The following is a 57,671-nucleotide window of genomic DNA, read 5'->3' as shown; positions in this document are numbered from 1 at the left end:
AGATCAGCATGCCGACCGTGCCTGCGCTGTCCCCGTCGCGGCGCATGGAAGCCGGTGTCGCCACAGCGATGTCGTCGACGCCGGCCTGCGCCGCGAGGGCGAGTGTGGTCGCGGCGTGCAGGAGATGGAACTCGCTGGCCTGTGCGCGGCGGGCGGCCGTCGGGATGGACCGGGCGACGTCCTCGTCGATCGGGAACTCGATCACCGAGGTGCGCAGGTCGCGTGCGGACGGACGATGATCGGCGAGGTCGAGTTCACCGCTGTATCCGTCGAGGGCCTGCCGCCAATAGTCGGCCAGTTCGGTGCGCGCGCGCTGTTCCTCCGCCACCATTCGGCGCGCGAGCACATCGAAACCGACCGGTTCCCGGTCGAGGGGCTCGCCGGCCAGGAGCGCGGTGAGTTCCCGTTCGACGATGGCTGCGGATTCGCCGTCCATCGCGATGTGGTGGGCGACGAGCACCACCGCGACCGGGACGGTGTCGACGCCGTTCCCCGAGAGCAGCCAGATCCGCACGGGCGGCTCGCCGGCGAGATCGAAGGGTGTGGCGAACTCGTCGGCGATGGCCGTGCCGGTGAGCGCGGCCGAATCGAGATGTCGTACCGGCGGCCGCCATCCGTCGACGACCCGCTGCCGCGGACCGTCGGGCGTGGCCAGGTAGCGGGTGCGCAGCGCGGTGTGCCGGTCGACGAGTGCGTCCAGTGCGGCGGTCACCTCGGCCGTCGTGAGTCCCGGCGGGACACCGACGACGACGGGGACGGAGTAGATCGGGACCTGGCCCAGCATCTGGGCGCCCACCCACATCCGGCGTTGTGTCGGTGCAAGTGGGATCTCCGTGGCCCGGTCGTCCGGGAGGTCGACGCCGCGACCACGCGCGTCGGCGGGGACAGGCGCGACGTCGATGGCCAACGCGGCGACCGCGCCGGCGAGGTCGGCGGGTGTCGGGTGCTCGAACAGCACCCGCGTCGGCACCCGGATGCCGAGGTGACGGCCCAGGGCCGAGGTCACCCTGGTGGCCGACAGCGACGTGCCGCCGAGAGCGAAGAAGTCGGCGGATTCGGTGATCGCGTCCACCGGGACCTCGAGTACCTCGGCCATGATCGCGCGGGCCTGCGAGACGAGCTCGGGATCGGCGAGTTCCCGTTCGTACGCGGCGGATTCACCGGAATCGGGGGTGGCGATCTCGGCTGCGCCCACGGTCGAGGCGACGACCGGGAACGGTTTCCCGACGTCGCCCAGGCCGCGCAACAGGGTGGTGTAGTCGTCGAGCAGCAGCTGGGCCACCTCGTCCGGGACCTGCGCGGAGTGCACCAGGGTGACGTGTAGTTCGTCGTCGCTCTCGGCGAGGACCACCTCGATGTCGTACTTCGCGTCGACGGTGGACGTGGCCTCCGCGACCAAGGAGGCCACCGCACCGGCCAGCGGGACCTCCCCCGACGTCTGCGGGACGACCTCCTGGCTGACGAGCAGCACCGAGATCAGCGGGTCGCCACCGTGCCGGGTCGCGGGACGGACCGCCTGCACCACGTCCTCGTAGGGGATGTCGCCGTGTGCCAGCGCCGCCAATGCGACGTCGCGGACCTGTTCCACTGCCTCGCGGACCGTGGTGTCCGGCCGGAGGCGGGTGCGGAGCGCGACGGTGTTGACGAACATTCCCACGACCGACTCCCACTCGGGGGCGGAGCGTCCGTGCACCGGCACGCCGACCAGGACATCCCACTGCCCGGTCAGCTGACCGAGGGTCGCCGAGAGGGCTGCGTGCGCGACCTGGAAGACCGTGGCCGACAGCGCCTTCGCGACCTGATGGACCACGGGGGACGGCACGGAGGCACCGATACGACCGGTGACACCCGCGGCATCGGGCTCGCGATGACCGGGCAACCGGAGCGGTTCCGGGGCATCGGCGAGAGTCGCCGTCCAGTAACTGATCTGGCGCGCGAAAAGACTGTCTCGATCGCCGGCGTCACCGAGGCGGGCGATCTGCCACTGGGTGAAATCGGCGTAGGTGAACGCCTCGTCGGCTGCGACCGCCAGTCGCTCGCCGTCGTAGGCCCGCATCAGGTCGGCGAGCAGCACCCGGATGGACCAGCCGTCGATCGCGATGTGGTGGAGGACCGCCGCGAGGTGGAGGTCGGGATCGACGGTGGCGCCGTCAGACGTCTCCACCTCGAAGACGGCTACACGGAATCCGGGCTCGTTCTCGAGATCGAACGGTGCGCGCAGGTACTCCGCCACCTGTCGACGGAGCGCGGTCTCGACGTTCTCGTCACCGACCTCCACGAAACGGTGTGTCAGCACCGGGCTTCGGTGTTCGATCAACCGCTGGATCGGTCCGGCCGGCGAATCCGGGTACACCGTGCGGAGCACGGCGTGGGCGCCCACGACCTCGTCGATGGCCTTGCGCAGTCGGGCGAGGTCGACGCGACCGCGTATCCGCATCACCACGGGCACGTGGTACGCCGTCGACGTCGGGTCGAAGTGATGATGAATCCACATGCGCCGCTGCGGATATGCCAGTGGCAGCGGGTCGGGAACGGGTAGTCTCGCCGGAGCCGGCAGCAGTGCCGCCCCGCGTCCGGAGGTCGGTGGGATCAGATCGTCGACGCGGCGGGCCAGTTCGGCGATCGTCCGCGCCTCGAACAGCAGCCGAGCCGCGACGTCGGCACCGGTGGACGCGGAGAGCCTCGAGGTGACCTGTGTCGCCGACAGGGACGTGCCGCCGTCGGCGAAGAAATCCGAATCGGCATCGAAGCTCGCCACGGGGCGGTCGAGGACCTCGGCCCACACCGACGCGATGAGCGATTCCGTCTCCCCCGCCGGCGCGCGACCGGCCGTCGCCGGACCACGGTCACCGGTCGCGCCGAAATCCGGTACGGGCAGGGATGTCACGTCGATCTTGCCGTTGCGTCCGATCGGCAGTTCGTCGACCTCGACGAATGCACCGGGGATCATGGTGCGCGGCAGCACATGTGCCAACTGCGGGGCCAGGTCGTCGGTGCGCAGCACGGCACCGGGCTCGCCGACCACCCAGGAGACGAGGATCTTCTCGCCCGCGGCGGTGGCACGGGCCGCGGTGACCGAGGTGGCGATGCCGGGCAGCCGGGACAGCGCCGCATCGATCTCGGCGGGTTCGAGCCGCACGCCGCGGATCTTGACCTGGTCGTCGGTGCGGCCGTGGATCACGTAGGTGCCGTCGCCGCGCCGGTGGACCAGATCCCCGGTGCGGTACATGCGCTCGCCGTGGGGACCGGCGACGAAGGCGGTCGCGGTCGTGCGCGGGTCGCCGAGATACCCACGGGCCAGACAGTTCCCGGAGAGGTAGAGCTCCCCCACGGTGTGGTCGGGAACAGGACGCAGCCTCGGATCGAGGACGTGCATGGTCACACCGTCGAGCGGGCGGCCGATGTGCACGGCACCGGTGACCGGGCCGGTGTAGCGCGCACTGCTGACCGCGACAGTCGCCTCGGTGGGACCGTATTCGTTGCTGAGCGTCGCGGTGCGGGTCCACTCCCGGACGAGTCCCGCGCCGAGCGGTTCGCCTCCCACCGCGACGTGCCGGACGCCTGGCAGGTCGCCGGGTCGCAGGGTGGCCAGCACCGAGGGGGTGGTGAGGAGAACGGTCACGCCGGCGTCGTGGACGAGGTCGGCGAGCTCGTCGGCCGCGATGACGTCCGCCGGGCACATGATCACCGTCGCACCGGCGATACGCGGCGGCAGAACACCCATCAGGTGGGCGTCGAAACCGGTTGCGTACGTGTGCAGCACACGGTCTACCGAGGTCAGACCCAGCCGTCGAACGGTGTCGCGAGCCCACCCGGCGAGACCGCGATGGGTGACCGCGACACCCTTCGGCACACCGGTCGTCCCGGAGGTGAAGGTGATGTAGGCGACGTCGTCCGGCGTCACCGCCCGCACTCGCTCCGCGTCGTCGAAGGGCGTTGTCACCGCGGGCAACTCGGCGAACAGGGCGTCGAGGGCGAGCACCTCGGCCCCGATCCCTCCGGTGTCGGTCCCACTCAAGCCGAGGACCAGGGCCGGCCGGCACCGCGCGAGGATCAGGTTCCGGCGCTCGACCGGATCGGCCGGGTCGATGTTCACGAAAGCCGCACCCGCGCGGGCGATCGCGGCGGTCGCCACGACGCCGAAGACGGACCGCGGGAGCAGTTCGACGACCACGTCCCCGGCGCCGATCCCCCGCTCGGCCAGCACCCGTGCCAGGTGCGTCGACAACCTCCCGAAGTCGCTCTCGGTGAGGTCGGCTCCGAATCCCGGGATGCGATGACGCGGATCGGTGATCACGACGTCGGTCGGCGATGCGGCGTCGTACGACGTGAGCAACGAGTCGAAGGTCTCCGGCTCGTACGTCGGCCGCGTCGCGTCCGCCCCGACTGTGGTCATGAGCGACCGAACCGGCTCGTCCGGCGCGAGCACGCCGCGGCGCAGGGTGTCCACGACCAGGTCGCACAGCGCTTCCAGCCGGCCCGCGGTCGCGACCGCATCGGTGCAGGACATCGTCACGTGCAGGACCCCGCCGTGCCGGTACATCGAGACATCGATGCCGAAGAGAGGTATCCCCAGAACCCCGGACGCCACGCTGTCGGTCGCGTCCGTGGGGAACTCGGCCTCCAGCCATTCGACGATCGCGTCCGGGACCGCGCCGAAGGACACCTCGAACAAGGGGGTTCCGGCGCCCGCCCGGCCAGGGTCGGCGATCTCGGAGATCTCGGTGAGCGGCAGATCGGCATGGGAGAAGGCGCCGAGGTCCACCGCCGTCACCTGCGACAGGAGTTCGGCAAAGGGAAGTTCCGGGTCGATCGGCGTGTGCAGCGGCACCGCCCGCGCGAAGAGGCCGGGCACTGCGACGACGCTCGGATCGAGCCGCCCCGACAGCGCGGTGCCGATGGTCACCACCCCGGCCCCCGACTGCGTGGCCAGGACTGCGGCCAGCGCGGTGTGGGTGGCGATGAACGGGGTCGTCGACCGGGCGACGGTCAGCTCGTCGAGGGACGCGGTGACCGTCGCGTCGAGGCGGCCGTGCGCACGGTGCACGATCGTCTCCCCCGGCGAGGCACCGGCTTCCGTCTGCAGATGCATCTCGGGCAGACGAAGCTGTTCGACGGGGCGGGTGAACGTCTCGCGCCAGAAGGCGGCGAGGCGCGCCCGCTGCGACTCGAGCATCTCGGCCCGCCACATCGAATAGCGCCGATAGTCGGGTCCGATCGCCGATAGGGCCCCACCGGTGAGGGCGGTGTCGAGTTCGCCGGCGAGGATCGCGAAGGATTCACCGTCGGCGGCGATGTGATGGACGACGCCGAGAAGCCAGGTGGCCCTGTCGATCTCGACGACCCGCACCCTCCAGGGAAGCGCGACGGACAGGTCGATCGGGGTGGCCATCGAGGCGAGCACCCCGGCGGGATCCGAGGCGGCCGGATACGTGGTGGCGGTGCGCGCGTCGTCCGGACCGAGTTGCCGTTGCAGGTGGTCGAGAACGTCGGCGGCGTCCCAGCGGTGCTGCACGGGGACCTCGTCGCGCATCGGGAATCCGGTGCACAGCGCGTCGTGCCGGGTCACGATCTCCGCGAGGACGCGACGCAGATCCCCCGGAGTGGCGTCGACCGGCAGCGCGAACGGCAGGAGGTAGCCGGTGAACCCGGGGTCTGTCCGCCACCGCAACCACACGTCCATCTGCTCCGGTGTGAGCGGAAGGTCCGCGGGGATCTCGCGGTTGTCGGACGACAGGGGCACCTGCGACGGGATGTGCTTAACTCGCGAACTCGCGAGTCGCGCACCGAGTTCCGCGACGGTCGGGTACTCGAAGATGTCGGCCACCTCGACGCGGTGGCCCATCCCGGCGAGCGTGGCGGCCAGACGTGCGGCCGAGAGCGACGTGCCACCGGCGGCGAAGAAGTTCGTCTCGGCGCCGAGGTGGCCGGCGTCCTCACCGATCACCGCACGGATCGCCGACACCACCGTCTCCTCGATCGGGCCGAGCGCCCGGCCGAGCGGCGGTGCCGTGTCGGTGATGCTCGCGAAGAGCTTGTCGCGGTCGATCTTTCCGGTGCTTGTCATGGGCCAGCCGTCGACGATCGTCACACGCGACGGCAGGGAATGCCCGGGCAGTCGCGCGGCGCAGCCGGCCAGGATCTCCGCCTCGTCGAGCCCGTCGAGGGCCTCGAAGTCGGCGAGGCCGTCCTCGGTCACGAAGGCGAGTAACTGTTCGTCGCCCGGCCGACGTCCCGGACGCACCAGGACACGGGCGTCTCCGACGCCCGGGATGTCGCGCAAGGTCGAGACGATCTCGCCCAGTTCCACACGGTGACCGCGGATCTGGACCTGATCGTCGTTGCGGCCCAGATAGGCGAGCCGGCCCGGGGCGACCTCGCGGACCCGGTCGCCGGTGCGGTACATCCGCCGGCCGCTCCCCGACGGGTCCGCGACGAACCGGGTCGCGGTGAGGCCGGGAGCATTGAGGTAGCCCAGAGCGACCTGGTCGCCGGCCAGATACAGTTCGCCGGCCGCCCCCGTCGGCACCGGCCGCAGGCGTCGGTCCAGGACCATCCACCCGACGCCGTCGAAGGGAGTGCCGATGATGCTGCGCTCGTCGTCGAGGTCGACGTCGGCGGCGGTCAGCACGACGGTCGTCTCGGTGATGCCGTACATGTTGACCAGGCGGGTATCCGGATGTGCGACGGCCCACGCGCGCAACGTGTTCGGTGCGAGGGTCTCACCGCTGAAGACGACGGCCCGCAGGGACGGAAGTGCCGGTGGCATAGAAGTACCTACGAGATCGACGATCCCGCTGAACGCGGTCGGGGTCTGCGAGAGGATCGTGATGCCGTGCCGCTCGATCGTCTCGGCGAGTGCCCGCGGGTCCCGGACCGTCGTCCGGTCGACCACGACGACGCTGCCGCCGGAGGCGAACGCACCGAGGATCTCCCAGACCGAGAAGTCGAAAGCGTAGGAGTGCACCCCAGGCCCAGACATCTCGCGGGGAGGCCTCGACGATGTCGAGTCCGGCACCCATCAGCGCGGCCACGTTCGGTCGGGTCACCACCACGGCCTTCGGCAACCCGGTGGAACCGGAGGTGTGGATGATGTAGGCGGCACCCGGCATCGGTTGTGCGCGTAGACGACCGGGCCCGTCGGACACCTCGAGCCGATTGTCGACGATCGCGGCCGGGGCGGTCCCGGCCAGGATCAGATCGATACGCGCCTGCGGGAGGTCCGGGTCGATCGGGACGTAGACCGCGTCGGCCAGGAGGGTCGCGACGATCGCGACCACGGTGTCGGCGTGACGGTCCATGAGCAGGGCCACGCGGTCGCCGGGGCGCACGTCGGAAGCCTGAAGACGCGTGGCGAGTGCGCGGGCCCGGTCGACGAGGGTCCGGTAGTCGAGCGTGACGTCGCCGTCGATGACAGCGGCTGCCTTGGGGTGTGCGTCGGCGTGGTGCAGGAGCGCCGGTATGGGATCGATGCAGTCGGTCCGGCGAGCGCCCGGGTCGGTGGCGGTTCCCGGTGACAGGCAGTCGGCGGCGGTCTCGTCCGGAGCCGCGGACCCCAGGACTGCGACGGCCTCGGCGAACCTGTCGAGGATTCGACGGGCCGCCGCCACGTCCACGCGCCGCTCGGCGACCGTCAGGGTGACCGACAACCCGTTCCCGTCGTCGATCACGGTGAATTCCAACGCAGTTCGGGCGTCGGGGGTCCGCAGAGTCTCACCGCCCGCGAAGACCGACGACGCGATGAGATCGGGTGCCGACGCGTGGTAGGCGAAGATGACGTCCGACAACCCGGTCGGACCGGAGTCCGCCAGCGAGACAGCGGTACCGAGGTCATTCCCGGTGACCGTGAGCGCGTCGGCGACAGTAGTCTCGCGGACGCCGGTCACGCGCACCGGCACCGTCTCGACGAACATGCCGACCGGGCGGAGCTCCTCACTGGTGAACCGGCCCGACACCGGCATCGACATCAGCACGTCGTCGGAATCGGTGAACTCGGCGAGGGTTGCCGAGAGCGCCACGCACAGAAGCGTGTTGACGGTGGTGCCGAACTCGCGCGCTCGTACCGCCGCGGCGTCGGCGATCGCACGGTCGATCCGTCGGCTCGTGTGGACCGCCGGCCCGGCGGTGAGCCCGGGTCCCGCCGGGCCGGCGAACGCGGGTTCGGGTAACGCGAGACGTTCCGGGGCACCCCTCAGGTACCGGGCCCAGAAGACCTCTGCTGCAGCCTTTGTGGTCGTCGATCCGGCGGTTCGCGCAGCGAGGACCGTACTGAAGGCAGCGGCCTCGGTCGCCCAGACGGGTTCCGCGCCCGCCGCGCGCGCGCGCACCGCGTGGGCGAAATCCTCGAGCACGATGTGCAGCGACCACTCGTCGACGGCGATGTGGTGGGCGACGAGGACCAGTTCGACGGCTTCTCGGGTCTCGTCGAGCACAGCACGCCACGGCACCTCGGTCCGCAGGTCGAACGGCGCGACCACCGCGAGGTCGACGCCCGCGCTGTCCAGGGTCGCGCTGGTGATCGGTGCGGCGGCAGCCGATTCCGCCGGGTCACGGACCTGCGCGACGGGTTGCCCGTCGGCCTCCGGGTACACGGTCCGCAAGGCCTCGTGGCGGGTGGCCACGTCGATGAGCGCCGATCGCACGGCGGCGGCGGAGATCTGTTCGGCGAGGGTGAGACGCACCGGCAGGTGATAGACCGTCGCGCGGGGGTCGGCGCGGTTGAGCAGCCAGATCTCCTGCTGGGCGCGGGTCGGCCGATACGTGACGACGCCGCCGGTGGCGGTCACCCGCCTCGGGACGGCCGCCTCGACGACCGCCGCGAGTTCGGCGAGCGTCGTGACCGCCGCCAGCTCACGCATGTTGACGACCACGCGCAGCGTGCTGCCCAGATGGGTGGCGAGTTGCATGAATCCCAGTGAGGTGGCGCCCAACCGGACGAGCTCGTCGTCCATCGACGGACGCGGGATCCCGAGTATCTCGGTCACCGCTTCGGCAACCGCCGACTCCGCCGGCGTCGACGGTGACCGGTAGGCCGTCTGCACCTCGGGCGTGGCCGCGATCAACCGTGCCGCCGCGCGACGGTCGAGGTTCCCGGTCGCGTCGACGGGCGATCGGTCGAGGATCACCACACGGCGGGGCCGGGTCGAGGCCGGCACCTCCTCGTCGACTCGCCGGCGGACCGCGGCCCGAACCCGCTGCCGGTCGACCTCCTCCGTATCGCACACGATGCCGACATCGAGGCTTTCCTCGGTCACCACCGAGACGGCGTATGCGACGCCGGCGATCAGTGCTGCCGCCCGGTCGAGCGCCGCGAGATCGATGCGCACACCGTCGAGGACCGCAACGTCCTCGGCGTGGTGGTCGATCACCAGCATGCCCGTGCCCGGGTCGACGTGGCCGCGATCTGGCGTGCGCAGCATCTGCACGCCCCGCTCCCACGGGCACGCGACGAAGACGGATGCGGTGCAGGACGGATCGTCGCCGATGGACGTGCCCACCTGTGGCCCGGTCACGTAGACGTCACCGGTGATCCCGGCCGGCACCGGTCGCAGGTGACGATCCAGGATGGCGATCCCGGTTCCGGGACGCGGAGTGCCACCGGGAGATCGGTGATCGACGGCGTCGGGGGCGATCCGGCGATTCATCGTCACCGGACCGAACGCCCCGCGCGGACAGTACGGCGCCGACACCTCGCGGCCGAAGGCGAGACGGACCAGGGCGGCAGGTGCTATACCCTCGCCGGCCACCAGGAGCGAGGTCATCGGCTCCCGCGCGCCGAGACCCAGGACGTCTCCCGGTGTCGCGATCACGTGGGTGACGTGTGCGGTGCCGGGAGCGGGTACAACGAGCCGGAGTCCGTGCGCGGCCGCAGCGATCATCTCCAGGTGAGCCGCGGCCGAGGCGGCGGGGGCGCCGAAGGACAGACGGCCGTAGCCGAGATCGATTGCGCCGTCGTCGAACAGCCCGGTCGCGATCAGCGCGGCAAGGGCCCGCTGGGGCACCGCGAGCATCGTCGGCGCGGACGCCGATCCGCTGACGGCGAGGTGACAGGCGGGGTCCCCCGGGGCGGGCGGCGTCATCGGCGCCGCCGAGGCCTCGAACCGGGCCAGGTCGTCGAGGGTCACCCGACGCGTACCGGGGCCAAGAGTGCCTTCGGGCTCCGCACTGCCCTCGGGCTCCGCGACGATGACCAGGTCCGGTCGGCCGATCCCGGCGAGTGGAGAAAGCCCGGTGCGTGCGGCGAGCGGATCGAGCAGCAGAACCGCGGCACCGCTCACGCCGACCGCCCACCAGGCGGTCAGCAGTTCGACGCCCGGCGGCAGGGCGATGGCCACCGTCGTCCCCGGCACGGCGCCGGCAGCTCGAAGTCGTGCAGCCAGATCGGTTGCGCGCCGATGGATCTGACCGAAGGTGAGCGGTCGGGTAGGAGGCTCGCCGATCACCGGCGAATGGACGTGTCGCGCGGCTGCGGCGGCGAGCGCCTCGGGAAGCGTCAACGGCCGGGATTCGAGGGCCGGACCGCGGGTCACCGTGACCTGATGCGCCAGCGGCAGATCGTCGACGCGGGTGTCCGGCCGCTCCAGCAGAGCACCGGCGAAGGTGCGCAGCATCGCGCGGAACTGCCGATGATGCTCGGCGACCTCGGCGTCGTCGTACCGGTTCGGGTTGGCCTCGACGCCGATCATGAGCACCGAATCCCGCTGCTCGCCGGCGACCGGGAAGATGTCCACCGACAGATCCTCGGCCGGTCCGACGGTGAGCACGTGGAAGGTGCCGCGCGCGTTGCCGCAGGGGAATTCGCGCTGGAACAGCATCAGATTGAGGAGCGGACCCGAACGTTCCTGGGCGGCGGTCCGCCGGACTCGTCCGCTGGTCTCGTCGGCGGCGACGTCGGCCCAGATGTCCTCGCCACGGTAGCGCTGATGTCGCAGTGCTCCGAGTAGTGCCGCCTGCGTCGTGGCCAACGCCTCGGCGACCGTCGCCTCGCCCTCGACGCCGGTACGCAGGGGAACGACGTTGGCGACCGGGAGAGGCGTCGCGCGCAGCGCAGCAGTGGTGCGGGCGGCGACCGGGAACTGAAAGATCACCTCGTCGCCGTCCGCGGCGGCCCGGGACAGGTAGGCCGAGAAGGCGGCGACGATGACGTTCGGCAGGATCGTCGAATGCACCTCGGCCGCGCGCCGGAGAGCGTCCATGGTCTCCGGGTCCACAGGTGCGACGATCCGCCGGGAGTGTGCCGCGGGCTCTCCGCGCCGATGCGCGAGCGACGCGGGAATCCCCACCCCCGCCATGGCCTCTCGCCAGTAGGCACGGTCGGTCTCGAACCGTCTCGATGCGCGGTATTCATCGTCGGCGCGTGCAGGCAGGTCCAGGTCGACCGGTCTGCCCGGCGGCGGGGTGCCGCCGGTGACCGCGGCATGGTAGGCGGCGATGGCCTCGACCATGCGATCCTTGCCACCCACACCGTCGGAGAGCATGTGGTGCCCGCGGTTGTAGACGAAGAACTTCTCGTCTCCGAGCCGGAACAGGCAGCCTCGAGCCGTGCGGTCGAAGCGAGGATCCAGCGGCCGGGCACAGTCCTCGCGCATGATGGCCTCGGCGGCCGCACGCGGATCGTCGCGGTCCCGGAGGTCGATCACATCGGCCCAGTAGTGCAGCGAGGGGTCGTAGACGCCCACGAGACCCTCGTCGGAGTCCTCGAACCGCAGCTGCGTGAACTGGGCCCGACGCACCACTTCGCTGGTGACCCGGAGAAAGAGTTCGACGTCGATCGGGCCGTCGATCTCGACATACTGTGCAATGTTGATCGGTACGTCGGGAGCCGCCTGCTGGGTGAACCACAGCGCTCGCTGCGCGGCACTGAGCCGGAATCGGCGGGCGATTCCGGCCCTCGGGGTCTCGGGCGGCGGGGTCGGGGCGTTCATCGTCGACCCGCCCGACACTCAGCCGGTCCGTGGGACCAGGGACTCATGGGGCACGCCGACCGTCTGATCCCCCCGGGCCGCGGAACGGTGCCGTCACCGAACCCTCGAACCCACAACTCCCCGAAAACAAATCAGCAAATCCAAGATTCTCGAAATAGCGTTCGGACCGCAGCACAGCGACGGACCGAACCGGCGTGATTCCTGGGTGAATCGACACCTCGGCAGAAATGGTCGTCGGTGGAATCGACACGTCGGAATTCAACACGGTGGAATTCAACGCCCTGCCTCACCACTCACCATGCGCCGTCCTCGTCACGTCCGACTGATATCACCTGTACGCCGGAACCGGCCGTAACCACCGACACGCCGGTTCTCGCCGGCACCGTCTTCTTCAGCAACCGCCTGACCCGGAAATATCGTCGCCGAACGCTGCCTCCGGTGGCATCGTCCGAGCGTACGGGCACCGGAATGACGACGGTCACACCAGTGTGCCCGGGCGAATACCGTTCAGCGCGGCACGGATACCCATGAGCCTATGGGACGGGTTGATGCCTCACAACTCGGGGGACGCTTATCGGACCGACGGCCGAATGAATACCGGAGAATTCATCGGGCGGCGGTCAGGTGAACAGGCGAAATCGAATTCGACATTTCGCTTGGTTCACTTTCTCTCAAGCATCACTAACTGTTGCGAAAATCGGGCAGGACTCTGTCCACCACTCGAAGGACATCAAGCGAAGACCCGGTTCGAGCCACTCTTTACCGCGGCCGGGGAGTCCGTCGTCACCGCCGCTCGAATATGCACTCGTGATCCCGTCGTCGTCGGCAGTGATCACGATGGGTGCGAAGATGACGGAATCGAGCCGGCAAGCAAGGGTCATGCCGCCAAGCGATCAGCCGTTGAAGATGTCGCGCAGAGCCTCGACTTCGGCGACCCTCTCCTTGTGTGTCGGCGCGGTGGGCGAGGCCAGGATGCAGGTGACGCCCGCCTCCCGGAACGCAGCGACGCGCTCGGCGACCTGCGACTTGGAACCGATCAGCGACATGGCGTTCACCAGGTCCTCGGGAATCGCCGCGGCGGCCTCGACCTTCTTGCCGTCGAGGTAGAGGTCCTGGATGAGCTTCGCCTCGTCGGCGTAGCCGTACCGGATGGCGAGCTGGTTGTAGAAGTTCTTGCCGCGGGCACCCATGCCGCCGATGTAGAGCGCGGCGTGGTGGCGGACGAGTTCCTTGGCGTTGTTGATCTGCTCGGCGTCGTCGGAGACCCGCGCGGTGGCCTGCACGACGATGCCCAGCTCGCCCAGCGACGGATCGCGCTTCGCCCTGCCGGCGGCCAGGGACTCACCGAAGGCGGCCTCGATCTGCTCCGGGTGGAACAGGATCGGCTGCAGCTCGTCGAACATCTCCGCGGCGAGCTCGATGTTCTTGGGGCCGATGGCGGCCAGCAGCAGCGGGATGTTGTCGCGGACCGGGTGGTTGATGATCTTGAGCGACTTGCCGAGTCCCGAACCGCCGTGCTCCTCGTCGAGCGGGAGAGTGTAGTGCTTGCCCTGGTAGTTCAGCTTCTCGCGGCGCCAGACCATTCGGCAGATCTCGGCGTGCTCACGGGCGCGGCCCAGCGGGTAGTCGTACTTGACGCCGTGGAAGCCCTCGATGACCTGCGGTCCCGACGCCCCGATGCCGAGCACCGCACGGCCGCCGCTGATGTAGTCCAGACCGGCCGCGGTCATCGCTAGGTTGGTCGGGGTGCGCGAGTACATGGGCAGGATGGCGGTCTGCAATTCCATCTTCTCGGTCTTCGCCGCGATGAAGCCGAGCTGCGAGACCGCGTCGAAGCTGTAGGCCTCCGGCACCGCGATCCGCTCCACACCCGCAGCCTCGAAGTCGGCGAGATTGTTGATGGTCTCGCGGAAGTCGCCCGCGTAGTTGATCGGCATGCCCAGCTTCATCGGTGTCATGGCGTCGGATTCTTCCACAGCGGCTGCCGGTTCCACCATGCTTGGCCGAGCGTTCGATCGCCCCGGGAAGCGACGGACGACACACCTTGGCCGAGCTGCGATGACGTGGGCGACACGCCGGTCGAGCCACGGATTCGCGCGAATCCGTGCCGAGACGTTTAGGAAATTCGAAGCCCAGCCCTCATCATGAAAACCATGAGCGGCGAAATGCTGATCCTGGTGCTGTTGGTGATCACGGCCCTCGGCTTCGATTTCACCAACGGCTTCCACGACACCGGCAACGCCATGGCAACCTCGATCGCCACCGGCGCTCTGAAACCGAAAGTCGCCGTCGGACTCTCCGCCATCCTCAACCTCGTCGGCGCATTCCTCTCGGTCGAGGTCGCCGCCACCATCACCAAAGAAGTTCTCAACATCCAGCAGACGTCCGGCCCCGACGCCGGCGAGATCGTCGCCGGCATCACCCCGACGACCGCGCTGCTGATCATCTTCGCCGGACTCATCGGCGGCATCCTCTGGAACCTGTTCACCTGGCTCTTCGGCCTGCCGTCGAGTTCCTCGCACGCCCTGTTCGGCGGGCTCATCGGTTCCGGCATCGCCGCCATCGGACTCTCCGGCGTGAACTGGCACGGGGTGTTCGGCAAGATCATCGTGCCCGCGCTGCTCGCCCCGGTGATCGCCTGCGTCGTCGCCGCGTGCGGAACCTGGCTCGTCTTCACGATCACCCGTCACCTCGCCGAGAGCCGCAAGGAACAGGGTTTCCGATACGGCCAGATCGCCAGCGCCTCATTGGTCTCGCTCGCCCACGGCACCGGCGACGCGCAGAAGACCATGGGCGTCATCGCGATGGCCCTGATCGTCACCGGCCATCTCGACGCGTCGACCGTGAGCCACGGACTCCCCCTGTGGGTCGTCGCGAGCTGTGCCGCGGCGATTGCGATCGGCACCTACCTGGGCGGCTGGCGCATCATCCGCACTCTCGGAAAAGGCCTGGTGGAGATCAGTTCCCCGCAGGGCATGGCCGCCGAGGCCTCGTCCGCGGCGATCATCCTGACCTCCAGCGCAGCCGGGATGGCGTTGTCCACCACGCAGGTCGCCACCGGGTCGATCCTCGGTTCCGGCGTCGGCAAGCGCGGCGCACAGGTCCGCTGGGGTGTCGCCGGCCGGATGGCAGTGGCGTGGCTCACCACTCTTCCCGCCGCCGGACTTGTCGGCGCGGCGTCGTTCTACATCGCCAACCTGCTCGGCAACGTCGCGGGAGCGGTGGCGATCTTCGGCCTCCTCGTCGCGGCGTCGGGCTACATGTACCGGCGGGCGCAGCAGAACAAGGTCGACGCCGGCAACGTCAACGACGACTGGGACGACACCACCGGCTCGGTGCTGCCGACCGATCCCGGGGCCACCCCGGACACCACCGCACGGTCCGCCTGACCGTCCCTGAACTTCCCCACCCGACACACGAGAGGACCCAGCTGAGATGGACATCGTCGAGGCGATCGCCAAGGTGCTGGTCGTCGGTCTGATCTTCGGCGCCGGCCTCCCCGCGCTGTTCGCGGTCGGCCTCCGTGTGCACGAGCAGGGTTCCGACGAGGTCATCGACGGTTCGGTCGTCGAGGGCAACCCGGCGATGCGTGTGCTGAGCTATGCGATCTTCGTCGTCGTCGCGCTGGTCATCCTCACCGCACTGCTGTGGATCACCCGGCAGACCCTCTACTTCCACACCGGCATCAAACTCTTCCCGTTTGGTTACAAGTGACCGCCACCTGGGTAAACAGCGGTTCCAGATAGGTATGAGCCGGAGACGCGATCAACCATGAGCAGTGAAACCCCGCTCTTCGAATCCGTGATCAACTGGATTCGCAAGGGCTATCCCCAAGGTGTCTCGCGCACCGACTTCCCGCCCCCGATGGCGCTTCTCACGCGGGTCCTGACCGACGAGCAGGTCACCGCCGTCGCGATGCAACTGGTCAAGGAGTACGGTCCCCGAGAACCGGTGACCGAGCAGCAGATCCGCGACGCCATCAAGCGGGTCACCAGCGAGCCCCCGACGGCCGAAGAAGTCGACCAGGTCGCCGGACGTCTCGCCGCGGTCGGTTGGCCCCTGGTGTCCAGCCGGGCCTGACACCGCGCTCCGCCGACACCGAGGACCGGCGGTGTCGCACCGAAACCTACAATCACGCTGGGTGGCTACGCATCCGCGTGACCGCACCGCGCCGGACGCACCTGCGTCCCGTCGAAGAAAGGGGGTGAGGAGTGGACCGCCCACAGTTGCTTTACCGCATCATCGAATGGCTGCGCACCGGATATCCCGACGGCGTGCCGCAGGGCGACTACATCCCACTCGTCGCCCTCCTGCGCCGCCAGCTCAGCGAGGACGAGGTGCAGGAGGTGTCGTCGCGGCTGATCCGTCAGTCGCCGCCGCCTCCCGAGCCGATCTCGAAGATCGACGCGGCCGTGGCCATCACCAAGGTCACCCGCGAGCTGCCGCACGAGGACGACATCGCCCGCGTACGTCGTCACCTGGAATCGTCGGGCTGGCCGTTCGACGGCCCCGACCCGAACGACGCGAACCGGGACGAGTCCTGAGAACTCTCCGGGCGCTTCACCTTCCCGCTCGGCCGGAGGTCGTGGACCGACGCGTCGAGCTGCTTTCGGTGCTCGACGGTTCGGTCGCGATCGTCCCGACCCCCGACGACGCCCGGGAGACAGCGCTTCTGATCGAAGCGCTGGCAGTGGGTGAGCCGATCGCCGACGATGTCTCACTCGTGGTCTCCACGTCGGGGTCGACCGGGGTCCCCAAAGGGGCGCAGCACACCCCGGCGACCCTGGCCGCATCGGCGCAGGCCACCGCAGACCGCCTCGGCGGACCCGGGAACTGGCTCCTGGCCCTCACCCCCCATCACATCGCCGGCCTTCAGGTCCTGTTGCGCGCCTTCGCGTCCGGACACACCCCCACCGTCCTCGACATGGCCGCCGGCTTCGACGCCGACGAGTTCGCCGATGCGCTCGACCGGTTGGGCGGGCCCCGGCGCTACACGTCACTCGTGCCGACGCAGCTCATCAAGGTCCTCGCCTCACCACGGGCGACCGCCGCGCTGCGCTCCGCCGACGGGCTGCTCGTCGGCGGAGCGGCGACCCCCGCTCCCCTCCTGCGCCGAGCCGTCGACGAGGGCCTCCCCATCGTCCGCACCTACGGGATGAGTGAGACCGCGGGCGGTTGCGTCTACGACGGCCTCCCACTCGACGGGGTCTCCATCCGCATCGACGAGCCGGCGCCCGACGGTGTGGGACGCGTCGTCCTCGGCGGTCCGATGATTGCGCGCGGATACCGGAACCTGCCGGATCATCCGGCCTTCGCCGACACGGGCAGGTTCCGCACCGACGACCTCGGACGACTCGACGACGGCGTCCTGTCGATCGTCGGGCGTGCCGACGAGGCCATCTCCACCGGTGGTCTCACGGTCGTACCTCAGGTGGTCGAGGCGGTGATCGTCGAGGACCCGACGGTCGCCGAGTGCGTTGTCGTCGGACTTCCCGACGATCGTCTCGGCGAGAAGGTCGTCGCGGTGGTCGTCGCCCGACGCGGAGAACAGCCCGACGCCAACCGGATTCGCGGTTCGGTCGCCGAGCGTCTCGGCCGGTACGCGGCGCCACGGGAGGTTCTCGAGGTCGACGAGCTGCCGTTGCGGGGTCCGGGTAAGCCCGACCGGCGTGAACTGCGTCGACGCTTCTCTTCGTAGATGTCGCGGATCGTGGCGGCCCGCACTACCTTTCGCGACATCTACGATCAGGCCGCGGCGCGGATCGCCTGCCGGATCGCCGATTCGACGTAGCCGGCCCGTTCCGTCAGGTCGCCCCAGGTGAAGTTCAGCACGGTCCACCCAGCCGCGATCAGCGCATTTCGACGGGTTCGGTCGCGCTGAAACGTGCGGGCGTCCCGGTGGAAGGCGAATCCGTCGAGTTCCACGGCCACCATCTGCGGGATGAACGCGACGTCGATCTCGTAGCCGCAACTGGGATGCGCGTCGTTCCGCGGCCGACCGTGCACCCGACTCCAGCAACTCGACCATCGGGCCCATCTCGGCCGCTCCGACACAGCGATACCGACGTCGGTAGGCCTCCTCCAGACGTTCGACGCTGATGCGACGCTGTTGCAGCGCCGCGTCGATCACCACGGCACCGAGTTGCACTTCCCCTTCCAGCGCCGACAGCGCAATTCCGGTGACCCGCAGGTCTCCGCGCACGAGGACATCCGCGTCGTCGAGGAACCGGTTGATGATGCGCACCCCTTTGACCGGTGGACCGTGCCGTCCGCGGGGCGCGGTGACGGTGATCGTCGCGGGCGGGTCGTCGACGATGCCGTGCCACCAGGCTGCCGCCAGTCCCGAGAGGATCGCCGAGCGCGTATCCGCAGGTCGGTACGGTTGCGGGTTACTGCGGCGGGCCGCAGATGTCGCGGATCGTGTCGTGCGACGCCACGATGCGCGACATCTGGTGGGGTGGTCGGCGGCGATCCGGCGTCGTGGCAGGATCGATCCGTGGCAACCGCATCGCAGTGGATTCAGGGCGCACGCCCCCGGACTCTCCCCAACGCCGTGGCGCCTGTGGTGGCCGGCGTCGGCGCGGCGTTGCACGGCACCTCGGGATGGGGCGGGATCTCGTGGTGGAAGGCCGTGCTCGCGCTCGCCGTGGCGATGGCGTTCATCATCGGCGTGAACTTCGCGAACGACTACTCCGACGGTGTGCGCGGCACCGACGACGACCGTGTCGGTCCGCTGCGCCTCGTCGGTTCGGGGCTCGCGTCGCCGGGTTCGGTGAAGGCTGCGGCGTTCATCTGCTTCGGCATCGGCGCGGTGTGCGGTCTCGTCCTGGCGATCGCGACGGCCTGGTGGCTGGTCGTGGTGGGTGCGGTCTGCATCGCGGGTGCCTGGTTCTACACCGGCGGCAAGCGGCCCTACGGTTATGCGGGGTGGGGCGAGGTCGCGGTGTTCGTGTTCTTCGGACTGGTCGCGGTGCTCGGTACCCAGTTCGTGGTGTCGGACCGCGTCGACCTGGTCGGCCTTGCCTGTGCGGTGGGCGTGGGCGCGGTCTCATGCAGCGTGCTGGTCGTCAACAATCTGCGCGACATCCCCACCGACACCGAGAGCGGCAAGATCACCCTCGCCGTTCGACTCGGCGACGCCCGCACCCGAATCCTCTTCGCCGTCCTGCTCATCACCCCGCTCGTGATGAGCGTGGCGCTGGCCTTCGCGACCCCGTGGGCGCTTGTCGGGCTGTTGACGTTCCCGCTCCTGTGGCAGGCGTACACGCCGGTCCGCACCCGGGCGCAGGGTCCGGCGCTGATCCCGTCGATCGGGACGACCGGCAAGGCGATGCTCGCGTGGGCGGTCGTCACCGCGGTCGCCCTGGCGCTGACCTCTTAGATCCGACGACGACCCCGCCCCCGACATCGATTGGCGGATTCTAGGGGTCCTCGCAACACCGGTTGGTTAGACGGGTACAAGTAAATCACGCAGACGCTCGGCTGGGGTTCTCCAGTCGAGCGTTTTGCGTGGTCGACTGTTGAGTCGTTGGGCGACGAGTTCGAGGTCTGCGGCAGTGTGCACCGACAGGTCGGTGCCCTTCGGAAAGTATTGGCGCAGTAGCCCATTGGTGTTCTCATTCGAGCCTCGCTGCCAGGGTGAATGCGGGTCGCAGAAGTAGACGGGCACATTGGTAGCGATGCTGAACTGCTTGTGGGCGGCCATCTCGCAGCCCTGGTCCCAGGTCAACGATCCCCGCAGGTGCTCGGGCAGAGAACCGATCAGCGGGATCAGTACGTCACGGACTGCTTCGGCCGTGTGCTCGCCGGGTAGATGACCGAGGAGCACATAGCGAGTCGAGCGTTCGACCAACGTCACGATGGCTGATTCCGACCGGCTGCCGACGATGAGGTCACCCTCCCAGTGACCGGGCACAGCCCGATCCTCGACCTCGGCCGGTCGATCGGAAATCATCACCATCTCGTCGACGAACCGGGTGGTGCGTCGATCTGGGGACCGGTGAGGTTTGCGGTGGGTGCGGCCGGTGCGTAACGCGTCGGCGAGTTCGCGGCGCAACCCGCCCCGGGCTTGGACGTAGATCGCCTGATAGATCGTTTCGGTACTCACTCGCATCGCCTCGTCATCGGGGAATTCGATGATCAAAGTGTGACTGATCTGTTCGGGAGACCATTGCTCGGCGAGTTTGTTCGAAACGTAATCCCGCAACGGTCCACCGACCGCCAGCTTGGAGTCTTTTGGTCGTAAACGCGAACTTGCCCAGTCTCTTTGGGCTCGATGAGGGCGATACACCCCAGAAACGGAGTAGGCGTCGATTTCTCGTTTGATCGTCGATGCCGGCCGACCCAGCTGGCGCCCGATCTCCCGCAGCGAGTCGCCGGCGCGACGCATGTCGGCGATCTGTTCCCGCTCGGACAAGGTGAGAAACCGAGGATGCAGTGGGGCTTCGATCCGGGCCAGTGACGGTCGCGTGTCAACAGTGGTCACACCGGTCTTGTAGTCGATCCGACGGCCATCGGGGTGGAGGCGCGCGTTGCCGATCTTGCGGATCCCGCTATCCCAGTCCCGGGCGGTGCGGATGTGCACTCCGACTTGCTTGGCAGCCTCACGGCGGCCGACACCGGCAGCGCGCAGCGCGTCATAGCGAGCGCGTCCCGGATGCCCGGAAGTGCCCCGTTTGCCGCGACCACGTAAGCCGGCTCGACGAACCCACCCATATGCCGTGGCACGGTTGACTCCCACACTGCGCGCCGCTGCTGTCACGTTGCCGTATTCACGGTCCAACGCCTCGAAAAACAGCTCCTTCAACTCCGCAGAAACCATGATCCCCGCAACTCCCTGATAGCCAGGGTGTTGCGGGGATCACTAGAACCCAAGATTCAGGGGTGGGGTCGTCGTCTGCGGGTTCACACCTCGGCGTCGACCTCGGGCAGGCTCGCCCAGACGGCGTCCTTGAGTTCCTCTGTGGTGGTGGCCGATTCGATCAGCGTCCGCGAAGCCTCGTCGGCGGCGTCGATGATGCCGAGCAGCAGGTACTCGCCGCGGAGCTGGCGGTCGCCGCGTTCGCGGGCGATCTCGACCGCCCGGGCGAACACCGCACGGGTGGCCGACGCGAACCGAGGGCGGTTACCCCGCCCGCGCGGACCACGACGGCCACGACCCGGTTCCCAGGGTCCCTCGCCGCCGGGGCCGAAGGGTCCACCGGGACCGAACGGTCCGGGTCCGAAGCCGCCGGCACCCTCGGGGCCGAAGCGCGGGTCGAAACCTTCTGGCCCGCAATCGGGGCGGGGTCCGCGGGCACGGTGCGGTCCATGACCGTGTCCATGCCGGCGTCCATGTCCTCGACCTCGTCCACGACCCCCGTCGGGACCTCCTCGATGGCCCGGCCCACGTCCGGGGCGTTCGCCCCAGCCGTCGGACAGGTCTTCACCGAAGCGTCCGCGGACGGCTTCGCGCACCTTGTCGAGGTCGATCCCGATGCTGCGCAGCGCTTCCCTGTCCTCTTCGTATCGTCGGCGTGCCGACTCGTCGTCGGTGTCGGTCGCATCGGCCTGGTCGGCGTGCTCGTCGTGGTACTTGCGCACCACTTCCCGCGCCGACGCCAGCGTCAGCCCCTGGTCGGCCAGGATCGAGAACAGCGGGCTCCGGGCGTTGCAGAGCATGCCCAGGATCAGATGATCGTTGCCCAGTTGCCGGTGTCCGAGGTCGGCGGCCTCCTGCGTGGAGAAGGCCAGCAGCATCTTGTCATCACGAGTGATTCGTTCAAACATCTTTGTCTCCTTCGGGTCCGCCCTCGCGGACCTCACGTTGTGAGTGCTTCTGATGCACGGCCTGCCGGCTGATCTGCAAAACTTCCGCGATCGACTGCCAGCTCCAGCCATTCGCGCGAGCGTTGGCGACCTGCACTTCTTCGAGTCGGTCGGCCAACGTGCGCAGCGCCCGAACCGCTGCCAAGCCCTTCCCCGGGTCACTGCTCGCGGCATCTCCGGCGAGGTCAGCACCCTGGGCGTCGTCCGGCGTTTCGGTCTTCTGGTCGTCGTGCATGGTGTCAGGTTATGTTGACGTCGCCGTCCTGTCAAGAATTATTGACGGGCCGCGCCACAGCTCGCGAACCCTCGGCTCCAACCGCGAGAACTCGCAAGGCGTCCGGAACGTCGCGCTGCTATGGTCTCCGCCCATGACATCTCCCTCCGCTGCCGCACGATCCGCCGACGCGCTCTTCGCAATCGTCGTGCAGCAGAACCCGGCTGAAGAGGGTGTACCGAGGTTGTCGTGATCACCGCACTGTTCGGCGGGATCGTTGCCGGTCTCGCGGTGGCGGTTCCCGTCGGCGCCGTCGGCACGCTGATCGTGATGACCGGCGCGCACCGTGGATGGCGAGTCGCAGCCGCCGGCGGCCTGGGAGCCGCCACTGTCGACACGCTCTACGCGAGCCTGGCGGTGATCGGCGGAAGTGCGGTCACCGCCGCAGTCGGAAGCGTGGCGACACCCCTGCGATGGCTGGCCGGCCTCGTACTGCTGACCCTCGGCGCCATGATGCTCCGGTCTGGCTGGGCAAGCGAAGCCGGACACCGACCGCCGGTCCATCACGCCTCTTCGGCACCCCGGGGGCGCCTTCATCAGCGTGTTCGGCGTGACGGCGATCATCGGCGGCGGACTCACGATGTTGCTCGCGACCCGAATCCTGTTCGCGTCGTGAAAGTTTCTGTATGACGTTGTGCTCGGATGCCGGGCGCAACGTCATACAGAATCGAGGAGTCACTCGTTCAGGATCGACTCGCTGATGTTCATCCGCGCCGCGCGTACGGCCGGCAGGAACGCCCCGATCAGGCACAGGGCGACCGCGATCCCGACGAACAGGGCAGCCGACGGTCGTGGTGAGTAGATCACCGTCAACGACGTCGTCACACTGAGGATTCGGTCGCTCAGCAGATGCATCATCGCACCGAGGACCACCCCGACCAGGGCGCCGACGACGGCGACCGCGGCCGCCTCGGCAAGCACCATGCGCGAGATGAACTTCCGCGAGGCGCCCATTGCCCGGAGCACACCCAACTCTCGCCGCCGCTCGATCACTGAGAGCAGCAGGGTGTTCAGCAGCGCGATCGCCGCGGCGCCGGCGACGATCCACTGGATCGCCACCGTGAACGAACCGGCCTGCTGCACCGTCGCCTGCGTGGCGGCCAACGCTTCCGCACCGGTGTAGACGCTGATCGGCTTGTTGCCGGTCGTTGGGACATCGGCGACGAGGGCTTCCAGCGACGTCTGGACCAGCTCCGGATCGGCGTCTGGTGCGGTGATCACCTGCAGGTAGGTGTCGCCCTCGCGTCCGAACCACTCCCCCAGCTGCTGCTGCGACAGCGCGGCGACCCCGGAGTCCACGGAGACGTAGTCGACGGTGTCCCGGACGACGACGTCGTGCGGGCCGGTGGGTGTCGCCAGCGTCACCGTGTCTCCGACACCCACATCGAGCACGCGCGCAAGCACATTCGACAACAGGATGCCGTTCCCGGCGAGCACCTGCTCGACCGACTCCGGCGTCGCCTTCCGCATGAACGGTGCGCGCGAACCCGGTTCCAGGCCCTGCACATTCGCTCTACTCTCGCCGATGTTGACCGCAGCCCACTGCCCACCGACGACCTCGGTCACCCCGGGCACCTTTGCGGCCGCGCCACGGATCGACGACGGCAGGATCGGACCCAGCGGCAGGCTCGCCGCCGAGGACGACGACACGTAGAAGTCCGGGTCGCCGAGTCCGTCCAACGATTTCGACATCGACGAGACGAGATTGTCCAGTGCACCCGACGTTCCCATACCCACGGCGATCGCGACGGCCACCGTCATGAGCGTCGCCCACGCCCGACGCGGCGCCCGTTCGGTGTTGACCGACGCCAGCTGGCCCGGTCCGCGGAACCAGCGGGCGACCCGAACAACGAGCCACGTCAACGGATTCGACAACGCAAAACACACCAGCAGCGCACCCACGAGATAGACGACACCGGCGAGGATCGCCGGCCGGCCGGGCACCGTCGCGACGATCACCCACGACGCGATCAACCCGGCGACACCCAGGATTCCGGCGAACACGACGACCGGCCCGCGGCGCTTCGACGCGTCGGACACCTCGACGGGAGCCATCGCCTCGACCGGAGACACCGAGAACACCGACCGCGCGGCCAGCGATGTGGCGGCGACACAGGCGATCACACAGGCGAGGACCGCGACCACCGGCGCGTACCCCGGCAGGTGATAGTTGATGACCGTGCCCACCGTGTCGGGCGGCGGGTCGGGCAGACTCGCGATCACCGCTCGGCCGGCGAGGATTCCGAGCGGGATTCCGATCACCCCACCGACCAGACCCATCAGTGCGGCCTCGCCCAGCATGTCGCCGACGAGGTGGGATCGTTTGGCGCCCAACGCCCGGATCATCGCGAGCGAACCGCGCCGCGACGCCACCGCCATGTTCATGGTGTTGAAGACCAGGAACGCGGCGATGACCAGGGACACCAGCGAGACGAGCAGCGTCGCATCGCGCGTCACCGAACTCGCGACCTCGGCCTGTTTGGCGCGGAAGTCCGGATCGACGACGACCGCCCGGCCGTCGACGATCTCCTCGACCTGCTTGCGCACCGACCCGACGTCGACGCCCGGTTCGGTGACGATGAGGATCGAATCGAGCCGTCCTTCCAACCCGACGAGTCGTTGCGCGAGGTCGAGGTAGGCGAACAGAAACCGACCGTTGTTGAGGCCGGCCGCCTGCTCGTTGTCGACGACCTCCAGCACCTCGACGTCGACGCCGTTGACCGTCAGCTTCTGCCCGACCCGGAGACCGAGCCCCGGGCCGGCGAAGACGCCGTTGCGCAGACGATCGAAGTCGATCGATCCGGAATTCTCCTGTTGCACTGCGGAACGCAAGCTGCCCGACAACGAGGTGACACGCTGGTCCGAGCCGATGAGCGGGATCGCCGACCCGTCGACGACAACCGACCCGCGGATCATCGGCACGACGGCCTTCGCACCGCCGACGTCGCCGCGGATCTGGCCGGCCAGCGACTGGTCGACGCCGGAGTCGGCGATCGCCGCGACCTCGAGATCGGCCGAACCGGAGATCGCATTGTTGAACGCGCGCACCGACTCCGACGTCGAACCGAAGGTCCCCAGGACCGCGATGAGCAGCGCCGACGAGACGACCACCACCGCCAGCGAGGTGAACAAGCGCAACCGGTGGGTACGGATCTCCCGGATGTTGAGCAGCCGGATGCGAGTGAAGCCGGCGAACAGCGCGTCGGCCCTGCTCACTCGGCGATCTTCCCGTCGCGCACCGTGATCGTGGTGTCGGCGAACGCGGCCGCCTTGGGGTCGTGGGTCACCATCACCACCAGCCGATCCGGCGCGGCGTGTGCGACGTCGGCGAGCAACTCCAGCACCGATTCCCCGGTCTTGGAGTCGAGGTTGCCGGTGGGCTCGTCGGCGAGCAGGATCGTCGGGTCCATGATGAGCGAACGGGCGATCGCGACGCGCTGCATCTGTCCGCCGGACAGTTCCGACGGCCGGTGGTCGACGCGGTCGCCGAGCCCGACCTGTTCGAGGAGTTCGACGGCGCGCGGCTTGGCCTTGCGCAGGGACTGGTTGTCGAGCAGCCGAGGCAGCGCGACGTTCTCCCACGCCGACATGGTCGGGACCAGATTGAAGAACTGGAAGACGAAGCCGACACGATGACGTCGGAAGGCCGACGCCGCGGTGTCGTCGAGCGCACCGAGATCGATTCCGTCGATGGAGATCCGGCCGGAGGTCGGGGTGTCGAGGGCGCCGAGGATGTGCAACAGCGTCGACTTGCCCGCACCGGACGGACCGACGATCGACGCGAACTGTCCCCCGGCGATGTTCAGATTCAGTCCGTCGAGGGCGCGGACGCGCTCCTCACCCATCTGGTACTCACGCACCAGGTCGACGGCCTCGACGAGTGGACGCACGGTTTCGGTCGGCACCCCCCGGATGGTAGCCCACCGGGTCGGTGCCACCCGGGGCTCAAGCCGTCCAGCGCCCCGTCGCGAGGAACTCGTCGAGGATCGCGTTCGCCGGGGCCAGATCGAAAGACTGTGCAGCGATCCACTTCTCGTCGAAGTAGGTGTTGGCGTAGCGGTCACCCGGATCGCACAGGAGCGTCACGATGCTGCCTGCCCGACGTTCGGCGACCATCTCCGCGACGAGGGAGAACGCACCCCACATGTTGGTGCCGGTCGACCCGCCGACGCGGCGCCCCAACATCTCCGACACCCGGTGCGTGGTGGCGATCGAGGCCTCGTCGGGAACGCCGATCATCCGGTCGATCACCTGGGAGATGAACGACGGTTCGACGCGCGGCCGGCCGATCCCCTCGATACGCGAACCGACCTCACCGGTCAGCGTTCCGTCGGCGGTCTCGTACGCCGGCAGGAAGACCGAGTTCTCCGGGTCGACGACGGCCAGCCAGGTGTCGTGCCGCCGGTACCGCACGTAGCGGCCCAATGTCGCCGACGTGCCGCCGGTCCCGGCGCCCACCACGATCCACGTCGGGATGGGATGCTCCTCGTCGGCCATCTGCGCGAAGATCGACTCGGCGATGTTGTTGTTGCCGCGCCAGTCGGTGGCCCGTTCGGCCATCGTGAACTGGTCGATGAAGTGTCCGCCCAACTCGGCCTCGAGGCGCAATGCCTCGGTGTAGACCTCACCCGGATGTTCGACGAAATGGCAACGGCCGCCATGCCGTTCGATCAGTGCGGTCTTCGCCGGCGACGTACTCGACGTCATCACGGCGATGAACGGCACGCCGATCAGCTCGGCGAAGTAGGCCTCGCTCACCGCCGTCGACCCCGAGGACGCCTCGATGACGGGCGTGCCCTCGGTGACCCAGCCATTGCAGATCGCGTAGAGGAACAGTGACCGCGCCAGGCGATGCTTGAGCGACCCGGTCGGGTGCGTCGACTCGTCCTTGAGGTATAGGTCGACGCCGGCGTCGCCGTCGGGTCCGGACCATCGCGACCACGCGGGCAACGGCACCCGCAGCAGATGCGTGTCGGCACTGCGCCGGGCGTCGGCCTCGATGAGCCGCACCGCGTTCTGCGCCCACGCACGGTCGTCCCGGTGATCGACGACCCGCGTCGGCCTCATGCGGGCCGTCCCGTCCGGAACGACCTCACCTGTCCCCGCGCAGGCGCGACTGGAGGTCGTCGTGGCGGGCCCGACGATCGGCCTCGATGGCGGCGATCTCGCCGTTGACCTTCAGCCGCAGCGACTTGAACAGGTACATGCCCAGCGGGAGCGCGATCAGCACGCCGAAGACGGCGGCGACGAGGAACGGCACGTCGACGCCCACGAGCTTGCCGCCGAACAGGATGGCGGCGGCGATGACGACGACGAGCAGCATGCGCGCGACGGTGTAGCCGAACAGGGCGAGCGCCAGGGTCGCGGGGCGGCCGCTGGGCGGAGGTGTACCGGGGGCAGGGTCTTGCGCTTCACTCACCCTCTCAGGGTACTTGCCGCCGTCGAATGACCCGCAGGTCGTGGGTCTTTGCCCGCCCTTTACCTGCCGCTGACGGTTCGAGTACCTGGGCGATTTGCGTGTATTTATGAAGAACGCGTCCATCAAGTGCCGGGCCGATTCGCCAAACCGCGGCGCACCGACAGGGCACCATCGTTTCAGGGGGAAACGTGACCAGCATCGAAACAACCGCGTCCAGCTACATCACCCCGGGACTCGCCAGCCAGCACACCCTGACCCCCGGCCAGGTGGCGGCAATGTTCAACGTGAATCCCAAAACCGTCGCACGCTGGGCCAGCTCGGGCATCCTCGGCTCCATCCGCACCCCGGGCGGCCACCGACGCTTCCGCGAAGAAGACGTGGTCGCGCTTCTGAACCGTCGTACCCACTAGGCGGGTCGGCCCATCGAGCGACCTCAACCGGCCGCCAGACGAACTGACGTACGCTGGTTGACGGGAGGTTGCCATGACTTATCTGTTTGCCGTTCTCGGTCTGCTCGCCATCGGTTTTCTGATGTGGCGCGCATTCGGACCGCAATCGGACGGCGGCGACGCCCCCTCGCCCGGCGGCCGTCGACGCCGCCCACGCGGGCCCGTGGGCCCCGATGACGACCCCGATTTTCTTCGGGACCTGGACAACCGCACCCGTGGACCCAAGGGCGGGGAGGCCGACGAGCTCTGATGATCCGCCGCCCTCGGTCCGGGTCATATACGAAAACCTGAGACGCACTTCAGAAAGTCGTGCCGGAACATACCCGAGGGTAGGGTAATGTCCTTCTCGTCATCGACTCCACGCTGGAAGATCCGAGAGAAGGCGCCGTTGAATCCGGGACGATCTCCGCAAGGGTCGTCGACCGACGACGACCTGAGCTTCGCCGACAAGATCGGTTACCTCTTCGAGCACAGCCGTGACGAGAACGGGATCCGCTACACCGGCAAGAAGATCGCCGAGAAGGCGAACCGCTTGGGGTACTCGCTGTCGGATGCGTACATCTCGCAGCTCCGCACCGGTAAGGCGCGTACTCCCTCGTTTCGCACCGTCGAGGCCATCTCCCGCGCCTTCGACGTCAGCGTCACCTACTTCCTCTCCAATCCCGACGAGGATCTCGAGCGCGTCAAACAGCAGCAGAACTATGTCGAGATGCTCGAGGTAACCGGCAGCCACCTGTCCGGCATCGACCTCGGCGCACTCTGCCCGAACACCATCGACGCCCTCATCGACCTGCTGAAGCTGGTCAAGGCACAGGCGCAGGCGAAACAGCCCCAGGGACCCTCACCCACTCGGGAAGACGGACCGGAGGCCGGCTTCTGAGTCAGCCCGTTGTCAGAGACCCGCGTACGAGTGCAGGCCCGAGACGACCAGGTTGATGATGAACAGGTTGAACAGCATCGCCACGAAGCCGGCGACATTGATCCAGGCCGCGGCGGTGTTCCGCCACCCGGCGGTTGCGCGGGCGTGCAGGTAGGCCGCGTAGATCACCCACGCGATGAACGACACCGTCTCCTTGGGGTCCCAGCCCCAGAAGCGGCCCCAGGCGGCCTCGGCCCAGATGGCACCACAGATCACGCCGAGACCGAAGAGCGGGAAGCCGACGACGACGGTCTTGTAGGCGAGGCGATCCAGGTTCTCGGCGGCCGGGATGTGGTCGAGGATGCGCCGCAGTGCACCGCCCGGTCCCGGACGAGCGGTGGAGGTCGTGTCGTCGTCGGGATTCGACGCCCAGCGCATCTTCATCAGGTACAGGATGCTGGCGACGCCGGAGACCATGAGGATGCCCGAGGACACCGAGATGATCGAGACGTGGACGGCCAGCCAGTACGACTTGAGCGCCGGCACGACGGGAGCGGCCTGGGTGTAGAGCCAGCGGCCGGCGATGAACATCAGCAGGACGACGGGTAGCAGCACGAACGAGAGCAGCGGACGGTGCTCGGGCTTGCGCAGGATGACCAGCGCGGCGATCACGCCGGCGGCACAGGTCATCGAGACGAACTCGTACATGTTGCCCCACGGCACCCGGTCGGTCGCCATGGCGCGCAGCACGATCGACGCGAGGTGCGCGACGAGTCCGACGATCACGACGGGCAGGCCCATGTTGCCGAGCTTGTCCCCGAACGTCCGCTTCTTCGGGCCTGCGACGCGTCCCGGCACGCGGACGTCGTCGGAGCCCGACGTGGCACCGGCGCCGGCGGCGACGAGTTCCCGCTCCTCGAGCTTGCGGCCGCGAACCGCCGCGAGTGCACCGAAGAACAGGAACGCGGCGACCACGTACACGGCCATCGCGGTGCCGAACAGCAGGTCGGAGTAACGCGCCAGCGTCTCGTCCACCTGGACGGTGCCGTTGTTCATCAGAGTTCCTTTCGCCGGCGTCTAGAGTCGCCGGGTCGTGCGCCGCGAAGTGGATGCGTTCGCATCGTCGGCGACGAGTGCCGCCGCCTGATCTTCGAACCCTTCACCCCAGCCGGCCTGGTCGGTACGGGCCAGACCGGCAATCTCTACTACAGTACGTCGTTTTCCATCGAGCGGTTCGGAGCCGGCCGGATTTCGACTGCCGTCCTGCCCGGTGCTGACCGGCGCCGGGACGAGCCGCGCCCAGATTCGACGGCGGCGGATCAGCAGCGAGATCAAAAGTCCGCCGAGCATCACGATCGAGCTGACCAGCACCCCAGATCTGTGCCGGGTCGTGGGAGACCTGCACCGACACCCACCGCTTGTATCCGTCGAAGGTGACCGTGGTGCCGTCGGCGGTGGTGTGGCTCTGGCCGATGCTCAGGTTCACCTGCGCCTGCCGCTGAAGCCGGCCCTGCTCGACGAGGTCCTGATCGAGCGAGTACACGTTCTGCGGTTTGCCGGTGTCGAGACCGGTGTCGCCCTTGTAGACGCGGATGGCGACGGCCGGGTCGTCGGGCTCCGGGGACAGCGACGTAAGCAGGGTCCCGTGATAGAGCGCGGTCGGCGCGAACAGGCCCTCGAGAGCGATCTGGTTCTTCCGTCGTTCGTCGGCGTCGGGGTAGAGCCCGGCCGGGGTGTCGTACCGCACCGCACCCGACGACAGCATGGTCTGGAGTTCGTCGGGGACGAACGGGGTGGTCTGGGGTGCGCTTCTCACCGTTCGGGAAGGTGACGGTGAACGTCGGGGCGAAACCGTTGCCCAGCACGTAGACGCGGTCGCCGGCAACGCGCAGCGGTTCGTTCACCCGGACCGAGGTGCTCTTCCACGTGTCCGGGGAGCCGACCTTGGTTCCCTCGGCGTAGCGGATCGTCGCGTCGTACATGTCGGGCTGACCGCTGGGCAGGAAGGTCGCCGAGAAGTCGTCGACGCGGAAGCAGAACGGCGACAGGTCGGTGCCGTCGACGAGGTTGCCGGCCCGGAAGGAGTCGTAGACGGCGGTCGACGTGTTGCACATGCCCTGCTCGCCGTCGGCGACGAGGATTCGAGTGCCCTCGTAGCCGAACATCTTGCCCGCCGCGATCGACACCAGCAGCGCGAGCAGCGCGAAGTGGAAGACCAGGTTGCCGAACTCGCGCAGGTAGCCCTTCTCCGCGGACACCTCGACGCAGCCGTCGGGGTAGGCCTTGGACGGTTCGCGGACGACGACCTCGCGCCGCCAGCCGCGGAGCCGGCCGTTGATGCGGTCGGCGATCTCGTCCGGGGTGCCGACGACGGTGTGCGTGACGTGCCGCGGGAGGCGCGACAGATTGCGCGGCGCGGCAACGGGTTTGGCGCGCAGGCTGTGGAAGTGCTCGATCATGCGCGGGGTGAGGCAGCCGACGAGGGAGACGAACAGCAGCACGTAGATGGCGGTGAACCAGGCGCTGGAGAAGACGTCGAACAGTTGCAGCCGGTCCATCCAGGTGCCGAGCGTGCCGCGTTCGGCGATGTACTCGAGCGTCTTGGTCTCGTTGAGGTCGCGCTGCGGGAGGAGCGCTCCGGGGATCGCGGCGAGCGCCAGCAGGAAGAGCAGCAGCAGCGCGGTGCGCATCGAGGTCAGGGACCGCCACAGGTTGCGCAGCGGCCAGAGCACCCGGCGTCGGGCCCAGTGCGGCTTGGGCGCGCCGGGTTCGGGGGTGTCCACCTGGGGACGGTCGGAGACGTCGGTCATGGCTGCAACACGCTCAGATCGGTAGTTGGGTGTCGGTGACGAAGCGGACCTGGACCCAGACGATGAACTGGTCCCACCAGCCGGTCAGCAGTGCGACGCCCACGCCGATGAGGAGGAGGCCGCCGATGATCTGGATGGTCCGGGCGTTGCGGCGCAGCCAGCCGAGGCTGCGCAGGGCCCACGCCGAGGAGAACGCCAGCACGACGAACGGCAGGCCGAGGCCCAAGCAGTACGCGACGATGAGGGTCACGCCCTTGGCCGCGGTCGCACCCTCGGTGCCGCTCACGGTCGCGATGACCGAGGCCAGAGTCGGCCCGAGGCACGGCGTCCAGCCGAGCGCGAAGACCGCGCCGAGGAGCGGGGCGCCGACGATGTTGGAGACGCGTACCGGCTCGAAGCGGACCTCGCGCTGCAGGGCCGGGATCAGGCCGATGAACACCAGGCCCATCGCGATGGTGACCACGCCGCCGATGCGTTGCAGCAGTTCACGATTGAGCACGAAGGTGCTGGTGACGCCGAGGACCGTCGCGGTGGCCGCGACGAAGACGACGGTGAAACCGAGGACGAAGAGACCGGCGGCGAGGGCGACCCGCGAGCGGCCGCTCTTGGCGCCCTCCCCCACCTTCACCGCGGGCGCCTCGGCGCCGACCAGTCCTGCGAGATACGAGAGATAACCGGGGACGAGCGGCACCACGCACGGCGACGCGAACGAGACCAGACCGGCCAGCAAACATGCCGCGAGGGCGAGCAGGAGTGGTCCGGAGGTCACCGTCTCGGCGAAGGTGTCGCCGATCGACGAGGCGAGGACCGTCGTCGTCAGGTCCGACGTGGTGGGTGCGGACATCAGGCGGCGCCCGTCGGTTCCGCGGCGACCCGCTTGACGACCTCGTCGAGTTCCTTGTCGGAGACGGCCTTCAGGAAGACCGCGGCCGGGCGGTGCTGCCGGTCGAGGACGATCGTCGTCGGGACCACCGACGTCGGGGTGGTCAGCGCCGCCAGGGACAGGCCCGGGAAGTCGTAGATGGACGGGAACCCGACGTTGCGGTCGATCACGAAGTCCTTCGCCGAGTTCCGGTCGTCACGCAGGTTGATGCCCAGGAACTCGACGCCGTCGTCGCGGTTGGCCTCGTAGACGCGCTCGAGGTCGTCGGCCTCACCGCGGCAGGGTCCGCACCACGAACCCCAGACGTTGATGACCACGACCTTGTCGGCGAACCGTGGGTCGGACAGCGACAGCGGCTGACCGCTGACGAGGTCCTCGCCCTCGAGGCCGGCGATCGGCTTGCGATCGGCCGGTTGGTAGGTGATGACCGTCTGCCCGCCGGGCGAGACGAACTGGAAGGTGTTCCCCTGCGCAACCGCGTCGTCACCGGTGCTGCAGCCACTGATCAGCAGGATCAGGGCCGACAGCACTGCCGGCATGAGGAACTTGCGCACTACTTCTCTACCTCTGGTTTCACGCACCGGTGGCCAGCGGGTCGGAGGCGCCGGCCGGCTCGGAGTAGATGATGTCGACGAGGGCGTCGTCGTCGTAGATGAGGCTGGTCAGCGAGGCCAGCGAGCACTGCCGCCGACGCGGGTCGTGCCACAGGCGCTGACCTTCGAGGAAACGACGCAGCGTGTAGACGGGCAGCTGGTGGCTGACGCAGACGGCCTCGTGGCCGCGGGCGGCGTCGCGCGCCCTGTTGGCCGCGGCCAGCATGCGGTGCGCCAGCTGGATGTACGGCTCGCCCCACGACGGGGTGAACGGGTCACGCAGCTTGGGCCAGTGCCGCGGCTTGCTCAGCGCGCCGTCGCCGACGGAGACCTTGAGGCCCTCGAAGACGTTGTCGGCCTCGATGAGGTCGTCGTTGGTCTGGATGGACAGGCCATGAGCCGCCGCGATCGGGGTCGCGGTCTCCTGCGCACGCTGCAGCGGCGAGGCGAAGACGGCCTTGATGTCGTGGTCGGCGAGGGCGTCAGCGACCGTCTGCGCCTGCGAGCGGCCGGTGCCGGAGAGCCGGAAACCGGGGAGGCGACCGTAGAGGATGCCCTCCGGGTTGTCGACCTCCCCGTGGCGCATCATGTGGACGATCGTGTGCATCAGGCGTTGTCCCCCGGGGTGGCTGCGGTAGCGGCTGCCTGCGCTGCCGCGGGCAGCGCGTCGGCGATCTGCGAGAAAGCATCCTCGTCGAGTGCGGCGGACACAAACCACGCCTCGAAGGCGCTCGGCGGTGCGTACACTCCGCGTTCGAGCAGGGCGTGGAAGAACGGCGCGAATCGCCAGGTCTGGGTCGCATTCACGCCCGCGTAGTCGAAGATCGGGATCTCCGGGTCGGTAGTGAAGAACACACTCAGCAGGTTGCCCGCCTTCTGTACGCGATGGCCTACACCGGCCGCGGTGAGCGACTCGGTGAGCAGGCCGGCGAGACGGTCGGCGTTGGCGTCGAGCTTGTTGTAGACCTCGTGGTCGGCGTTGCGTAGCGTCGCGAGGCCGGCCGCCACCGCGACGGGGTTCCCCGAGAGGGTGCCCGCCTGGTAGACCGGGCCGGTCGGGGCGAGGCGCTCCATGATGTCGGCGCGACCGCCGAAGGCCGCGGCGGGCAGGCCGCCGCTCATGACCTTGCCGAAGGTGTAGAGGTCGCCCGCGACTCCTTCGAGGCCGTACCAGCCACTTGGGCTCACACGGAAACCGGTCATGACCTCGTCCATGATCAGCAGCGCGCCGTGGCGCCGGGTGACCTCACGGAGTCCGGCGTTGAAGCCGTCGACCGGAGCGATGGCGCCCATGTTGCCGGCGGCGGCCTCGGTGATGACCGCGGCGATGTCGTCGCCGTGTTCCTCGAACGCCTTCGCGACGGCCTTCAGGTCGTTGTAGGGCAGGACCAGGGTGTCGTGGGCCGATGCACCGGTGACGCCGGGGCTCGTCGGCAGGCCGAGCGTCGCCAGACCCGATCCCGCGGCGGCGAGCAGCGCGTCGACGTGACCGTGGTAGCAGCCGGCGAACTTGATGATCTTGGAACGGCCGGTGAAGCCGCGGGCGAGTCGGATCGCCGACATGGTGGCCTCGGTACCCGAGTTCACCAGGCGAACACGCTGAACCGGGTCGACGCGGCCGATGATCTCCTCGGCCAGTTCGATCTCGGGCTCCGTGGGCGCACCGAACGACAGACCACTGGTCGCGGCGCGCTGAACGGCCTCGACGACGGACGGGTGCGCGTGGCCGAGGATCATCGGACCCCACGAGCTGACGAGGTCGACGTAGGTGTTGCCGTCGGCGTCGGTCAGGCGGCAGCCCTGGGCGCTGGAGATGAAGCGCGGGGTCCCACCGACCGCGGAGAAGGCACGGACCGGAGAGTTGACGCCACCCGGGATGGCCTCGGCGGCGCGGGCGAACAGCGCAGCGGAGGTGTCGGTGTGTTCGACGATGGGGCGATCAACGGAAGGGGTCACGGCCTACAGTGTTCCAAATGGCACCGGGTGACCCAAATCGCCGCTGGTGAGAGGGTGCTCCGGGTCACGCGGGGGTGTCAGATGGGGCCGTCGACGGTCAGTTCGCGAGCGCCTTGCGGACCTGTTCCGCGATCGCTGCCTGGCCCCGTTCGTTCGGGTGGATACGGGCCGGTCCCTGCGCGGTCATCGGTTCGATCCACCGCTGCGGCCCGGCACAGGCGTCATGCCCGACCGAGGCCGGCAGCATGTCGACGAACCGGACCCCTTCGTCCTCCGCAGCGCGTCGACCATAGTCGTTGAGCGCGGTCTGCAGCTCGCGGATCATGGGGACGTCGCCGACGGCGAGCTTCATATCCGGGTAGCAGCCGACGGTCGGCGGCATCAGCCACGGATACCCGACGAGCAGCACCTTCGCGTCCGGCGCCTTGGCCTTCACGCCGCGCAGCGCCTCGCGGATCGCCGGGTAGATGTCCGTGGCAACCGGCTCGATCAGGGACCGTCCGTACCGGTCGGTGCACGGCGAGCCCAGCGGATCGGTGTCCGCCGCGCGACTGCACAGCTCGATGGTCCGCCTGTAGGTCTCCTTGTCGTTGCCGCCGATCATCACGGTCACGAGGTCGACGTCCGCGGTGAGTGCGTCGAGCTGCGGTGGCACGCCCTCGTGCTGGGCGTTCCGGAAGTCGGCGGTCTCCGCGCCGCCGCAGCTGACGTCGGTCAACGCGAGGTTCTCCTCCGCGGCGACGATGTGCGCGAAGTTCTTCGACGAGCGCAGGCACAGGATCGGCGAGTCCTCCACCAGCGGTCGGACGCCGGTCCCCGCGCTGAAGCTGTCACCGAGATTGACGTAGTTCGTGCGGCTGTCGGTGGTCTGGGTCGTCGCAGATGTGGGCGGCGGCCCGGTGCTGCCCGCGGCGTCGTCGGTCGAGCATCCCGTCGCGAGGGTCGCGGCCACCGCGAGCAGTCCGAGACCGCGTAGCGCTGCGCTGGGCCACCGGCATCGGTTCTGAACGTCCACATACTCATCGTGCGTCCGCGCGAAGGCGGTCGGCAACCACCAGCCGGCCGGTAGCGTTGAAACGGCGTGTGAATGGCCAGGCTGCAACCCGAACAGACGAGGACGTGAGACCGCATGAGCTCCAGCGATGTCAGTGACAGGGATGTGATCGATCCGCAGGCGGTTCTCGACGGGGTGCCGACCGGCCTGTGGATCAACGGCCGATCGACGCCGGCCGCCGACGGCGCCACCTTCGAGGTGTACGACCCGGCCACCGAACAGTCGCTGACATCGGTCGCCGACGCCGGGGTCGTCGATGCCCGTTCCGCGCTCGACCACGCGGTCGCAATATCCGACGAGTGGGCCGCGACGCCCGCCCGCGAACGCGGGGAGACCCTGCGTCGGACCTTCGAGTTGCTCACCGACCGCGCCGACGACATCGCGCTGCTGATGACGCTCGAACTCGGCCGCGCACTCCCCGACAGCCGCGCGGAGACCAAGTACGGCAACGAGTTCCTGCGCTGGTTCGCCGAGGAGGCGGTCCGGGTCGGCGGCCGCTTCACCCAGGCCCCCGCGGGCAACGGACGGATTCTCGTCGCCCATCAACCGGTCGGCCCATGCCTGGCGATCACGCCATGGAACTTCCCGCTCGCGATGGGTACGCGCAAGATCGCGCCTGCGTTGGCAGCCGGCAACGTCATGATCGTCAAACCGCCACGGGAGACGCCGCTGACGATGCTGGCGCTGGCCGAGGCCTTCGCCGAGGCGGGACTGCCTCCCGGCGTGCTGTCGGTGCTGCCGACGAGTTCGAGCGGCGAGGTGTCGACTGCACTGATCACCGACGACCGTATTCGCAAGATCAGCTTCACCGGCTCGACCCCGGTCGGCCGCAACCTGCTGGGACAGGCCGCCGAACGTGTGCAGCGCACCTCGATGGAACTCGGCGGCAACGCACCGTTCCTGGTCTTCGACGACGCCGACGTCGACGCCGCGGTCGAGGGCGCCTTCGCGGCCAAGATGCGCAATGGCGGCGAGGCGTGCACCGCGGCGAATCGCTTTCTCGTCCAGTCCGGTGTGGCCGAGGAGTTCACCACCAAGCTGGTGGAGAAGATGTCCGACGTCGTGATGGGGCCGGGCTACCAGGACGGCGTGACCCTCGGGCCGCTGGTCAACGCCGATCAGCGGGACAAGGTCGCGGCCGCGGTCGAGCAGGCCGTGAGCGACGGAGCACGGGTCCGGCTCGGCGGGGAACGACCCGACGGTCGCGGATTCTTCTACCCGGCAACGGTTCTCGACAACGTCGACCCGTGTGCCCCGGTCACGCGCGAGGAGATCTTCGGCCCGGTCGCGGTGATCAGCACCTTCGACGCCGAGGACGACGCGATTGCCGCCGCGAACTCCACCGAATACGGCCTGGCGGCATACTTCTACAGTCGCGACCTGGAGCGCTGCATGCGCGTCGCGAGCCGCCTGGACTCGGGCATGGTCGGGGTGAACCGCGGCGTGATCTCCGATGCAGCAGCACCATTCGGCGGCATCAAGCAGTCTGGCATCGGCCGCGAGGGCGGCAGCGAGGGCATCGACGAGTACCTCTCGGTGAAGTACATCGCGCTCACCTGACCCCGGCGCGACCTGATGATCCGACGCTGGTTCAACACTGATTTGACCTGTTACGTATGTGACTGGTGATGCAGATGTTATCGAGTCGAAACCTGCACGACCGTGCTCATCCGTACACTTCGAGAGCATGCGTCTGAGAAGAATGGTGCCCGCGATCGCCGTCGCCGCGGCGGTGACGACGGCCGGTGTTGCCGTCACCACCACCGGGGACAACAGCACCGCGAAGATCGAATCAGCCGCCTCCAGTTTGGATTTCGGGAGTGTCGACTTCGGCAGCTCCGAGCTCGGCACGCCGAACAGTACGTTCCTGTGGGAGAGCCCGCCGACCCGCTACATCGTCGTCCTCGGCGCCAGGTTCGGCCAGTTCGGGCAGACACCGCAGATCATGACCCAGCGACTGAACGTCGCAGCGAACCTCGCCAAGAAGCATCCGTTCAACCGGATCATCGCCTCGGGCGGCGACACCCACTGGCTACCCATCGCCGAGGCACAGTTCATGAACATCGGCTTGATCCGACGCGGAATCCCGCCGTGGCAGATGGTCAACGAGGTCGCGTCGACCTCGACTGTGCAGAACGCCCAGAACACGGTGGCGATGCTGAAACGGATGGGCGGGACCGGCGCTCTCATCGTCACCAACGGCTTCCACATGGAACGCGCGATGAAGAACTTCCGCGACGCCGCCAAGGTCCAGGGTGCCCGGCTGACCTTCCGGCCGGCGTACGCATAGACACTTCCCCGCGGGGCGGTCCCCCTCCCGCCCGACTGTTTCCCTCCCGCTTGCCGGATCCGGTAAGCGGGAGGGAACAGACACCGCGGGAAACGGGCCTGGCCTACGCTGGGCAGCATGCACGACCCTGGCCACGAATCGCCCGATGCCGAAGAACTGCGTCGCCAGTTCGAGGCGATGCTTGCCGGCCTGCAACCGAACGAACTCCCCACGCTGCTGAACCAGCTCAGCAGAACTGCCGCGGACAGGTTCGAGCGGCCACCGTCGATTCGTCACCGCAAGGAACCGCTCGCCGAGACCGTGGTGTTCCGCATCCGCGTGGACCTCGACGAAGCGCGGCCTCCCATCTGGCGCCGCCTCGACGTCCGCTCGGATATCTCCCTAGAGGACCTGCACCGGGTCGTTCAAGCGGCGTTCGGTTGGCTGGACTACCACCTCTACCGGTTTGCCCTGGGCGGCAGCCCATTCGACCGCAGGAGTGAACTGTTCCTGTGCCCGTTCGACGCCCAGGAAGGCGAGGAGGTGGGCACACCCGTCGCCGAGGTTCGCCTCGACGAGACGCTCCACGAACAAGGCGACGCCCTGCGCTACGTCTACGACTACGGCGACAGCTGGGAACTGACATTGCAGGTCGAAAGCGTCCGCGAGGCATCGGAGGACACGCCGTGGGCCCGGTGCGTCGACGGTCGGCGTGCTGCGCCGCCGGAAGACTGCGGCGGGATCACCGACGCGAAGTCACTCGCCGAGGTCGTCGACGACCCCGCACATTTCGACGTCGACGAGGTGAACGCCGCACTCAGCGATCCCATTCTCTCGCTTGTCGATACCGGAATCGATGCACGGCTCGGCCACCTGCTGTACCTGGTTCAACCGCTCGACGAGTCCGGAGCCGTGACGGCGAGCGCAACGCGGTTGGCAGCCTCATCGACGATTGCGACGGGCGACCAGCTCGAAGCCGACCTGCTCCCCTACCTGTGGTTCCTGCGCCGCGCGCGCGATGAAGGCTTCCCACTCACCTCCGCTGGCTACCTGAAACCAGCCGACGTGGTCGCGGCGTCGAAGGTGTTGCCGACGATGAAGTACTTCATCGGCGCCAAGAACCGAGAAGTCCAGAGCACACCGGTGCTGCACTTCCGTGAGTCCCTGCTTCGGATGGGGCTGTTACGCAAGCACAAAGGCCGCCTACTGCCGACCCGAGTCGGAACGAAACTCGCCGACGATCCGCAGGCACTGGCCGACCATCTCGCCGACCGGCTGCTGAACCAGAAGATGGATGGGTTCACCGAGGACGCGAGCCTGCTGATGCTCTTCTTCGCCGCCGCCTCCGAACCCGGCGACGAGATGCCCCTCGAGACGATCGGCGCGCTGCTCACCGCGTATCGCTGGCAGGGCACGGACGGGCGCCCGATCCAGAAGTACGACCTCTACGACCTCGACAACGGAATCTACGAGTTCCTCGAAGCCGTCTCGCCCCCGGAACGGGGACTCCGAGGGGTGACGCTGAGCCCGACGGCCATCGAGGTCGCGCGACGCGCAATCCACCATCGCTGACCCAGCGTCTACTACCGAAAGTAGTTCTCGTGCCTGATGATCCGCCGAAATCGTGCCGACAGGTTTTGTCAGACCCCTTTCGTATGGTGGTGTCATGGCATTCGAGTTCGGCACCATCGACCCCGGCGGGGACCTCCCCGACGAGGGTGTCGACGTGTTCGGACCACTCGCCGGCCTCTCGCCCGAAGCGCTGATCAGCACCGCCGTCTACTCGGCATCGATGAACGCCGCCAACACCTGCCGCACACTGATGACCGCCAGCCTGCTCCACGAACAACGCGAAGAAGAATACCTACTGCGCCGCAGTGAGATTTACTCCGGCGAGGCAGGTTCCATCGACGAACTCCTCGACAGGACAGCACAAGCAGTTACCGGTGCGGACCCGTATGAACAGTTCGGGCCCAACGGATTCGAACAAGCCACCGCCGAACTCGGCGCCGCCCTGAACCTCACCCCCGCCGAAGCCCGCGACCTCATCCGCACCGGCGACGCCATGCGGTACCGGCTTCCGCTCACCGGCACCACCCTGGCCTGCGGACGAATCGACCTTCGCCGGTTCCTGATCGCACTCAAACGCACCGACTTCGTCGACAACGCCACCATGCCTATGGTGGACGCCGCGTTGGCCGAGGCAATCCTGGCGCGCGATCCGATGTCGACGGCGCGGTTCACCACCATGGTCGACAACATTGTCCACACGCATGCACCTGATGCGGTGAAACGCCGCAACGACCACGCCACCCGCGACCGCGGAATCGACATCCGACCCGACCGCCACCAACCCGGCCAATCGCGCATCACCGGGCACCTGCCACACACCGACGCCGCCGCCCTCAACGCCCAGCTGACCGCCATGGCCACCGGCGTGCACACCGGCGACCCGCGCACCATGCCCCAGCGCCGCGCCGACGCCCTCCTCGCCCTCGCCCACGGTAACCAAACCCTGAACTGCCACTGCCCCGACTGCACACCCCCACCAGCCGAGCAGAACCTCGACACCCCCGAACCCGCCGAACCCCCCGAAGCCGCCGAACCCACCGACGCGGCAACACCCGACCCCGAGCCCACCCCCGTTGCTGTACCGGACGTGACCGACACCGCCGCAACCGAACCCGAAGACAACGCGCCGGTCTCGGAGCCGACCGGCGACTGCACTTGCACCTGCACCAGTTGCCGCGCACCCCGACCGACCTACCACATCGTGGGCAACCTGACGACTTTGGTCGGGCTCGACAACGAACCCGGCATGCTCGACGGCCACGGGCTGATCGACGCCCACACCATGCGCCGACTCTTCGCCGACGCGGTTCACACCTTCATCACCACCGGGGTGCGCACCGACCCGGCCGACGCCGACGCCCGGGCCGCGGCCGCCGCCAGCACCTACGTGCCGAGCAAGAAACTGCAAGCACTCGTGCGGGCCGGCGAGTTGTGCTGCACCTTCCCCGGCTGCAACCAACCGGTGTGGACCGTCGACCTCGACCACACCCACCCATACGACCACCGCCACCCCGACCGCGGCGGAAAGACCCTCCAACACAACCTCAAACCGTTGTGCCGGTTCCATCACCGCATCAAAACCTTTGGCAGGTGGCGCGACTCCCAGGACGAGTACCTCGCCGTGTGGTTCGAAGCCCCCACCGGCCACACCTACATGGGCAACCCCTGCACCGGGCGAGATCTGTTCGCGTCGTTGAAGACCCAGCCACCCGATCATCCGGCGCGGCAACGACTCACCGACGAGCGCGCCCACCGCACCGACACCCATCGTCGGCAACAAGCCGAATGGGACACCAACAACCCACCACCGTTCTGACACAGAACACGTGCGTGGGCGGGTCAAGCCTGACTTCGATACGCCGATGGGGCTATTCGCTGCGCGGGCCCCGATGTGTAGCGCTCTGCGACACCCTGCACCCAGCCATTGTCTCCACGGGAATGGGATCCGCTCAGGCCAACCGCCGATGTTCCGAGGGCGCGATCCCATATCTCTTCCGGTAGGCGGCCGCGAACCGGCTCGGACTGGAAAACCCCCATCGGGCAGCGACTTCGGCGACGGTCCCGGTGTGTTCCGGCGAGAGCAGGTCGGCCCGTGCCCGGCTCAGACGGATGTCGCGCAGCGTCTGGGTGGGAGTCGCGCCGACGTGTTCGGCGAAGCCCTCCTGAAGGCGCCGTAGACTCGATCCGCCGATCTCGGCCATGTCGGCCAGACGCCACTCACGAGCAGGATCGTCGTGCAGGGCATCGAGCACCCGCTTCACCATGCGCGGACGCAGTCCGCTCCCGGCCTCTTCGGGCGAGACCGCAAGGATGAACGCGCTGCTGACCGCGCTGGCCAATTGTGGTCCGACGAGGGGATTCGCGAGTAGGTCGGCCGGTTCCCGAAGTTGCGCCGAGAGCGCGCGGACGAGCGCGAACCACGACTGTTCGTCCGGTCCGCTGAGGTCGAGCTGATGTGGGAGCAGCAACTGCGACCTCAGCGGAGCCGCGCGGACACGATCGGCTTCACGTTCGAGATACTCCGCATCGAACTTCACTCCGACGACCTGACAGTCGGCGGACCATCGGGTGATGAGCGACGGCCGGTCGGCGGTGAACACGGTGGCCTGACCGGCCTCCGACGTCGTGCGGACGGACCCGGCGCGGGACTCCAGGACCCCGCTGACCGGGATGTTGATCTCGTAGGCGTCGGGATAGTCGCAGGCGATCGAGACCTCGGTCCCCCAGTTCAGCCGGCCGATGGTGACCGGTCCCAGATCGACGGTCTGCAGGCTCAGTTCGAGGTCCTCGGGTGAGGACAATGCGGTCAGCTCATGCGGGAAGTACACCTGCTCGACGGCCCGGTGTGCCGCCTCCCAATCGCTGGTCTGCGTGGTGTGCTGCGTCGACATGTGTCCTCTCGACCTCCATCCCGCTCGAGCGCCGATCCCGTCCGCCGTCTCGGGGCGACACCTGTGATTCAACCCTGTGGATCAACCCACCCGCCAGTGCCCACCGAGACGTGCATCACAGCGGTCGCGCAATCGGTTTCTATCCCGCGTATTGCGTATCGCACCGGCGTCCATCCGTCCCTAACGTCTCATTCCACCGCGTCGGCACAGCCCGCCGACCAACCGTCAAACGAGGTGAGGACGACCGATGACCAGCACGATTTCCTGGATCGACGACATCACGATGACCGAACTCGAGCGCAATCCGTATCCGGTCTACGAGCGGCTGCGTGCCGAGGCTCCGCTGGCTTACGTGCCGGTACTCGGGTCCTACGTCGCGACCACGGCCGACATCTGCCGTTCCATCGCGACCAGCCCCGACTTCGAAGCCGTCATCACCAAGGCGGGCGGACGCACCTTCGGCCACCCCGCGGTGATCGGCGTCAACGGACCGGTTCACGACGACCTCCGGTCGATGGTCGACCCCGCCCTGCAGCCACAGGAGGTCGACCGCTGGATCGACGATCTGGTCCGCCCGATCGCGCGTCGCTACCTGAGCGAGTTCGAGGACACCGGGCGTGCCGAACTCATCGCCCGGTACTGCGAGCCGGTCAGTGTCCGCGCTCTCGGCGACCTCCTCGGCCTCCAGTCGGTCAGCTCGGACAAGCTGCGCGAATGGTTCCACAAGCTGTCGGTCTCGTTCACCAACGCGGGCGTCGACGAGAACGGCGAGTTCACCAATCCGGAGGGATTCGTCGAGGCCGACGCCGCCAAGGAGGAGATCCGTTCCATCGTCGATCCGCTGATCGACAACTGGATCGTCAACCCCGACGACAGCGCGATCTCGCATTGGCTGCACGACGGCATGCCCGAGGGTCAGACCCGCGACCGCGAGTACATCTACCCGACCCTGTACGTCTATCTCCTCGGCGCCATGCAGGAGCCCGGGCACGCGATGGGCTCGACGCTCGTCGGGTTGTTCACGCGTCCGGACCAGCTCGAGCAGGTCGTCGACGAGCCCGCCCTGATCCCCCGCGCCATCTCGGAGGGCATGCGGTGGACCTCGCCGATCTGGTCGGCCACCGCACGCATCAGCACGAAAGCGGTGGAAGTGGCCGGCGTCGAACTTCCCGAGGGATCGGTGGTGCTGATGTCCTATGGCTCGGCCAACCACGACCACTCCGTGTACGACGCCCCCTCGGAGTTCGACCTCACCCGACCCCCGCTACCACACCTGGCGTTCGGCGCCGGCAACCACGCGTGCGCCGGTATCTACTTCGCCAATCAAGTCTGCCGCATCGGGCTCGAGGAACTGCTCGAGGCAATCCCGAACCTCGAGCGCGACACCGGCTCCGACGTCGAGTTCTGGGGCTGGGGCTTCCGCGGCCCGACCTCGCTGCACACCACCTGGGAGGTGTGATCATGCCGAGTGCGGAATCATTCACGATCAGCACCGGGACGTCCTCGGTGTCGTGCGGACCGGAACAGAAAATGCTCGACGCGTTCCTGCGCAACGGAGTGTGGGTCCCGAACTCGTGCAACCAGGGAACCTGCGGCACCTGCAAGGTCCGGGTCGTACACGGAACCGTCGACCACCCGCCGGCCCCGGACTCGGTGCTGTCGATCGCCGAGCAGGAACAGGGTGTTGTGCTCTCCTGCCAGACGACACCCACCTCCGACGTCGTCATCGACCCGCCCACCGAGGAAACAGGTTCACCGCGACATGTGTTGCGCGACATCGCCGGAACCGTCGGTGCCGTCACTTCGATCGCCGCCGACACCGTGTCGGTGACGGTGCTCCTCGACCAGCCGCTGGAGTTCACGGCCGGCCAGTATGTAGAGCTGGCCGTGCCGGGAACCCTTGAGACACGGCCGTATTCGATGGCCAACCCGCCGAGCGAGCCCGACAGGCTCGAGTTCCATATCCGCCGACAGCCCGGTGGACTGGCGACCGAGGGGTGGATCTTCGAATCGCTGGACGTCGGCGATCCGGTCACGATGTGCGGCCCGTGGGGCGATTTCTGCTACGAGCCGGCAGAGTCCGGCGTCGGGCTGGTCCTGCTGGCCGGCGGGACCGGCCTCGCCCCGCTCAAGGCCATCGCCCGAGCTGCACTCCAGGACGACCCCGAACGGGAGATCCACGTCTACCACGGCGTCCGCACGCGAGACGAGCTCTACGACGTCGACTTCTGGGAAGGTCTCTCGTCCACCCATCCAGGCGTCCGGTACATCCCGTGCCTCAGCCGCGAACAGTGGTCCGGGCGAACCGGTTACGTCGGTGACGCGATGATGGAAGATCTCCCGTCGTGCCGGAACCACGCTGCCTACCTCTGCGGACCGCCGGCGATGGTCGAGGCCGGGGTCAAGGCGCTGAAGCGCCGCCGCATGTCTCCACGTCGGATCAGGCGGGAGAAGTACACCCCGGCAGTCGGTCTCGTGCCGGCGTGAGGAAGTACGGCACTCCTCCCGCGTAGGCCCTTCCCTCCCGCGGTGTCTGTTTCCTTCCCGCTCAGCCGATCTGTCGAGCGGGAAGGAAACCCTACCGCGGGAATGAAAACGCCCCGCCGGCCGAAACCAACGGGGCGATTCCTGTGAGAGGCGAGGCGATCAGCGCAGCAGCGCGCGGCTCATGACGACGCGCTGGATCTGGTTGGTGCCTTCGTAGATCTGGGGTGATCTTGGCGTCGCGCATCATGCGCTCGACCGGGAAGTCGCGGGTGTAGCCGGCGCCACCGAAGAGCTGGACGGCGTCGGTGGTGACCTCCATGGCGACGTCGGAGGCGAAGCACTTCGACGCCGAGCTGATGAAGCCGAGGTTCTTCTCGCCACGCTCGGCGCGAGCGGCCGAGGTGTAGACCATGAGGCGCGCGGCCTCGACCTTCATCGCCATGTCGGCGATCATGAACTCGACACCCTGGAACGAGCTGATCGGCTTGCCGAACTGCTTGCGGTCCTTGACGTATTCGATGGCCTTGTCGAGCGCACCCTGAGCGATGCCGACGGCCTGAGCGCCGATGGTCGGGCGGGTGTGGTCGAGGGTCTGCAGGGCGGTCTTGAAGCCCGTGCCCTCGTCGCCGATGATGCGGTCGAGCGGGATGGTGCAGTCCTCGAAGTACAGCTCGGCGGTGGGCGAACCCTTGATGCCGAGCTTCTTCTCCAGCGGGCCGACGGTGAAGCCGGGGTCGTCCTTGTGGACCATGAACGCGGAGATGCCGTTGGCCTTCTTCTCCGGGTCGGTTACGGCCATGACGGTGTACCAGGTCGACTTGCCGCCGTTGGTGATCCAGCACTTGGAGCCGTTGAGTACCCAGTTGTTGCCGTCCTTGCGGGCGCGGGTCTTCATGCCGGCGGCGTCGGAACCGGCCTCGCGCTCAGACAGCGCGTAGGAGGCCATGGCCTCACCGGAGGCGATGCCGGGGAGCACCTGCTGCTTCAGCTCGTCCGAGCCGTTGAGGATCAGGCCCATGGTGCCGAGCTTGTTGACGGCGGGGATCAGCGATGCCGAGGCGTCCACGCGGGCGACCTCTTCGATGACGATGCAGGCCGCGATGGAGTCGCCGCCCTGGCCGCCGAACTCGTCGGGGACGTGGATCGCGTTGAAGCCCGATGCGACGAGTGCGTCGAGGGCCTCCTGCGGGAAGCGCGAGTTCTCATCGACGTCTGCGGCGTGCGGCTCGATCTCCTTCTCGGAGAGCGCGCGAATCGCCTCGCGCAGGGCGACGTGCTCCTCCGGAAGCTGGAAGACGTCGAAGTCGGGATTTCCGAAACCCATGACAACTCCTCACGGCACGGGGTGCCAAATTGGTGGTTATCTATCAGTGCATCACGGCACTCAGTGCCATGTCAACGCACCACGGCACCGTAGGAATGCGACCCACGTCACCGATTGTCCTCGCCGCGTCGCCCGATGTCCCGAAGCTGCTGCCCTTGGTCAGTGTTTCCGCAGCTCAACGGCCACACGACGGGCCACCTCGTCCGGCGGGGTGCCGGCCGGATAGGTCACGACGGTGACCTGTTGCGGCAGGTCATCGGCGTCGGTTCGGTCGACGTCGGCACCGAGTGCCACCGCGACCCGGGCGAGTTCACGCCGCAGGCGGTCGAGGGTGGCGTCGGCGTCCCCGCGGATCATCTGGCGGAGCAAATAGTTGTGCGTGCCGGTGATCGCCGCGACGTAGGCGACGATGCGGACCGGCGGCTCGTCGGGCAACCGTCGGCGCAGGAACTCCTCGAAGGCGCCCTGGTAGCGGTAGGTGGTGACGAGCTCGCGGTCGCGCAACGCCGGGACCTCCTGCACCACTTGGGCGCGCCGGACGGCCAGGTCGCGGTCCCGCCGGAAATGGCTGAACACGACCTCCGCGGCGGCGCACACCGCCGACCACGGATCACCCTCGAAGCCGGCCAGGGTGTCGTCGACCTGCGCCAGCAAGGACTCGTGATCGGCGAAGATCACGTCCTCCTTCGACCCGAACTGCCGGAAGAAGGTGCGACGCGACATCCCGGCGGCCGACGCGATCTGCTCGACCGTCGTCGATTCGTAGCCGTGCTCGCTGAACAGCCGGATCGACTCGGCGACGACGAGCATGCGGAAGCTCGCACTGTCGACATCGGCAACTGACATGGGTCAAGTATCACCACATGAGCGTCCGCACGGACGCACGACCCGAATCAGTGGTCGGCAGTACCGAGGTCCTGCCGGCCGAAGGCGCGCGTCTCGCGCGGCGTCACTTCCACCTGCTCGTCGACCAACATCCCACGCCGGGGCCCGAGGCGGGACCGCCTGGCCGCGAGGCCACCGGCGCTCCTGCGCTTCGGGTACGGATTCGGTTCCTGCCCTACGTCGCTCGGCGCCGGGTCACTCGGCGCGGGCTTGTGCACGCAGCTCGCCTTTCAGGACCTTGCCGGTGGGGGTGCGCGGCAGGTCGTGCGCGAAGACGATGTCGCGCGGCACCTTGTAACCGGCGAGCAGGCGACGCCCGTGCTCGATGAGCTCCTCACCGGTCAGCGTCGCCCCCGGCTGCAGCAGGACGTAGGCGCGGGGCCGCTCGCCCCACTTCTCGTCCTCGACACCGATGACCGCGACATCGACGACGGCGTCGTGGCTCACCAGGGCCTGCTCGACCTCGATGGTGGAGATGTTCTCGCCGCCGGAGATGATGATGTCCTTGGCGCGGTCGCGGAGCTGGATGTAGCCGTCGGGGTGCATGACACCGAGGTCTCCGGTGTGGAACCAGCCACCCGCGAACGCCTTTCGGGTCTCGTCCTCGTCGCGGAAGTACCCCGCCATCACGTTGTTGCCGCGCAGCACGATCTCGCCCATGGTCTCGCCGTCGGCCGGGACGTCGACCAGCGGAACCTGATCGGCGACGACGACACGGGCGGTCTCGGCCTGCACCATACCCACGCCCTGGCGGGAGAGCTTGGCCGCACGATCACCGGGTTCCAATGCGCTCCAAGCATCTTGGTATTCGCAGATGGTGTACGGGCCGTACACCTCGGTGAGGCCGTAGACGTGGACCACGGTCACGCCGATCGCCTCGAGTGCGCCGATCACGGTCGGCGACGGGGGAGCACCGGCGGTGGTGATGTGCAGCGGACGGTCCAGTCGGTGCGCGCGCGGCGAGCCGACGATGGTCGTGCACACCGTCGGCGCACCGCACATGTGCGTCACGCCGAGATCGTCGATGGCGTCCCAGATAGCGTCCGCGCGCACGGCACGCAGGCAGACGTGGGTGGCGCCGGCGTGGGTCACGGCCCACGGCGTGCACCACCCGTTGCAGTGGAACATCGGCAGCGTCCACAGATACCGCGACGACCCGGTGAACTGGTTGTGGAAGGTCTCGCCGAAGGAGTTCAGGTACGCGCCACGGTGGGTGTACATGACGCCCTTGGGCTTGCCCGTGGTGCCGGACGTGTAGTTGATCGAGATGATCGCGTTCTCGTCGCCGACCGTCCACGGGATCGGCGCCGGGTCGAGGCCATCGGCCGTGGCCAGGTGATCGTCGTAGGAGACGAGCCCGTCGATACCGGCGTCGGAGACCGGGCCAGGTGTCACCCCGAACTCGGGGTCGGCGATCTCGACAACCGTCTCGACCTCCGGCACCTGCCCGATGATCGCGGCGACGGTGTCGCGGAACTCCGCGTCGAAGTAAAGGACCTTGGCCCCGGAGTGCTCGAGGATGTAGACCAGCTCAGGTCCGGCGAGCCGCGAGTTGAGGGCGACGAGGACGCCACCGGCGAGCGGCACCGCATAGTGCGCGATCAGCATCTCCGGGATGTTCGGGGCCAGGTAGGCGACGCGATCACCGGGCTCGATCTTGGTGGCGAGGACGCGTGCGAGGCGCTGCACGTGGTCGGCGAACTCGGCGTAACTGTGCCGGCGCTGCCCGTAGAGGATTGCGGCGCGGTCGGGGAACACCGCCGCCGAACGCTCCAGGAAGCGCAGCGGGCTCAGCTCGGAGCGGTTGGCGCCGCCCCAATCCGTGGTCGACAGGGCCGTGCCCGTGGGGGACGGGGCTTCGCCAGTCCCGGACACATCGGGCGTGGAGACCGACATAATTCCTCCGTTTTCTCGCGACCGTGTGAGAAGGACCTGGGGATTGTGACGGTCCATACGTGCGACGGCGATCTAGGGTACTGATCACATCGAAATGCCTGCACCCTCCAAAGTGGGGGTTCGACGCCGACACCGTGACCGGATTGGTGCACTCCCCGCGCCGGTAGCAGGCGCCACAAAATGTGGGCCGAAGGCGTGCGCACTACGTACGGTGGATCCATGGCAACTCCCACTGAGAGTCCCACCCCGTCGCGTCCCACCCCGATCGCCAAGGAGCCGACCCTCGACGATCCCGTCAGCCCGACCGAGGTCACCCCTGACGACGACCTGTCCGCCGACGAGCGGGCGTTGCTCGTCGACAATCTCCGGTTCGTCCTCGACGGCCGCTGGCGTGCCACCCGCGAGACGGTCCGCGAGAACTCCAACCGCGCGGATCTGCTCCCCGATCCGTCCCGCACGCTGGACGAGGCGCGCGCCCACACCCTCGAGGTCATGCGCGAGCTGGCGTCCCAGGGGTTCGCCGCCGCGGGTTTCGCCGCCGATCACGGCGGCACCGGCGACATCGGTGCGTCGATCACCGCCATCGAGATGCTCGGCTACGCCGATCTGTCTCTGATGGTCAAGGCCGGCGTGCAGTGGGGCCTGTTCGGCGGTGCGGTCGAGAACCTCGGCACCAAGCGCCACCACGACAAGTACGTGCCCGGCATCATCGACCTCGACGTCCTGGGTTGTTTCGCGATGACCGAGACCGGTCACGGCTCGAATGTCCAGGCCATCGAGACCACCGCCACCTATGACCGCGACGCCCGTGAATTCGTGATCCACTCGCCCACCCCGTCGTCGCGCAAGGACTACATCGGAGGTGCGGCCGAGCACGCCCGGTTCGCGGCGGTCTTCGCCCAGCTCATCACCGGCGGCCCCGACGAGGAGCCGGAGGGACGCGGGGTGCACTGCTTCGTCGTGCCGATCCGCGACGAGGACGGCAACGATCTGCCCGGCGTCACCACCAGCGACTGCGGTTACAAGGGCGGTCTCGCCGGCGTCGACAACGGCCGCATCATGTTCGACAACGTGCGCATCCCGGCGGAGAACCTCCTCAACCGGTACGCCGACGTCGCCGAAGACGGCAGCTACAGCTCACCGATCGAGAACATCAACCGCCGATTCTTCACGATGCTCGGCACACTGATCCGCGGCCGGGTGAGCGTGGCCGCGACCGCGGGCGCCGCAGGCCGTAAGGCACTGACCCTCGCCACCCGCTACGGCCTGATCCGCAAGCAGTTCGAGGCGCCCGAGGCCACCGACGAGATCACCGTGATGGACTACCTCGGCCACCAGCGGAAGCTGTTGCCGCTCATCGCCAAGTCGTACGCCATCGCGTTCGCGCAGAACGAGATCGTGGCCGAACTCCACGACGTCCAGTCGGTGGCACCCGACGACTCCGACGCCGGACGCCAGCGCCAGCTGGAGGGACAGGCCGCCGGTCTCAAGGCCTATGCCACCTGGCACGCCTCGCATTCGATCAATGTCAGCCGCGAGGCCTGCGGCGGCGCGGGCTATCTGGACGAGAACCAGCTCTCGATCATCCGTGGCGACATCGACGTGTTCACCACCTTCGAGGGTGACAACACGATCATGATGCAGCTCATCGCCAAGGAACTCCTCTCGTCGTATTCCGATGACGTGCAAGGCCTTTCGGCCGGAGGCTGGGTCCGTTTCATCGCCGGTATGGCGCGTGACGTGGTCGCCGAGAAGACCGCCGTGCGCCAGGTGGTGCAGACACTGCTCGACAGCTCCGACGAGGACACCGAGAAGTCGGCGCTCACCGACCGGAGCACGCAGATCCGACTGTTCCGCAATCGTGAGGACCACCTGGTCCGTACGTGCGCGCAGCGGCTGCGGCGTGCCCTCGACGACGACAACGACGCCTTCGACGTCTTCAACAACGCGCAGGACCACCTGCTGAAGGTCGGGCACGCCCACATCGAACGTGTGGTGCTCGAGGCCTTCGTCGAGGCCATCGAGAACTGCGATTCCCGTTCCGCCGCAGAACTGTTGGGCAAGGTCTGCGACCTGTTCGTCTACTCCGCGCTCGAAGCCGACCTGTCCTGGTTCATGATGCACCGCCACATCTCGGTGGAGCGGGCCAAGGCGGTCCGGCGCGGCGTCAACGAGCTGTGTCAGGAACTGCGCCCGCACGCGCGGTCGCTCGTGGACGCCTTCGGCGTTCCCGAGGAACTGCTCCGCGCACCGATGCTCGTGAACGGCTGACGCTCCAGCCGAACTCGATCCGACCGCGCCCGGCCTGAATCACTCAGGCCGGGCGCAGTTTTTCTGCGTCCGGGTTTGAAATGTCGCAACCCGGGCACACTGCCCCCGACGCCGCAGTGAAACCACCCGCCGCGACGCGTCCAGGGATCTCACCCGTGCCGAGATGACGGCCGGGCCGCGAATGTCTCTGGGCTGCAAGCACGCTCGTCGACACCCGGGCGCGCCCACACCACGCGGCCGGTCTGCGATCAATGCTGTCCGCAGGCCGGCGTCGCGCACTTCGCGCCTGGTCGCCGAGCACCGCCAACCACAGGTCAGGGGAATCATGTTCCGCCATACCGATTACATGCAGTTCGACGTCAAACCCGAGAAGCCCGACCCCGTCTACGCGCGCAAGCTGCAGGAGCTGCTCGGCGGCGCCTTCGGCGAGATGACCGTGACGATGCAGTACCTCATGCAGGGCTGGAACTGCCGCATGAAGGGCAAGTACAAGGACCTGATCATGGATATCGCCACCGAGGAGATCGGTCACGTGGAGATGATCGCCACGATGGTCGCACGTCTTCTCGAGGGTGCGCCGGTCACCGACTCAACCGCCAACGCCCTCGGCGATCCCGTGGTCGCTGCGGTCCTCGGCGGCTCCGATCCCACCCAGGCCGTCTTCTCCGGCGGCGGCCCGCGCCTCGCCGACAGCAACGGTGTGCCGTGGAACGCCGGCTACATCGTCCACAGCGGCAACCTCCTGGCCGACTTCCACGCCAACGTCACCGCCGAAGCCCAGGGACGCGTGCAGACCGCCCGCCTGTGGCACATGACCGATGACCCGGGTGTGAAGGACATGTTGCGGTTCAACCTGGCCCGCGACACCTATCACCAGAACCTGTGGCTGAAGGCCATCGAGGAGCTCAAGGCAGACGGCCTCGAGGGCACCATCGCGCCCGACGATCTGTTCGACGAGGAGTACAGCGAGCACGCCAGCACGCTGTGGCATCTGTCGGACGGGGCGGATTCGGACAAGGGCGGTTGGGCCAGCGGCCCCACCCCGGACGGGAAGCACGAGTTCAAGTTCCTCGCCGACCCGCAACCGCTCGGCGACCGCCAATCCGGTCCGCCGCCGGATCCGAAGCTCTACGCGACCTACGATGGCGCCATGGGAGACCCCCAGAAGCCGCAGTTCGGCACCGAGAAGGGTGTCATCGGCAAGATCAAGGACGCTGTCGATCCTGATCCGACCGGCTAGGAGCCCGTCGTCGGTGCGGCAGGCCGCGGGCTCCCCAGGGGTTCGCGGCCCTGCCGTGTCGCCGGCGGTGCCGCTACATCTACGGAGGTGCCATGCCTGACCTGCCCGACCTCATCACCACGCCGTTCCGGTGGCTCGGCGCCCTCCGGCACGCCCGCGTGTTCCACCCGGACGGCCTGCTCTGCGGCGGCACCGCGTCGGTCTCCGGCGACCATCCGCTGCCCTTCCGGTCCGGACCGGTGACCGTCCGCCTGTCGAAGGGGATCGGCACCCCGGGCGGCCTGCCCGACATCGTCGGTGTGGCCGTCCGCTTCCCTGCCGTGGCCCCGACGAACGCCCCCGCCGACGCCCCCACCCCGGATGTCACCGGCGACGCCGCGTCCGGGGCCTGGGACCTGCTGATGGCCGGGCCCGCACCGCTGTCGGGTCGTCTCCCGGTGCCGCTCCCGGCCACCCACTGGGCCCCGACCGCCGTCTCGAGCCTGACGCCCTACCGCTACGACGGCGAGCTCTACTGGATTCGCGCCCGCATCATCGAGCCGACCGGGCCGTCGGGTCTGAACGTCGAGGATCTCGCCGCCTGCCTGCGTACCAAACGGCCGGTCGTGATCATCCTCGAAGCCGGGTTCGGACGGTTCGTGCCGCTGGCCCGCATCGAACTCGACCACGTACTGACCGGGCTCGACATCGACTTCGATCCGATCCTGCATCGTCCCGACGGGGTCGAGTTCGCGCCGTCCTGGCTGGCCGACCTGCGCCGACGCGCCTACCGCGACAGCCGCAAGGGCCGTCACTCGGTGGTGTCCTGACCTTCCTCGGACTCTTCCGCATCGGTCTTGCGGGTTTCGTCCTTGCTGAGGGAGGGCTTCTTCGCCGACGGCGGTAGTCCCATACGAACAGCGGCGTGTGCCTGCGTGAGTTCGCTGCGGAACACCTCGACGTCGCGGGCCCAGGCCTGGGCGAGGTCGCCGGAGGTGAGCCGCACCCCCACGCCTTTACGACGGCGCGGCACCCCGTGGAGTTCCCCGAGCGCGCGGGCGCTCTCCCAGTCCTCGGGCGTCGGGGAATTGTTGGGCGGGTAGATCTTCTCGATGTCGGCGAGCGGCGTCGTCACCGCTCCCTGCCGCAGCGTCGTCTCGGTGAGTTCGACGGACACGTGCCGCCTTGCCGCGGAAACCTGCACGAGCGAGAAGCCGAACAGGATCACCAGGAAGATGATCAGGACCGGCCAGTGCACCTGTCCAGGGCCGGCGATCTCCATGATCATCACGGCGAGGACGAGTACGGGCCCGATGAGGACCACCCACCTGCTGCCGCCGGGTTCGTAGAAGAGGACCTCACCCGGGTCCACTTCCCGTTCGGGTTCGACCTCTTCGGGTTCGACCGGCTCGACCCCGTCCTCCGGGTCGGCTGGGTCGGGGGTTTCGTCGGTCACGGCTTCTTCTTGCGCGGCGTGCGCTGCTTCTTGGGTTCGGGCGCCTTGCCGGTGTACCAGGTCTCCGAGTCCGGCCGGTAGGCCAGCAGCGAGCCGAACAGGCCGATGATGGCCGCCAGCAACGCCAGGGCGAACACCGGCGACCCGAGACCGACGCTGAGGAACAGCAGCATCGCCACGACGACGAGCGTCAGCGCCGACAGCGACGACCGCCAGCGCGCGTCACCGGTGAAGGCCTTGCTGCCGAGCAGGATGTAGGCGATGCCGACGATCAGGACGAGGATGCCGAGCATCGCCGAGGACATCGACCCGGAGTCGTCGATCGCGGACAGGATCACCACGAGGAGACCGAGGACGGCCAGGAGCGCTCCCGACACCACCCAGCACCGGTAGGCCCAGACGACGAGCTTCGGACGCTGTGCCGGGTCGGGACTTGTCACTGCCTCTTCGGTCCTTCGCTGTCGGGATCTGGGTTCTCGTGCTTGCGGAGATCGGGTGTTCCTCCGCGAGCCGCGTCGCCGGGTGAATTGTCACCATACGGTGTGCCCGCGGACTGCGTCCCCGGCTGTGACGGAGAGCCGTACGGGTTCGGTGTCGGCTCGTGGTGTGTCGGATACGGATTGTGGCCGTACGGATTCTGGCCATAGGGATTCTGGCCGTACGGGTACGGGGCGGCGGCGGGCGGCACGGGCCGTGGCTTGCGCTCCTCCGCCATGCGCCGGCAGTACTTCTCGGAATCGCCCCGCATCAACAGCACCGTCGCGCCCAGTGCGGCGACACCGCTGATGACCAGCGGCACCATCGCCCACGCCGGCTCGGTGTCGCCGAACAGCGCGAAGACCAGGCTGACGACGATGTAGACGCCCATCGCACCCAACACGATGCGGGCCCAGTTGTAGCCCTTGCGGGTCAACCAGACGACCAGGGCCGTGATCGCGGTCAGGAACACCGACATCGCGACGACGACACCGATGACGAAACCGGACGAGGTCATGAACTGCAGCTGATCCTCGGAGACACCCTGCTGCGGGTTGGCGCGGACCTGCTCACGCACCATGTCGACGAACGTGCCGGTCTGGGCGAACAGCGCGACGATCTGTCCGACGACGACCACCACCCACAGCTCGACGGCGATGGAGATCGAATCCGGGATCGCCGGGCGTTGCTGCGCGTCGGGCTCGGACGAGGCGCGCATCGGGTCGAACGGAGCGGACATGGCACCAGCCTAATCGGACGCGACCCCGGCCCGTGCATGCGTCCCGGAGGTCCCCGGGGACGGCTCAGGAGAGCCGGTTCGCGACCTCGGTGGCCCAGTAGGTCAGGATGACCGACGCGCCGGCACGGCGGATCGAGGTCAGCGATTCCAGGATCGCGGCATCGCGGTCGATCCAGCCCCGCTCGGCGGCGGCCGTGATCATCGCGTACTCGCCGCTGATCTGATAGGCAGCGACGGGGACGTCGCTCATCTCGGCGACATCGCGCACGACGTCGAGGTAGCTCATCGCGGGCTTGACCATCACCATGTCGGCGCCCTCTTCGAGGTCGAGGCGCACCTCCCGCAGCGACTCGATCCGGTTGGCCGCGTCCTGCTGATAGGTCCGCCGGTCCCCCTGCAACGACGAGCCGACCGCCTCACGGAACGGACCGTAGAAGGCCGACGCGTACTTGGCCGAGTAGGCCAGGATTCCGGTGTCGGTGAAGCCCTCGGCGTCGAGTGCCTCGCGGATGGCGGCAACCTGGCCGTCCATCATCCCGCTCGGCCCCAGCAGCTGGGCGCCGGCGCGGGCCTGCGCCAGCGACATCGACACATAGCGGTCGAGAGTCACGTCGTTGTCGACCCGTCCACGACCGTCGAGGACACCGCAGTGCCCGTGATCGGTGAACTCGTCGAGACATGTGTCGGCCATGAGGACCGTCGAGTCACCGAGATCGTCGGTCAGCGCGCGCAGGGCACGGTTGAGGATTCCGTCGTCCGCATCGGCACCCGAGCCGGTGGCGTCCTTGTCCTCCGCACGCGGCACGCCGAACAGCATCAACCCGCCGACGCCGGCCTCGACCGCTTCTGTCGCGGCCTCCCGCAGCGAGGCAAGAGTGTGCTGGACGACGCCGGGCATCGATGAAATCGGCTTCGGCTCTTCGATGCCGTCGGCGACGAACATCGGCAACACGAGTTGCCGTGGTGCGAGGGTGGTCTCGGCGACCAGCCGACGCATCGCCGGCGTGGTACGCAGCCGGCGGGGACGGATCATCGGTGCCATCGGTGCATCCCGCTCACGAACGCGATCGACGGGACTTCTTGCGCGGCGGGGGCAGTGCGCCCTCCGCGCGGAGCCGGGCGGCGTGCTCGGCGAGCGCGTCGACCAGTTCGAGGACCGAGGCGTTCTCCGGCTGCACGTCGACGCGCAGCCCGAATTCCGTCGCGGTCTCGGCGGTCTTGGGGCCGATGCACGCAACGATGGTGCGCGCGTGCGGTTTTCCGGCGATACCGACGAGGTTGCGAACCGTCGAGCTCGAGGTGAAGCAGACCGCGTCGAAGCCGCCGGTCTTGATCATCTCGCGGGTCTCGGCGGGCGGCGGTGCGGCACGCACGGTCCGGTACGCGGTCACGTCGTCGATCTCCCAGCCGCGGTCGCGCAGACCCTCGGACAGGGTTTCGGTGGCGATGTCGGCGCGCGGCAACAGGACTCGGTTCACCGGGTCGAAGACATCGTCATAGGGCGGGAAGTCTTCGAGGAGTCCGAGCGAGCTCTGCTCACCCGACGGCACGAGTTCGGGGTTGATGCCGAAGGAGCGGACCTTCTCCGCGGTGGCCTCGCCGACACAGGCGATCTTCACGCCGGAGAAGGCGCGGGCGTCGAGGCCGAACTCGGCGAACTTCTCCCACACCGCGCGGACCGCGTTGGTGGAGGTGAACACGACCCACTGGTAGCGGCCGTCGACGAGTCCCTTGACCGCGCGCTCCATCTGCGCGGGACTCCGCGGCGGCTCGACGGCGATCGTGGGCACTTCCTTGGGGATCGCACCGTGGCTGACGAGGCGGTCGCTCATGTCGCCGGCCTGGTCCTTGGTACGCGGGACCAGCACGGTCCAGCCGTAGAGCGAACGCGACTCCCACCAGGAGAGCTTGCCGCGCGAGCCGACGACCTTGCCGACGGTGACGACCAGCGGGCCGGTCAGCGCGTTGCCCTGCTCGTTGAGCGTGGCGAGGGTGGCCTCGATGGTGCGCTGGGCGCAGGTGGTGCCGTTGATGGTGATGGCCGCAGGGGTCTGCGGTGCCATCCCGTGCTCGGTCAGCGCGCTCGCGGTCTCGGCCAGGTGGCCGGACGTGGCGTGCAGGACCAGCGGGCCCGGGGCGGCGGCCAGCGCGGCCCAG

Annotated in this window: 44 protein-coding genes and 3 pseudogenes (2 of these 47 only partly in view); 19 read left to right on the top strand and 28 right to left on the bottom strand. The window is 68.3% G+C overall.

Going from position 1 to position 57,671, the window contains the following annotated elements; translation table 11 throughout:
* The 3 genes and pseudogenes from RVF83_RS10425 to RVF83_RS10415 all read right to left on the bottom strand — a co-directional run.
* On the bottom strand, positions 1-6,967 hold the 5' portion of the coding sequence (locus tag RVF83_RS10425) for an amino acid adenylation domain-containing protein (protein WP_341262018.1). It extends 2,864 nt beyond the left edge of the window; the window shows 6,967 of its 9,831 coding nt (coding positions 1-6,967); it begins with the start codon at positions 6,965-6,967; the stop codon falls past the left edge of the window.
* Between the two features lie 61 nt (positions 6,968-7,028).
* Positions 7,029-11,924 (bottom strand): annotated as a pseudogene (locus RVF83_RS10420) (condensation domain-containing protein); the annotation flags it as partial.
* 893 nt (positions 11,925-12,817) lie between these two features.
* A complete protein-coding gene (locus RVF83_RS10415; RefSeq protein ID WP_005194676.1) occupies positions 12,818-13,882 on the bottom strand; it encodes an LLM class F420-dependent oxidoreductase in 1,065 nt (354 codons plus the stop codon).
* Positions 13,883-14,077: 195 nt separating this feature from the next.
* Here RVF83_RS10415 and RVF83_RS10410 point away from each other — a divergent pair, with 195 nt between their 5' ends.
* From RVF83_RS10410 to menE, 5 genes are all read left to right on the top strand, one after another.
* A complete protein-coding gene (locus tag RVF83_RS10410) occupies positions 14,078-15,313 on the top strand; it encodes an inorganic phosphate transporter (RefSeq protein WP_168432574.1) in 1,236 nt (411 codons plus the stop codon).
* Positions 15,314-15,359: 46 nt separating this feature from the next.
* Entirely contained in the window at positions 15,360-15,638 is a 279-nt protein-coding gene (locus tag RVF83_RS10405) for a hypothetical protein (protein WP_005194673.1), read from the top strand.
* Between the two features lie 57 nt (positions 15,639-15,695).
* A complete protein-coding gene (locus RVF83_RS10400; protein ID WP_005194672.1) occupies positions 15,696-16,004 on the top strand; it encodes a DUF3349 domain-containing protein in 309 nt (102 codons plus the stop codon).
* A 131-nt stretch (positions 16,005-16,135) separates the two neighbouring features.
* Complete coding sequence (locus RVF83_RS10395) at positions 16,136-16,468, top strand: DUF3349 domain-containing protein (RefSeq protein ID WP_005194671.1); 333 nt, start codon at positions 16,136-16,138, stop codon at positions 16,466-16,468.
* A 41-nt stretch (positions 16,469-16,509) separates the two neighbouring features.
* Complete coding sequence (gene menE, locus RVF83_RS10390; protein WP_051989236.1) at positions 16,510-17,622, top strand: o-succinylbenzoate--CoA ligase; 1,113 nt, start codon at positions 16,510-16,512, stop codon at positions 17,620-17,622.
* A 47-nt stretch (positions 17,623-17,669) separates the two neighbouring features.
* Here the strand turns inward: menE and RVF83_RS10385 are convergent, their stop codons facing one another.
* Positions 17,670-17,930: a DUF559 domain-containing protein gene (locus tag RVF83_RS10385; RefSeq protein ID WP_005194669.1), complete on the bottom strand. Its 261-nt coding sequence runs from the start codon at positions 17,928-17,930 to the stop codon at positions 17,670-17,672.
* Positions 17,931-18,420: 490 nt separating this feature from the next.
* Here RVF83_RS10385 and RVF83_RS10380 point away from each other — a divergent pair, with 490 nt between their 5' ends.
* Positions 18,421-19,305 carry a 1,4-dihydroxy-2-naphthoate polyprenyltransferase gene (locus RVF83_RS10380; RefSeq protein ID WP_005194668.1) on the top strand — a complete coding sequence of 295 codons (885 nt, stop codon included), beginning with the start codon at positions 18,421-18,423 and terminating at the stop codon, positions 19,303-19,305.
* A gap of 66 nt (positions 19,306-19,371) precedes the next feature.
* On the opposite strand, the gene RVF83_RS10375 is transcribed toward RVF83_RS10380, so the two are convergent.
* The 3 genes from RVF83_RS10375 to RVF83_RS10365 form a co-directional block, all read right to left on the bottom strand.
* The gene (locus RVF83_RS10375; RefSeq protein WP_005194705.1) at positions 19,372-20,745 is read right to left on the bottom strand and encodes an IS30 family transposase; all 1,374 of its coding nucleotides are present in this window, start codon (positions 20,743-20,745) and stop codon (positions 19,372-19,374) included.
* Positions 20,746-20,828: 83 nt separating this feature from the next.
* The gene (locus RVF83_RS10370) at positions 20,829-21,692 is read right to left on the bottom strand and encodes a Clp protease N-terminal domain-containing protein (protein WP_005194189.1); all 864 of its coding nucleotides are present in this window, start codon (positions 21,690-21,692) and stop codon (positions 20,829-20,831) included.
* Positions 21,685-21,966, bottom strand: a complete 282-nt coding sequence (locus RVF83_RS10365; protein WP_005194191.1) for a helix-turn-helix domain-containing protein — start codon at positions 21,964-21,966, stop codon at positions 21,685-21,687. Before RVF83_RS10365 ends, RVF83_RS10370 begins: the two co-directional genes overlap by 8 nt.
* A gap of 228 nt (positions 21,967-22,194) precedes the next feature.
* Between RVF83_RS10365 and RVF83_RS10360 the strand changes: the two genes are divergently transcribed.
* On the top strand, positions 22,195-22,635 hold the full coding sequence (locus tag RVF83_RS10360) for a LysE family transporter (protein WP_005194194.1): 441 nt from the start codon (positions 22,195-22,197) through the stop codon (positions 22,633-22,635).
* Between the two features lie 45 nt (positions 22,636-22,680).
* Here the strand turns inward: RVF83_RS10360 and RVF83_RS10355 are convergent, their stop codons facing one another.
* From RVF83_RS10355 to RVF83_RS10340, 4 genes are read right to left on the bottom strand one after another with little or no spacing between them, the layout of a single operon-like run.
* Positions 22,681-25,221 carry an ABC transporter permease gene (locus RVF83_RS10355; protein WP_005194196.1) on the bottom strand — a complete coding sequence of 847 codons (2,541 nt, stop codon included), beginning with the start codon at positions 25,219-25,221 and terminating at the stop codon, positions 22,681-22,683.
* Positions 25,218-25,910, bottom strand: a complete 693-nt coding sequence (locus RVF83_RS10350) for an ABC transporter ATP-binding protein (protein WP_005194197.1) — start codon at positions 25,908-25,910, stop codon at positions 25,218-25,220. The genes RVF83_RS10355 and RVF83_RS10350 overlap by 4 nt, the downstream gene beginning before the upstream one ends.
* Positions 25,911-25,950: 40 nt before the next feature.
* Positions 25,951-27,072 (bottom strand): PLP-dependent cysteine synthase family protein, encoded by a 1,122-nt coding sequence (locus RVF83_RS10345; protein WP_005194198.1) that lies wholly within the window; start codon positions 27,070-27,072, stop codon positions 25,951-25,953.
* A 25-nt stretch (positions 27,073-27,097) separates the two neighbouring features.
* Positions 27,098-27,424, bottom strand: coding sequence for a DUF4229 domain-containing protein (locus tag RVF83_RS10340; protein ID WP_005194199.1), 327 nt, complete (start codon positions 27,422-27,424; stop codon positions 27,098-27,100).
* Positions 27,425-27,612: 188 nt separating this feature from the next.
* On the opposite strand from RVF83_RS10340, the gene RVF83_RS10335 reads away from it, so the two are divergent.
* From RVF83_RS10335 to RVF83_RS10325, 3 genes are all read left to right on the top strand, one after another.
* Positions 27,613-27,834, top strand: a complete 222-nt coding sequence (locus RVF83_RS10335; protein WP_005194200.1) for a BldC family transcriptional regulator — start codon at positions 27,613-27,615, stop codon at positions 27,832-27,834.
* Positions 27,835-27,907: 73 nt separating this feature from the next.
* Entirely contained in the window at positions 27,908-28,123 is a 216-nt protein-coding gene (locus tag RVF83_RS10330) for a hypothetical protein (protein ID WP_005194201.1), read from the top strand.
* A 138-nt stretch (positions 28,124-28,261) separates the two neighbouring features.
* Positions 28,262-28,753, top strand: coding sequence for a helix-turn-helix domain-containing protein (locus RVF83_RS10325; RefSeq protein ID WP_005194202.1), 492 nt, complete (start codon positions 28,262-28,264; stop codon positions 28,751-28,753).
* Between the two features lie 12 nt (positions 28,754-28,765).
* Here RVF83_RS10325 and ccsB read toward each other — a convergent pair whose 3' ends face one another.
* The 8 genes and pseudogenes from ccsB to RVF83_RS10290 all read right to left on the bottom strand — a co-directional run bounded on the left by ccsB (position 28,766) and on the right by RVF83_RS10290 (position 35,989).
* A complete protein-coding gene (gene ccsB, locus RVF83_RS10320; protein ID WP_005194203.1) occupies positions 28,766-29,788 on the bottom strand; it encodes a c-type cytochrome biogenesis protein CcsB in 1,023 nt (340 codons plus the stop codon).
* 21 nt (positions 29,789-29,809) lie between these two features.
* Positions 29,810-30,103, bottom strand: a complete 294-nt coding sequence (locus RVF83_RS23715; protein WP_423133026.1) for a cytochrome c biogenesis protein ResB — start codon at positions 30,101-30,103, stop codon at positions 29,810-29,812.
* A 64-nt stretch (positions 30,104-30,167) separates the two neighbouring features.
* A pseudogene (locus tag RVF83_RS10315) lies at positions 30,168-31,422 on the bottom strand (cytochrome c biogenesis protein ResB); the annotation flags it as partial.
* 133 nt (positions 31,423-31,555) lie between these two features.
* Positions 31,556-32,386 carry a cytochrome c biogenesis CcdA family protein gene (locus RVF83_RS10310; protein WP_005194205.1) on the bottom strand — a complete coding sequence of 277 codons (831 nt, stop codon included), beginning with the start codon at positions 32,384-32,386 and terminating at the stop codon, positions 31,556-31,558.
* Entirely contained in the window at positions 32,386-32,979 is a 594-nt protein-coding gene (locus tag RVF83_RS10305) for a TlpA family protein disulfide reductase (RefSeq protein ID WP_005194206.1), read from the bottom strand. Before RVF83_RS10305 ends, RVF83_RS10310 begins: the two co-directional genes overlap by 1 nt.
* Positions 32,980-32,998: 19 nt before the next feature.
* On the bottom strand, positions 32,999-33,625 hold the full coding sequence (locus tag RVF83_RS10300; RefSeq protein ID WP_005194207.1) for a histidine phosphatase family protein: 627 nt from the start codon (positions 33,623-33,625) through the stop codon (positions 32,999-33,001).
* Positions 33,625-34,974, bottom strand: a complete 1,350-nt coding sequence (gene hemL, locus RVF83_RS10295) for a glutamate-1-semialdehyde 2,1-aminomutase (protein WP_005194208.1) — start codon at positions 34,972-34,974, stop codon at positions 33,625-33,627. Before hemL ends, RVF83_RS10300 begins: the two co-directional genes overlap by 1 nt.
* A gap of 97 nt (positions 34,975-35,071) precedes the next feature.
* Positions 35,072-35,989 carry an SGNH/GDSL hydrolase family protein gene (locus RVF83_RS10290; RefSeq protein ID WP_083877491.1) on the bottom strand — a complete coding sequence of 306 codons (918 nt, stop codon included), beginning with the start codon at positions 35,987-35,989 and terminating at the stop codon, positions 35,072-35,074.
* A 114-nt stretch (positions 35,990-36,103) separates the two neighbouring features.
* On the opposite strand from RVF83_RS10290, the gene RVF83_RS10285 reads away from it, so the two are divergent.
* The 4 genes from RVF83_RS10285 (at position 36,104) to RVF83_RS10270 (ending at position 41,685) form a co-directional block, all read left to right on the top strand.
* Positions 36,104-37,588 carry an NAD-dependent succinate-semialdehyde dehydrogenase gene (locus tag RVF83_RS10285; RefSeq protein ID WP_005194210.1) on the top strand — a complete coding sequence of 495 codons (1,485 nt, stop codon included), beginning with the start codon at positions 36,104-36,106 and terminating at the stop codon, positions 37,586-37,588.
* Positions 37,589-37,715: 127 nt separating this feature from the next.
* Positions 37,716-38,318, top strand: a complete 603-nt coding sequence (locus RVF83_RS10280; protein WP_039879828.1) for a YdcF family protein — start codon at positions 37,716-37,718, stop codon at positions 38,316-38,318.
* Positions 38,319-38,435: 117 nt separating this feature from the next.
* Positions 38,436-39,869 (top strand): plasmid pRiA4b ORF-3 family protein, encoded by a 1,434-nt coding sequence (locus tag RVF83_RS10275; RefSeq protein WP_005194212.1) that lies wholly within the window; start codon positions 38,436-38,438, stop codon positions 39,867-39,869.
* A 94-nt stretch (positions 39,870-39,963) separates the two neighbouring features.
* Complete coding sequence (locus RVF83_RS10270) at positions 39,964-41,685, top strand: HNH endonuclease signature motif containing protein (protein ID WP_005194213.1); 1,722 nt, start codon at positions 39,964-39,966, stop codon at positions 41,683-41,685.
* Between the two features lie 133 nt (positions 41,686-41,818).
* On the opposite strand, the gene RVF83_RS10265 is transcribed toward RVF83_RS10270, so the two are convergent.
* Entirely contained in the window at positions 41,819-42,760 is a 942-nt protein-coding gene (locus RVF83_RS10265) for an AraC family transcriptional regulator (protein ID WP_005194214.1), read from the bottom strand.
* Between the two features lie 247 nt (positions 42,761-43,007).
* Here RVF83_RS10265 and RVF83_RS10260 point away from each other — a divergent pair, with 247 nt between their 5' ends.
* Complete coding sequence (locus RVF83_RS10260) at positions 43,008-44,219, top strand: cytochrome P450 (RefSeq protein WP_005194215.1); 1,212 nt, start codon at positions 43,008-43,010, stop codon at positions 44,217-44,219.
* Positions 44,220-44,221: 2 nt separating this feature from the next.
* Complete coding sequence (locus RVF83_RS10255) at positions 44,222-45,247, top strand: 2Fe-2S iron-sulfur cluster-binding protein (RefSeq protein ID WP_039879854.1); 1,026 nt, start codon at positions 44,222-44,224, stop codon at positions 45,245-45,247.
* A 159-nt stretch (positions 45,248-45,406) separates the two neighbouring features.
* Here the strand turns inward: RVF83_RS10255 and RVF83_RS10250 are convergent.
* The 3 genes and pseudogenes from RVF83_RS10250 to RVF83_RS10240 form a co-directional block, all read right to left on the bottom strand.
* Positions 45,407-46,571: pseudogene (locus RVF83_RS10250) on the bottom strand (acyl-CoA dehydrogenase).
* A gap of 159 nt (positions 46,572-46,730) precedes the next feature.
* Positions 46,731-47,417, bottom strand: coding sequence for a TetR family transcriptional regulator (locus RVF83_RS10245; protein WP_005194218.1), 687 nt, complete (start codon positions 47,415-47,417; stop codon positions 46,731-46,733).
* 234 nt (positions 47,418-47,651) lie between these two features.
* Positions 47,652-49,352 carry an AMP-binding protein gene (locus RVF83_RS10240; RefSeq protein ID WP_005194220.1) on the bottom strand — a complete coding sequence of 567 codons (1,701 nt, stop codon included), beginning with the start codon at positions 49,350-49,352 and terminating at the stop codon, positions 47,652-47,654.
* Positions 49,353-49,571: 219 nt separating this feature from the next.
* Between RVF83_RS10240 and RVF83_RS10235 the strand changes: the two genes are divergently transcribed.
* The 3 genes from RVF83_RS10235 to RVF83_RS10225 all read left to right on the top strand — a co-directional run bounded on the left by RVF83_RS10235 (position 49,572) and on the right by RVF83_RS10225 (position 53,672).
* On the top strand, positions 49,572-51,623 hold the full coding sequence (locus RVF83_RS10235; protein WP_005194221.1) for an acyl-CoA dehydrogenase: 2,052 nt from the start codon (positions 49,572-49,574) through the stop codon (positions 51,621-51,623).
* A 325-nt stretch (positions 51,624-51,948) separates the two neighbouring features.
* The gene (locus tag RVF83_RS10230; protein ID WP_005194222.1) at positions 51,949-52,863 is read left to right on the top strand and encodes a manganese catalase family protein; all 915 of its coding nucleotides are present in this window, start codon (positions 51,949-51,951) and stop codon (positions 52,861-52,863) included.
* 92 nt (positions 52,864-52,955) lie between these two features.
* The gene (locus RVF83_RS10225) at positions 52,956-53,672 is read left to right on the top strand and encodes a hypothetical protein (protein ID WP_005194223.1); all 717 of its coding nucleotides are present in this window, start codon (positions 52,956-52,958) and stop codon (positions 53,670-53,672) included.
* Here RVF83_RS10225 and RVF83_RS10220 read toward each other — a convergent pair.
* The 5 genes from RVF83_RS10220 to RVF83_RS10200 form a co-directional block, all read right to left on the bottom strand.
* Positions 53,654-54,298, bottom strand: a complete 645-nt coding sequence (locus RVF83_RS10220) for a hypothetical protein (RefSeq protein ID WP_005194224.1) — start codon at positions 54,296-54,298, stop codon at positions 53,654-53,656. The genes RVF83_RS10225 and RVF83_RS10220 overlap by 19 nt on opposite strands.
* Positions 54,295-54,738, bottom strand: a complete 444-nt coding sequence (locus tag RVF83_RS10215) for a hypothetical protein (RefSeq protein ID WP_005194225.1) — start codon at positions 54,736-54,738, stop codon at positions 54,295-54,297. Before RVF83_RS10215 ends, RVF83_RS10220 begins: the two co-directional genes overlap by 4 nt.
* Entirely contained in the window at positions 54,735-55,514 is a 780-nt protein-coding gene (locus RVF83_RS10210) for a hypothetical protein (RefSeq protein ID WP_005194226.1), read from the bottom strand. Before RVF83_RS10210 ends, RVF83_RS10215 begins: the two co-directional genes overlap by 4 nt.
* Positions 55,515-55,578: 64 nt before the next feature.
* Entirely contained in the window at positions 55,579-56,556 is a 978-nt protein-coding gene (gene hemB, locus RVF83_RS10205; protein ID WP_005194227.1) for a porphobilinogen synthase, read from the bottom strand.
* 13 nt (positions 56,557-56,569) lie between these two features.
* Positions 56,570-57,671, bottom strand: the 3' portion of a protein-coding gene (locus tag RVF83_RS10200; RefSeq protein ID WP_005194228.1) for a uroporphyrinogen-III synthase. 581 nt of this gene lie beyond the right edge of the window; 1,102 of the gene's 1,683 nt are visible here — the last part of the coding sequence; its start codon lies beyond the right edge, outside the window; the stop codon is at positions 56,570-56,572.

The organism is Gordonia rubripertincta (assembly GCF_038024875.1).
Lineage (GTDB): Bacteria > Actinomycetota > Actinomycetes > Mycobacteriales > Mycobacteriaceae > Gordonia > Gordonia rubripertincta.
Note: the sequence above shows the minus strand (reverse complement) of the source record. Positions and strands in the feature narration are given on the sequence as shown.

Bases quoted from the DNA above. Each gene is read 5' to 3' on its own strand.
- RVF83_RS10415 (WP_005194676.1), bottom strand. From the start codon at position 13,882: ATGACACCGATGAAGCTGGGCATGCCGATCAACTACGCGGGCGACTTC.
- RVF83_RS10410 (WP_168432574.1), top strand. From the start codon at position 14,078: ATGAGCGGCGAAATGCTGATCCTGGTGCTGTTGGTGATCACGGCCCTC.
- RVF83_RS10405 (WP_005194673.1), top strand. From the start codon at position 15,360: ATGGACATCGTCGAGGCGATCGCCAAGGTGCTGGTCGTCGGTCTGATC.
- RVF83_RS10400 (WP_005194672.1), top strand. From the start codon at position 15,696: ATGAGCAGTGAAACCCCGCTCTTCGAATCCGTGATCAACTGGATTCGC.
- RVF83_RS10375 (WP_005194705.1), bottom strand. From the start codon at position 20,745: ATGGTTTCTGCGGAGTTGAAGGAGCTGTTTTTCGAGGCGTTGGACCGT.
- RVF83_RS10370 (WP_005194189.1), bottom strand. From the start codon at position 21,692: ATGTTTGAACGAATCACTCGTGATGACAAGATGCTGCTGGCCTTCTCC.
- RVF83_RS10365 (WP_005194191.1), bottom strand. From the start codon at position 21,966: ATGCACGACGACCAGAAGACCGAAACGCCGGACGACGCCCAGGGTGCT.
- RVF83_RS10345 (WP_005194198.1), bottom strand. From the start codon at position 27,072: ATGAGGCCGACGCGGGTCGTCGATCACCGGGACGACCGTGCGTGGGCG.
- RVF83_RS10330 (WP_005194201.1), top strand. From the start codon at position 27,908: ATGACTTATCTGTTTGCCGTTCTCGGTCTGCTCGCCATCGGTTTTCTG.
- ccsB (WP_005194203.1), bottom strand. From the start codon at position 29,788: ATGAACAACGGCACCGTCCAGGTGGACGAGACGCTGGCGCGTTACTCC.
- RVF83_RS10310 (WP_005194205.1), bottom strand. From the start codon at position 32,386: ATGTCCGCACCCACCACGTCGGACCTGACGACGACGGTCCTCGCCTCG.
- RVF83_RS10300 (WP_005194207.1), bottom strand. From the start codon at position 33,625: ATGCACACGATCGTCCACATGATGCGCCACGGGGAGGTCGACAACCCG.
- RVF83_RS10285 (WP_005194210.1), top strand. From the start codon at position 36,104: ATGAGCTCCAGCGATGTCAGTGACAGGGATGTGATCGATCCGCAGGCG.
- RVF83_RS10280 (WP_039879828.1), top strand. From the start codon at position 37,716: ATGCGTCTGAGAAGAATGGTGCCCGCGATCGCCGTCGCCGCGGCGGTG.
- RVF83_RS10275 (WP_005194212.1), top strand. From the start codon at position 38,436: ATGCACGACCCTGGCCACGAATCGCCCGATGCCGAAGAACTGCGTCGC.
- RVF83_RS10270 (WP_005194213.1), top strand. From the start codon at position 39,964: ATGGCATTCGAGTTCGGCACCATCGACCCCGGCGGGGACCTCCCCGAC.
- RVF83_RS10265 (WP_005194214.1), bottom strand. From the start codon at position 42,760: ATGTCGACGCAGCACACCACGCAGACCAGCGATTGGGAGGCGGCACAC.
- RVF83_RS10260 (WP_005194215.1), top strand. From the start codon at position 43,008: ATGACCAGCACGATTTCCTGGATCGACGACATCACGATGACCGAACTC.
- RVF83_RS10255 (WP_039879854.1), top strand. From the start codon at position 44,222: ATGCCGAGTGCGGAATCATTCACGATCAGCACCGGGACGTCCTCGGTG.
- RVF83_RS10245 (WP_005194218.1), bottom strand. From the start codon at position 47,417: ATGTCAGTTGCCGATGTCGACAGTGCGAGCTTCCGCATGCTCGTCGTC.
- RVF83_RS10240 (WP_005194220.1), bottom strand. From the start codon at position 49,352: ATGTCGGTCTCCACGCCCGATGTGTCCGGGACTGGCGAAGCCCCGTCC.
- RVF83_RS10235 (WP_005194221.1), top strand. From the start codon at position 49,572: ATGGCAACTCCCACTGAGAGTCCCACCCCGTCGCGTCCCACCCCGATC.
- RVF83_RS10230 (WP_005194222.1), top strand. From the start codon at position 51,949: ATGTTCCGCCATACCGATTACATGCAGTTCGACGTCAAACCCGAGAAG.
- RVF83_RS10225 (WP_005194223.1), top strand. From the start codon at position 52,956: ATGCCTGACCTGCCCGACCTCATCACCACGCCGTTCCGGTGGCTCGGC.
- RVF83_RS10210 (WP_005194226.1), bottom strand. From the start codon at position 55,514: ATGTCCGCTCCGTTCGACCCGATGCGCGCCTCGTCCGAGCCCGACGCG.
- hemB (WP_005194227.1), bottom strand. From the start codon at position 56,556: ATGGCACCGATGATCCGTCCCCGCCGGCTGCGTACCACGCCGGCGATG.